The sequence below is a fragment of the Uruburuella suis genome, from assembly GCF_004341385.1.
Taxonomy (GTDB): Bacteria; Pseudomonadota; Gammaproteobacteria; order Burkholderiales; family Neisseriaceae; genus Neisseria; species Neisseria suis.
Genome location: NZ_SLXE01000007.1, coordinates 1 through 57,671, shown reverse-complemented (window position 1 = coordinate 57,671; position 57,671 = coordinate 1). Strand labels below are relative to the sequence as shown.

The window sequence follows — 57,671 nt, the reverse complement described above, 5'->3', positions numbered from 1 at the left end:
ATTCGAGAATCCGACCTACAGGCTGCCTGTTTGTATATTATTTTTTGAATGGGTATCTGATACCAATTCAAAAAAATAACCTTACAAAATAAAAGCAGTTCGGCAACATTATCCGTGTAGGTCGGATTCTTGAATCCGACGTTTGGCCAACGGCCAAAGCGATATGAGAGCCTTGTTCTGCGAACAAGTGTCGGATTCGAGAATCCGACCTACAGGCTGCCTGTTTGTATATTATTTTTTGAATGGGTATCAGACAGCTTGTCCGCTTGTTGGGTTTTCAACCCAACCTACCTGCTGTGTCACTTTTTTATGCGCTCCACTATGTGTTGAAAAAGGAAAGGCCGTCTGAAACTTTGTTCAGACGGCCTTTGATTGCCTGCTTTGTTTTTAAAACTTGTCGGCGTATTGCTTTAATAAGGTGCGGAATTCGGCGCCGGTTTCAGGGTGGTTAAGACCGAAAGCAAGGGTGGCTTCGAGGTAGCCCAGCTTGCTGCCGCAATCGTAGCGGATGCCGTCGAAAGCGTGGGCGAGCACGAATTCGTGGTCGAGCAGGCGGGCGATGCCATCGGTGAGCTGGATTTCGTTGCCGGCACCGCGCGGCAGGTTGGTGAGCAGGTCGAAAATGCGCGGGGTGAGGATGTAGCGCCCCACCACAGCCAGATTGGAGGGCGCATCTTCGGGCTTGGGTTTTTCCACAATATTGATGATGCGCTGATAGCTTTTGAGCTGCTCCACTTCCACAATGCCGTAAGAACCGGTTTGCGAGGGGTCGACGGTTTCCACACCGAGCACGCTGTTGCCGGTTTGGTTATACACTTCCACCATTTGCTTGAGCGCGCCTTTGGGCGAGTCGATTAAGTCGTCGGCCAAAATCACGGCGAAAGGCTCGTCGTTTACGGCGGCGCGGGCGCACAACACGGCATGCCCCAGCCCCAAGGCTTCGGCTTGGCGGATATAAAGACAGGTGATTTCGGGCGGTAGAATATCTTGCACATGCGCCAATAATTGGTCTTTATTGCGCTGCGCCAGCTCGGTTTCCAGCTCATAGGCTTTGTCGAAATGGTCTTCAATGCTGCGCTTGTTGCGGCCGGTGACAAACACCATTTCGGTGCAGCCGGCTTCCACGGCCTCTTCCACGGCGTATTGAATCAAGGGCTTATCGACAATCGGCAGCATTTCTTTGGGGCTGGCTTTGGTGGCGGGCAAAAAGCGGGTGCCCATGCCGGCCACGGGGAATACGGCTTTTTTGATGGGTTTCATGAGTTTCTCCAAAATATTTGATTCAATGGCTCCGACCTTGGCCGGGTGGAAAAGTTTGGCCGCTGCTTTGCGGGGCGGCTCTTTAATCGGCAATCTTAACCTTCGTATTATCCGGCTTCGCAGGCAAACTGCCAAGCGGCTTGCAAGTGTTTTAAACGGCTATGCGTTAAGCAGCGCCAATAATGCGGCTTCATCAAGCACGGCCACGCCCAGCGACTGTGCTTTTTCGAGCTTGCTGCCCGCGGCTTCGCCCGCCACCACATAATCGGTTTTTTTCGACACGCTGCCCGACACTTTGCCGCCGGCCGCTTCTATCATGGCTTGCGCTTCGTCGCGCTTGAGCGTGGGCAGGGTGCCGGTGAGCACAAAGGTTTTGCCGGCAACGGCTTGATTTTGATTGCTGCTGCCGGCCTGTTCGTTTTCAGACGGCATTTGGCTTAAAAATTGCTGCATCGCGTGCAATAAAGCCTGATTTTCCGCTTGCGCGCGCCATTGCTGCCAATCGGCGCTCAAAGCTTTGTCGTGCAGCAAACCTTCTATGCTTTTGCCGGCCAAATCCCACAATGCCTGCGCTTTGATTTCGCTGATTTTAAAGCCGGGTAGGCGCGCGAGCCAGCGCGCGGGCTGCACGTATTGCGCCGGCGGCAGGCTAATCGGCTGCGGCTGCGGTGCCACACCGGCGGCCAACAAATCATCTATCATCGCGGCTTGGGCAGGGTCGGCAAAAAAGTGCGCCGCCGAATGCGCCACCACGCCGCCGATATCGGGCAGGCAGGCGAGCGCAGGCTCGGGCGCGGCGCGCACATTGGCCAGCGTGCCGAAAGCCTGCGCCAATACTTTGGCGGTGCGCTCGCCCACATGGCGGATGCCCAGCGCAAACAGAAAGCGCGCCAACTCGGGCTGTTTGCTCGCTTCGATGCCGGCGAGAATATTTTCGGCCCATTTGGTGGGCGATGCTTTTTTCAGGCCGTCTGAAGCGGTTTGCGCTTCTTCTTTATCATCGGCGGCATTTTCTTTCATTTGCTGCAACAGCGGCACATTGAGGCGGTATAAGTCGGCAAAATGGTGCACCAAATCTTGCGCCACCAGCGCATCAATCTGCCGCTGCCCCAAGCCGTCGATGTCCATGGCTTTGCGCGAAGCAAAGTGGATCAGGCCTTGCGCGCGCTGGGCTTTGCACAACATGCCACCGCTGCAACGCGCCACCGCTTCGCCTTCTTCGCGCTCGATGCGGCTGCCGCAAATCGGGCAATGCTCGGGTAGGCGGTATTGCGGATATTGCGGCGCTGCGGCCTTTTCTTCTCTTTCTTTGCCGCCCGCCAGCCCGGCTTGGCCGAATAAATCACTTTGAAAGGCTGCCGGTGCCGATATTTGCGGCGCGGGCTTTTCAACACAACCCACGGCAGGCTTGCCAAACGAGAGGCCGTCTGAAAAAGCCGCCGGTGCAACTGCCTGCATTGGCCGGCGCTCAAACACCACCCGCACCACTTCGGGAATCACATCGCCGGCGCGGCGCACCACCACGGTGTCGGCCACGCGCACATCTTTGCGTTGCGTTTCGCCTTCGTTGTGCAGCGTGGCGTTGGTCACGGTTACACCGCCGACAAACACGGGCTGCAAGCGCGCCACAGGCGTTACTGCGCCGGTGCGCCCCACTTGCACATCAATGGCTTCCACCACGGTGAGTGCTTCTTCGGCAGGAAATTTGTGCGCAACCGCCCAGCGCGGCGCGCGCGAAATAAAGCCCAATGCCGCCTGCTGCGCCAAGCTGTTGACTTTCACCACCATGCCGTCGATTTCATAAGGCAGCTCGGGGCGTTTTTGCGCCATTTGCTCATAAAATGCCAACACGCCGCCTATCTTGCCGAAGCTGGCGTAGTGCCCTTCAGGCAGGCTGAAGCCCAATGTTTTCAGATAATGCAGCTCATCCAAATGCGTGTTTAAAGCCGCACCGCCGCTTTGCTGCGCAATGCCGTAGGCAAAAAAGTGCAGGCGGCGGCGGGCGGTGATGCGCGAATCGAGCTGGCGCAGGCTGCCGGCGGCGGCGTTGCGCGGGTTGGCAAACGCTTTTTGACCCTCGGCTTCTTGACGCGCATTGAGCGCGGCAAAATCGGCTTTCAGCATCAACACTTCGCCGCGCACTTCGATGGTTTCGGGCACATCGCTGCCGTGCAGGCGCAGCGGAATATTGGTGATGGTGCGCACATTGTCGGTAACGTCTTCGCCGCTGGCGCCATCGCCGCGGGTGGCCGCCTGCACCAACACGCCGCCTCGATAGAGCAGGCTGATGGCCAAGCCGTCGAATTTCGGTTCAATCACATATTCTGGCTGCTGCCCGGCCAAGCCGCCGCGCACGCGTTCATCAAAAGCGAGCATTTCGCTGTGGTCAAATGCGCCGGCCTCGTTTTGCGGCGAAAAAGCATTGCTCAGCGACAGCATGGGCACGGCGTGCACCACGCTGGCAAAGCCGGCCAAAGGCGCGCCGCCCACACGGCGGGTGGGGCTTTCGGGCAGACGCAAATCGGGATGAGCCGCTTCGAGCGCTTCGAGCTCTCGAAACAGAATATCGTATTCGGCATCGGGCACGCTGGGCGCATCGAGCGTGTAATACTCATAAGCATAGCGGTTGAGCGTGTCGGTGAGCTGGCGGATGCGGCGGGCGGTGTCGTTTGTCATTTGGAATTAGGCCGTCTGAAAATGTGGGGAAGGTTTCAGACGGCCTTGTTTATAGATTCGACAATTAAAACTTGAGCATTTGTAAAATTTAAGTAATTAAAAAGTAATAAGTTTTTTAATTAAAATTTCAATGTTTAATTGCCGTTTCTATAGGCTTAGGCCGTCTGATACCAATTCAAAAAAGTAAGCTAACAAGGCGGCGAGCCGAAGACAGTACACCTAGTACGGCTAGGCGAGCCAACGAAGTTAGGTTATTTTTTTGGATTGGTATGAAACCTTGGGTTTATCAACCCAAGCTACTCCGTCATAGTATAGAGCATAGTTTTGTATCACTTTTTCTTGCATTCCACTATACAGGCCGGCGCAAAGCGTATGGCACAGCCGAGCGGGCAGAAGCTGCTTCAACTGCGTGTGCGGCTGCGCCACGCCCTGCCTCATTCGCAATACCGACCCCATGGAAAGCGGGTGCATTTTATCATGCACCCGCTTGGTTTTTTGCAGATATTTTACTCAGGAAAACAGCCGAGCAGCCAAGCTGCCGCCGGGCTCGATGCCCACTTTCTGCATTTCATCCTGACGCGCCACCACATAGCTGCGCACTTCTTTGAGCCATTGGGTGGACAATTCTTCCAGCTTGTCGTTCACCAAATCGAGGCTCAGCGTGCTGGAGAGCTTCACGGCCAAATCCATAAAGCGGTTAAACTGCTTTTCGCCCGCGGGCACATGGGTGATGTCAAACAACATGCTGAAGCCGCGATAGGCTTGGCTCGAAAGCAGGCTGGCGGTAAACGGGGTGTTGTCGAGCGTAACCAAGGTGAAGAGCGGCTCGCCTTCTTCATTCGGCAGGCGGAAAGCGCCGTCCACGCCCAGTTCGAAGCCCAGGTTTTCCACGGCAGCGCGCAATTCCGTGCCGCTGATGCTGCCGCGCGACACCAAATGCATGGCGATGGTTTGGTCGACGCGGGCGCACAATTCATCCAGCGGCCGCGCCACGTTGAGGAAGGTTTCCACATCGGTGAGCAAAAGCGAGGCATTCATTTTTTCGGCAAACGAATTCACCTGCTCGCCGAATTGCTCCAGCTCTTGCGTGGTGGCCAAGCCGTTGCGGCTCACGGCTTGCAGGCCGATTACAAAGCCTTGGTAATACACGCTCGGAATCGGCTCGGCGATTTGGAAGCGGTCGTCCATGGTGCAGCCGGCAATCTGAAAGCGGTGGCGGCTAGAAAGGCGCGGAATGGCGTGCAGCTCTTGCGCTTCGCTCAGCGCGATATAGGCCATATAATCGAAGCGCGGGTCGAACCACGGCAATTCGAGCTTGGTAAGATCGTTTAAATGAAGCAGCGTTTTCTGCTTGCCTTGCAGGCGGGTTTGCGAAGGCGCCGGCGCATCGACGCGCTCGAAAGCAAAGGCTTCTTCGCCTTTTTCGGCTTCGGGCTGCAACACCGGCTCGACAAAATCATCTTCTTCCACTTCAATCGCGGCATCGGGTTTGGCGGCAGCGGCGGCGGCCACTTTTTCGGCAAACAAATCATTTTTGTCCGCTTGCGGCGCGGCCGGCTGAGCGATGGCTTCGGCTTCTTCGGCTTTCTGACTGGGGCGGGACACATCTTTGGTGCGCACCGGCTCAGCCGCCTCAGCCGCTTCGCCGCCCAGCGGCTTGCCGTCGCGCACGAAATCGGTTTTGCTGCCCAAAAGCGCATCTTTATCGGCATGGCCGAATTGCTCGCGCACCTGCTGGCGGTATTTGTTTTCCTGATACATATTGTACACAATCACGCCGAGGATAACCGCGGCGCAGAAAACCAGAATAATCAGGGTGATATCGCTCATATTTGTTTCAACCTGTGAAAGGGTTTGGATGATTTTGCTTTAATTGGGGGATTATAGCGAAATTTGCCCGCCATGACAGTATCGTGGCGCGATTTAAACCGCTATGGCCTTGCTTCGCCTTGCCCTGAATTGAAATCGCGCCGCCATATCAACACGCGTCAATCGGGCGCGCCAGCGGAAAACCGGCCGCAGCCAGCCTCGCCCAATCGAAAAAATGGCCGGGGTCGCTCTTGCGGCCGGGGGCAATATCTTGGTGGCCGCAAACGGCGCTGATCGGGTATTGCGCCATCAGGGCGCGCAGCAGCTTATCCAAACATGGATACTGCAAATCGCTAAAAGGTTCAAAATCGCAGCCTTCCAATTCGATACCGATTGAAAAAGCATTGCATTTTTCGCGCCCGCAAAAAGCCGACACGCCGGCGTGATAAGCCATATCGTTGCACGACACAAATTGCACCGCTTCACCTTCGCGGGTGATCAGAAAATGGCTCGACACGCGCAATTCGGTGAGAATGCTGAAAAAAGGATGTTCGGCAGGATTGATTTGATTGGTAAACAATTTTTCCACCGCGCCGTTGCCGTATTCAAACGGCGGCAGCGAAATATTGTGCAGCACCACCAGCGATGCCGCCTCGCCCGCCGGCCGCGGCTCGAAATTGGGCGAATCGAGCCGCCGCGCAAGCTGCCACCAGCCTTGCTGCCAATCGCTATTGTGCATGGTTTGGTTTCCTGTGTTTCATACTAATTCAAAAAAGTAAGCTAACAAGGCGGCGAGCCGCAGACAGTACAACTATAGTGAAATGCAAGAAAAAGTTACACAAAACTACATTTTGCAACGGCGTAGGTTGGGTTGATAAACCCAACGTTTCAGACGGCCTGTGGATTTGTTGGGTTTACAACCCAACCTACCTGCCGTATCACTTTTTTGTGCATTCCACTATAGTACGGCAAGGCAAGACAACGAAGTTAGGTTATTTTTTTGGATTGGTATCAGACGGCCTTCAGCTGGGCACAGTGTTGAGCCACAAAGCCGAAATATGCCTTTTTGTTTTTTGAACTACATTTCCATAATGTTTTCAGACGGCCTCTGCATGGAAACACTCAGGCCGTCTGAAAGCTTTATTTCGATTCGGCTTCAAATGCCATCGCCAGCGAATTGATGCAATAGCGCTCGCCGGTGGGCTTGGGCCCGTCGGGAAACACATGCCCCAAATGCGCATCGCAGCGGCGGCAGCGCACTTCTTCGCGCACCATGCCGTGGCTCAAATCGCGCACGCGGTAAGTGCTTTGCGGCTCGGCTTGCTCGAAAAATGCCGGCCAGCCGCAATGGCTGTCGAATTTTTGCTGTGATTTAAACAATAAAGCACCGCAGCAGGCGCAATGGTAATCGCCCGCCGCATCGAAATGGTTGTATTGCCCGCTAAACGGACGCTCGGTGCCCGCTTCGCGGGTGATGTGATACACATCGGGCGCCAGCTCGGCGCGCCATTCTTCGCTGCTTTTTTCAATTTTATCCATGTTGGTTTCCTCTGCCTTATAGGCTTTTTGGGTATGGTGGGTGCGGCCGTTTCGAATCATGGCACAAAGCACACTGCAAAACTTTATTTTATCCACAAGCCGCAATTCAAGCGCTCTGATGATTGTATCGGTGAAAGCGGCTGAAATCCAGCTTTGCCGCCGCCCGCCAAATCGCGCATAATCGGCCTATTTCCTTACCCACCTGCCGCCATGCTCTATCTTTATCAATCCAACCGCCTTGAAAACCTCGCCCGTGTGTTTACCGGGCTGCAAAAGCTGATGCCGCCTGAAAACCCGCTGGCAGCAGAAGAAATCGTGGTGCAAAGCCAAGGCATGCGCCGCTTTTTAAACCTGCATCTGGCCAAAGAATTGGGCGTGGCGGCCAATTTGAAATTCAGCCTGCCCGCCGGCCTCACCTGGCGGCTGATGCGCGAATGCCTGCCCGGCCTGCCCGAGCTGAGCCCGTTTGCGCCCGAAGTGATGCGCTGGCGGCTGCTGGATTTGTTTCAAAGCCAAGCGTTTCAGACGGCCTCTGAATACGCAGCCGCCCGTGCCGCGTTGCAAAGCTATTTGGCCGGCGGCCAAGCGGCGGCTTACCAGCTATCGGGGCAGCTGGCCGATATTTTCGACCAATATCTGGTTTACCGGCCGCAATGGATCAGCGCCTGGCAGCAAGGCCGTTTGCTGGAGCTGGGTGAAGATGAAATCTGGCAGGCCGAATTGTGGCGCTTTCTTGATGACGGCAGCAGCAACGCGCCGCACCGTGTGGCCATGTGGCAGCAGCTTTTGGCCGCATTGAGCGCCGATAAATTGCCGCAGCGCTTTTTTGTGTTCGGCATCGCCACCATGGCGCCGATGTATTTGCAGCTTTTAGAAGCCATGGCCGAGCATTGCGATGTGCACATTTTCGCGCTCAACCCAAGCAGCGAATATTGGGGCAATGTGATTGAAGCGGCGCAAATCCTGCAAAGCGGCGACGACATTGATTTGAGCCAGAGCGGCCACCCGTTGCTCGCTTCGCTGGGCAAGCAGGGGCGCGATTTCTTCGATGCGCTCGCCGAAGCGCACATCAGCGAAGAGCGCAGCTATTTCAGCGATGACGCGCAAACCGCGCCCACTTTGCTGCAACGCTTGCAACACGATATCCAAACCCTCAGCCTGCCCGCCGCCAAGCAGGAGCATGCACCGGCCGACAGCTCCATCCGCATTCACGCCGCCCACAGCCCTTTGCGCGAGTTGCACATTTTGAAAGACCAATTGCTCGCGCTTTTGGCCGAGCACCCCGATTGGCAGCCGTACGATATTGCCGTGCTCACCCCCAATATCGAGCCCTACAGCCCCTATATCGAAGCCGTGTTCGGGCAGGCGCAAGGCGGCGCGCAGGCTTTGCCCTATTCGATTTCCGACGTGAAGCTCAGCCGCCGCCAGCCGCTTTTGCACGCTTTGACACAAACCCTCGCCTTGTTGGAAAGCCGCTTCGAAGTGGATTATCTGCTGCCGCTGCTGGAAAACGATTTGGTGCTGCGCCGCTTTGCCCTCAGCCGCGACGATTTGCCGCTTTTGCACGACACCATCGCCGCGCTCAACGTGCATTGGGGCTTAGACAGCACCATGCGTGGCGAATTCGGCGCAGCCAGCAGCCTCTTTACCTGGCAGCAGGCGCTGGAGCGGCTGATTTTGGGCTGGATGCTGCCCGAAAGCGCGCACCCCGTGTGGCAAAACATCAGCGCCTGGCACGGCGACCCCAACCAAATCGCCGTGTTCAGCCGCTTCACCGTACTGATCCGCACCCTTGCCGACACACAAAAGCGCTGGCAGCAGCCGGCGGATATTGCCGCTTGGTGCGAACGCGTGCGCTGCCTGCTAACCGATTTATTTGCCCCCGACAGCAACGACCAACACGCCTTGCAACAAATCGAGCAGGCGCTGGCACGCTGGCAGGCCGAAGCCGAATTGGCGCACTTTGGCGGCTATCTGCCGCAACACATCGTTATCGAGCACCTGCAACACTTTCTCAGCGGCCAAAGCCAGGCCGGATTTCTGCGCGGCGGCATCACTTTTTGCAGCATGGTGCCCATGCGCAGCCTGCCTTTTAAAGTGATTTGCCTGCTCGGCCTCAACGATGGCGATTTCCCGCGCAACACCAAAGCCGCCGCCTTCGACCTGATTGCCCGCCACCCGCAAAAAGGCGACCGCGCCCGCCGCGACGACGACCGCTATCTGTTTCTCGAAGCCATCATCAGCGCACGCGAAGTGCTTTATTTATCCTATCTCGGCCGCAACATCAGCAACGACGAGCCGCTTGCCCCCTCCGCCCTGATCAGCGAGCTTATCGACACGCTGGCCGCCATGAGCGGGCAGCGCAGCAGCGAATGGGCCGCCAAGCATGTGCTGCAACACCCGCTGCAAGCTTTCTCGCCCCGCTATTTCAGCGCCGACGCCCTTTCAGACGGCCTCATCAGTAGCCGCAGCGATTACGCCGCCGCCCTCAACCAGCCCCAAGCCCAAACAGCCGCCTTTTTCAGCGCGCCGCTAAACGAAGCCGCCACCGATGCCGTGATTGAGCAAGAAAACTTTCTGCGCTTCTGGCGCAACCCCGTGCGCCATTGGCTGCAGCACACCCTCAGCTGGCACGCACCCTATGCAGACGAAGCCTGGGATGCCGCCGAGCCTTTCGACCCACCGCACAGCAGCCGCATCACCGAAGCCTACACCCAAGCGCGGCGCGCGCACCAAGATTTCGGCCAAACCGCCGGCCGCCTGAGCGCCGAGAGCCTGCTGCCCGAAGGCGAGCTCGGCCACTTGTGGCAGCAGCAATTCCAAGCCGCCGCCAAATCGCTCGACGGCGAATTATTGGCCAGCCCCAAGCTGCCGCCGCAGCCCTACTGCCTCAGCTTGGGCGAAAACACACTCGAAGGCAGCCTCGGCCACCTGCACCGCCACGGCCAGATTTATTTTCTCAACCGCGCACCCTCCGCGCCCGACATGCTCGCCTATTTGCTGCAACACCTGATTTTCTGCGCCGTGCGCCCACACGAACACCCCGAATGCCGCACCCATCTGCTGCTGCCCGGCCAAAGCCAAACCCTGGCCGACATTCCGCAGGCCGCCGCGCGTGCGCAATTGGCGCAATGGCTGGCCTATTTCCGGCTCGGCCAAAGCCGCCCGCTGCCCTTTTTCGCCAAAACCGGCCTCGCCGTGGCCGAAGTGCTCAGCAGCAACAAAGCCGACAGCCTCGAGCGCGCACAGCAAACCGCCCGCAGCGAATACCGGGGCAGCAAAAAAAGCACCGGCCAGCGCGACTATATCGAAGTGGATTTGGTATTCGGCCGCGACAGCACCGAGCCGATTGACACGCCGCTGTTTTGGAACCTGCTCGAAGATTTGCCGGTGCCGCTGCTGCGAGCTTTGCAGACAGAGGCCGGTGAAGAATAGCGCCTGCCGTGTTGAAATATAGTGGAATGCAGGAAAAAGTGACACAACGGGTAGCTTGGATTGAAAACACAACCAGCCCACAGGCCGTCTGAAACGTTGGGTTTGGCAACCCAACCTACCTGTTATAGTGCGTAGTTTTGTATCACGTTTTCTTGCATTCCACTATATGAACAAACCCCAGCCTGAGCAAACTTTATCCCGCAACTTTTTCAGACGGCCTATAATCAAGCCGTCTGAAACCCACTCGCCCCAGGAGCCCGAATGAGCATTTACCGACTCACCGACAACCTCTATATCGCCCCGCAGCTCACACCTGCCGATGCCGCAGAAGCCGCGCGGCTCGGCATCGGCCGCGTAATTTGCAACCGCCCCGACGGCGAAGAGCCCGGCCAGCCCGATTTTGCCCAAGTGCAGCAATGGCTGGCCGCAGAAGGCATTGATGATGTGCAGCACCAGCCCGTGGCCGCACCCACCATTCAAGCCGGCGATGTGGCCCGCTTTAAAGCGCTGCGCCAGAGCAGCCACACACCCGTGCTCGCCTATTGCCGCACCGGCACACGCTGCTCGCTGCTGTGGGGGCTGGACCAAGCCGCCGCCGGCATGCCGGTGGCCGAGATTATCGCCGCCGCAGGGCAAGCCGGCGTGGATTTGGGCAATTTCACCGAACGCCTGCAAGCTGCCGCTCATACCGATTCAAATAAACCCTTATGAATATTGCATGCAGAGGCCGTCTGAAAACCTTTCAGACGGCCTGTTTTATACCAATTCTAAAAAATAACCTTACAAAATAAAAGCAGTTCGGCAGCATCATTCGCGTAGGTCGGATTCTTGAATCCAACATTTGGCCAACGGCCAAAGTGATGTGCGTGCCTTGTTCTGCGAACAAGTGTCGGATTCGAGAATCCGACCTACAGGCTGCCTGTTTGTATATTATTTTTTTGAATGGGTATTATTTGCCTCTATTGCCGCGCCTGCCAATCATCGCGCGTGTGTTGTGCTTCTTCGAAATAGCGGTAAAGTGCATCGGCATCGTTGCTTTGCAGCAAATTTTGCAGATAAGCCAGCGCTTGCTGCTGGCCGGCGAGCAAATCGAGCAGGCTGTCTTTATTGGCCATACAAATGTCGGTCCAAATAGCCGGGTGGCTCGATGCGATGCGGGTGAAATCGCGGAAACCGGAAGCAGCGAAATCGAGATAGGTTTGGCCGTCGGGATGCTCGGCGATTTGGTGCACATAAGCATAAGCCAGCATGTGCGGCATATGCGACACGGCGGCGAAAATGGCATCGTGGGTGGCGGCGCTCATGCGGTAGGTGTGTGCGCCCACGGCCTGCCATAGGGTTTCAACGGTTTCGAGCGCACCCGCATCTTGCTGCGCATGCGGGCAGATAATCAGCTTTTTATCTTGATAAAGGCCGAATTGCGCCGCCAGCGCGCCGTGTCGGTCGGAGCCGGCAATCGGGTGGGCGGCCACGCAGCGCGGCAGATGTGCGCCCAAGTGTTCGGCAAAGGCGGTGAGCGCAGATTGCTTGGTGCTGCCCACATCGCTCACAATGGTGTGGACGCTTAAAAGCGGTGCCAATTGGCGGCAGATGTGCGGCAGCGTGGCCACGGGCGTGGCAATCAGCACCCAATCGGCGCCGCCCACGCTTTGGGCGTTAATCTCTTCAAAAGCTTCATCGATGACTTTGCGCTCGAGTGCGCGCGCCAGATTGTCGGCATCCAAATCGATGCCGACCACTTTTTCCACCAAACCCTGCCGTTTTAAATCAAGCACAAACGAGCCACCGATCAGGCCGACGCCGATCAGGGTGATTTGTTTGAGTGCCGGTGTTTGGGTCATAAAGAGGCCGTCTGAACGGGTGAAAAATAATGGGAAATGAAAATTGCCGCACAGGCCATCTGAAAGCACATTCAACTTTCAGACGGCCTTGCTTATTGATTAAGACCAAGCCGCCACAAATTCCGCCCAATGCGGCTTTTCTTCGGCCAACGAATGCAGATAATGCTTCAAGCGTTTGATTTCCTGCTCGTATTCATCCGCATCAAGCGCACCACCGAGCAGGCGGAAACGCAAATACATTAAATAAGTGTTGGCCGCATCGGTTTCGCAATAATCGCGGATGTCTTTCAAATCGCCGGCGTGATAAGCATCCCACACTTTGCTGCCATCCATGCCGAGCTTGCCGGGAAAGCCGCACAGCTTGGCCATGTCATCCAGCGGCACGCTGGCGCGCGGTTGGTAAAGGGCGAGCAAATCCATCAAATCGCAATGGCGGCTGTGGTAGCGGCTGATGTAATTATTCCATTTGAAATCGCGGCTGTCGCCGAAATCGCCCTCGCCCATGTCCCAATAGCGCGCGGCAGCCACGCCGTGTATGAGCGCGCGGTAATGCAGCACCGGCAAATCAAAGCCGCCGCCGTTCCAGCTCACCAATTGCGGCGTGTGGGTTTCCACCAAATCGAAAAATTTGGCAATCATGGTTTCTTCGCTGTCGTTGATTTCGCCGATGGTGCCGACATGGATTTTATCTTGCCCCCAACGCATGCAGCAGGAAATCGCCACCACTTGGTGCAGGTGGTGCTGCATAAAATCGCCGCCGGTTTGCGCCCGGCGCTTTTGCTGCGCAAATGCCACCACATCGGCATCAGACACGCTTTTGGGCAAATCGTGCAGCAGGCGGATACCGGCCACATCGGGCACGGTTTCGATATCGAAAGCTAAAATCGGGGTCATCGGCTGGTTCTCCACAGATGCTGCATTGTGGCACGAAGTGGCGCTTGCGCCAAGCTTGCGCACGCTTTTGCCCGCCTGCGGGATAGTTGGTACAATGGCGCACCGGCGCGCGTGCGCCTCCTATTTTTGATTGCGCCCTGCGCACCCCACACGAGGCTTTGCATGAACAAACACCTGCTCCATTCTTTATTGCCGCTGGCGCTGTTGCCGCTGGCCGCCTGCGGCCAAACGCCGGTATCCCACAACAGCGCCGCATCTGCCCCGGCCGCAACCAAGAGCGCAACGGCGGCAAGCGGCAATGTAGACAGCAAGTTGGCGCAAACGCTGACGGCCAAATTGGAACAAACCTACCAAGGCCAAAACCTGAAAGTGCAAAGCGTGCGCAACACGCCGATTGCCGGCCTTTATGAAGTGGTGGTGAGCGGCAACCAAGTGGTTTATGTCGATGGCAGCGCCAATTACATGCTGGTGGGCGACCTGATTGACGTCAACACCCGCCAAAGCCTCACCGACGAGCGCAGCGCCGAATTGAATAAAATCGATTTTTCCACCCTGCCGCTGGATATGGCGATTAAAGAAGTGCGCGGCAACGGCAAGCTGAAAGTGGCGGTGTTTTCCGACCCCGATTGCCCGTTTTGCAAACGCCTGGAGCATGAATTCGCCAAGATGACCGACATCACCATTTATAACTTCATGCTGCCGATTGCCAGCCTGCACCCCGATGCCCAGCGCAAAGCCGAGCTGATTTGGTGCCAGCCCGACCGCACCGCCGCTTGGACGCAATGGATGCGCCAAGGCAAAGTGCCGCCTGCCGCCCCCGCTTGCGATAACCCTGTGGCCGAAACCGTGTCGCTGGGCGAGCAGCTCGGCTTCAACGGCACACCCACGCTGGTTTTCCCCAACGGCCGCAGCCAAAGCGGCTACAGCCCGCTGCCGCAATTGCAGCAGCAGATTGAAGCTAACCAATAAGTTTTACGCCAAACATTTGAGGCCGTCTGAAAAGTTTCAGACGGCCTCAAATTTATACAACCCTTAACACCCATTCAAACAAGTAATACCCATTCAAAAAAGCAAGCTTACAAATGGTAAACCAATGCAACAAGACCACTTTTGGGGTGCAGTTCGGTTTTTTCAGACGGCCTTGCCAACATGCTTTCAAATTATTTGAAAATTATTTGTTTTCCAGCGCCAGCAAGGCTTCGTTTTCATCGTGGGTGGCGCCGTCGAGCGCGAGCAGGCGCTGTGATTCGGCTTTGGCGCTTTGCTCGGTTTCGTCAAACACCTTGGCCAAGGCCAAACGCGCCTGTACGCTCGGGCTGATGGCCAAGCTGGCTTCGAGATAGCCTTGCGCCTTGCCCCAAAGCTGCTTGCTGTAGGCCAGCTCGCCGAGAAACATCAGCAATTGCGCATCATTGGGCTGCGCCTGCAACCAGCCGTCGGCCAAATCGATGGCTTTACGCTGCGCTTTGTCGTCGAGATAGCGCACGCTTTGTACAAACGGCTCCAGCAATTCGGCTTGGCGGGTGTGCGGATAATAATGCGCCACCCATTTCACCGCTTGGCTGTAAAGCCCCAAATGCACATATTTTTCGGCAATCACGGCACACAATTCGCCCGCTTTCTGCTCATCGGGTATGCGCTTGAGGCAGGCTTTGAGGCCGCCGCCGTCGCGCACCAACGCCAGCAGGCGGCGGTAAGCCCAGCTTTGGTATTGGCCGGCTTCGTAATCATTGATGGCACCGGCTTTTTGCAGCTTGGCGGTTTTGTCGAGCACCTCCAGCGCATTGCCGTGGTCAAACGCATAACGCAGCTGCAAACGCACCAAGCGGGTGAGGCTGGGGTTGATTTGGGCGGCGGCATTGAGGTTGTTTTCGGCAGCCGGATAATCGCGCCGGCCCAGCGCCGCTTCGGCCAGCAGCAGATAGCGGGAAAGCTGCTTTTTCGCGGGCAGGGTTTCGATGTCTTTCAGATAACGGTCGCGCAGCGCGGTATCGTCCATCTGATCGGCCGCGTGTGCACCCAGCATCAAGGCCAGCGTGCGGTTGTCGCCGGCTTCTTTGTTGGCCAGCACTTTAGCGGCTTCTTGCTCGGCCTTTTGAAATTTGCCCTCAAAAAACGCCAAGCCGGCATTATTGAGCGCCGCCGCTGCCTGCCGCCCTTGCCGCGCCACGCCGAAGCGCTGCATGCGGCCGGGCACATGCAAAATGCCGGCAATCAGGCGCACCAGCAGATAAAGCACAATCACCAGCGCCAGCAAGCCCAAGATAAAGGCATGCAGATTGATGCGCAACATGGTTTGCTCCACCACCACATACACATTGCCGTTATACAGGCTTGCGCCCATGGCAATGGCCACGGCCACGGCAAACAACACGATAATCCAAATCAGGCCTCTCATGCTTGCTCCCCTTTCACGGCAGGTGCCGGAGCGGCGGGCTTGGCCGCTTCAGGCTGGCTGGCTGCATCGTGTGCATCTTGTGCAGGCGCTGCGGGTGCAGCAGCCGGTGCCGATGCCGCGGCCGGCTGGCTAGCGGCCGCGCTGCTTGCCGCTTCGGGCAGGGCTTGCGGCATGGCGGTGCGCACGCTGTCTTGATAAGCGCGCACGGCGGTTTGGCTGGCGCGCAGCACATCATCGGAAATCATGCGGATATCGAGGCTTTTGAGCTCGGCCAATTCTTTCAGCCACGATTGCGTGGCCGGTGAGCGCGCATCGAAATATTGTTTCACGGCGGCCTCGGCGCTGTTTAAATCGCTTTGATACACTTCGCCGTTGTGTTGCAGCAAGGCCACACGCGCATCAAGCAGGCGCAGGCGCAGGTTTTCGCGCACGAAATAGGTTTGCTCGGGCGCCATCAACATGGCGTCGTTATTGTTGAGCCGGCGCACTTCCACCATGCCTTGCAGGCTGGCCAAGGTTTTTTCCCAAGCAGCCTGCCACCACGGCATGGCCGAGGTATCAACGGCTTGGGCGGTGTTTTTACCCGGCTGCAAAGTGCCGTCCAGCACCAACGGCAGCCCGGCCACGGCGGTTTCGAGGCGGTCGAGCCTGAGCGAGGTGCCGGAAATATCCAGATAGGGGCGGTTTTTCAAGGCGGCGATATCGCTGCTCACGGCTTGTTTGATGGGCAGCAATTCGGGCTGATCGAAGCGGCTCAGGCGGCTTTCGATGTTTTCCAGCGTGTTTACCGCCACCGGCACATTGCCTGAGAGCAAGAGCTGCTGCGAAGCCAGGTTCAGCGTGGCTTCGGTTTCATCCACCACCCAATTGGCGCGGCCTTTGAGCAGCTCTTGATAAGCGCGGTTGGCGGTGGTGATTTGCTCTGCATTTTGCTTTTGGCCGTCTGAAAGCTGCGCCAACGCGGCCTGCACTTCGGCCTGCTTGCGGATATTGTCTTGCAGCAGGTTAGCATTTTGGCTCTCGCCCAAGGCGGCTTTGTCGATTTTTTGATCAAAGCTCAGCTGCTGGGTTTTCAGAATATTCTGCCCCTGCACAAACAAAAAGCCGCTCGCGCCCAAGCCTAACAGCGCCAACACCAGCGCGCCGGCGGCCAGGCCTTTGCCGGAAGATTGTTTGATGACAACGGGGGCAACGGGCGCAACGGCGCTCGTTTGGCTGTTTTTTTGCTCAGACATGGGGTTTCCTGTATCGACAGATTCGGGGGCGGGCTTTGGGGGCGCGGCGGGCGCGGGGGAGGATTGCTCCGACTTGTCGCCATTTTGCGGCGGCGTGGCGGTGCCGTCGGATGATACCGTGATGGTTTGGTTGGCAGAAGCTTCGTTTGCTTCCGGCGGCGTCTCGTCGGGCTTCATTGCTTACTCCGTTTCACGCTGTAGGGTGTGCATGTCCAGCCGCGCCACCAGCCGGATATTTTCTGCTCCGGCGGCGCGCAATGCGGCGGCTATGCGCTCATGATGGGTAAAGTATAGCAAGTTTTTCAGATTTTGCGCCAACTCGGGCGGCGCTTGTGTAAACAATTCGTGCACAATTTCGGATGAAGTCACATAAGCGGCCTCGGGCTTTTCTTGCGCAAACAATGCCCAATCGAGCGGCTGAGGCCGTCTGAAATACACTTCGGCGATTTGCACCTTAAAGCCTTGCTGCCGCAGCGATTGCGCTAAAAAACCGCGCCCGCCGCGGCCGCGGATAATCAATATTTCTGCGCCGCGCGGCAGGCTTTGCCACAGCGGCAGCTGCAACACGGCTTCGCTGTCGTTGCCCTCTTGCGGCGCGTAAACCGGCTGGCGGCAAAATGCCGCCAGCGCTTGGGCGCTGGCCTGCCCCACGGTGATGTGCAGCGGCGTGCAGCTTGAAAAATCCAGCACGCCCGCGGCAATATCCACCGCGCTCGGGCTCACCCAAAACACGGCATCGGCGGCGGCCACTTGCTCGGGCAGACGCGCCAATGCGGCGGCATCGGCTTCGATGCGGATGGGGCTGAAAGGCAGGGCGCGCCAGCCGGCGGCGGCGCAAGCCTGCATTTCGGCGGCGGCGCGGCCTGCGGGGCGGGTGATTAAAATTGCGGGCATGGTTTCAGACGGCCTGATGACAATTTAGAAATATTAAAAATAATAGTGGAGTGAATGAAAAGCTTACACAGGCCGGTGCAGAGTGTATGGCGCAGCAGCGCACGCAGAAACGGTTAAACCGCGTGCGTGGCTCGCGCCACACACCCTACACACGGTTTGAGATTGATTGTATTGGTGTCCGTTTTTCGTTCACTTCGCTATCGTTCATGCTAAAGATACAGATAATAAGGCAGATACAGATAATAAGGCGGTGAGCTGCAAAGCATGGTGAAGGTTGCCACCACAAGATAGGCAGAAGGCCGTCTGAAAGCCTGGCAACAATAAAATATTGAAATTGCGCTTTTCAGACGGCCTGCCCATTATTTGCGTTTATTGTTCAGCCAAAATGCTTTGAATCAGCTCGACTGCGCCATCGTCGGCCAACTTTTTCGCCACGGCGCGGCCGAGCGCATCGGCATAAGCGAGCGGCGCTTGGGCTTCGGCCTGCAAAAGAATAGAGCCGTCGGGGTGGCCGACCAGGCCACGCAAGGTGAGCAGACCGGCTTCTTCGGTGCAATAAGCGGCTAGCGGCACTTGGCAGCTGCCGTCGAGCGCGCGCGCCAAAGCGCGTTCGGCGCTCACGCAGGCGTTGGTAACGGCGTGGTTGAGCGGGTTGAGTGCTTCGAGCAAATCATAGCGCTGCGCAGCGATTTCGATGCCCAGCGCGCCCTGCCCGGCGGCGGGCAGGCTGTCGATGGGCGACAAAATCACGCGGATACGCTCATCCAGGCCGAGCCGCTGCAAGCCGGCGGCGGCGAGAATAATCGCATCGTATTCGCCTTTATCGAGCTTACCCAAGCGGGTTTGCACATTGCCGCGCAAGGGCTTGATTTCCAAATGCGGATAACGGGCACGCAGCTGGGCTTCGCGGCGCAGGCTGGAAGTGCCCACCACCGCGCGCGGCGGCAAATCTTCAAGCCGCGCATAATGGTTGGACACAAATGCATCAAACGGGCTGGCGCGCTCGCCGATGGCGGCCAGGGCGAAACCTTGCGGCAAATCCATGGGCACGTCTTTAATCGAATGCACGGCCAAATCGGCGCGCCCTTCTTGCAAGGCTTGCTCCAATTCTTTGATAAACAGGCCTTTGCCGCCAATTTTGGAGAGGGTTTTGTCGAGAATCTGGTCGCCGCGCGTGGTCATGCCGAGAATCTGCACATCGCATTCGGGGTAGAGAGCTTGCAGGCGCGCCTGAATGTGCTCGGCCTGCCACATGGCCAGCGCGCTTTCGCGGCTGGCGATAATGAGTTTGCTGGGTGTCATGATGGGTTTGTAAGGGTGGAAACAATGGCCGCCAGTCTATCATGTTTGGCTGCTTTTCAGAAACGCGCCGCCGGCCAGGGTCTGTTCACAATTCATCCGCGAGTAAGATTTTGAGCGCAAAAGCGTGGCTGCAAGGCGAAAAGCACAGCAAGGTTGAACACCTTGCGAGCATTTTCAACGCAGCAGGCGCGTTTTTGAGCCAAAAGATTGCCGCGTGATGAAATGTGAACAGACCCTAACAGCAAGGCAGAAGGCCGTCTGAACGTTTTCAAACGGCGGCGATTTCTATTTTGGGCATATAAAGCAAATCATAAGTGGGCTTGTTGAGCAAATCGGCCAGCGTGAAGCCGTCGAGATAATTCAAAAAAGCCTTGATGCCGCCGCCGAGTATGCCGGCAAGGCGGCAATTGGGGGTGATCAGGCAATCGTTGTTTTGCCCCATGCATTCCACCAGCTGCATCGGCTCCAAATGCCGCACCACCGCGCCGAGATTGATGTTTTCAGGCGCACGCGCCAGCCTCAAGCCGCCGCCTTTGCCGCGCACGCTGGCCAGAAAGCCGCCTTTCACCAAGGCAGTGACCACTTTCATCAAATGGCTTTTGGAGATGCCGTAGGTGTCGGCAATGGTGCTGATATTAACCAACGCATCATCGTTGATGGCGGTGTAGATCAGTACGCGCATGGCGTAATCGGTGTGTTGGGTCAAATACATAGCGCTTCTCTCAGGGCGGAATGATTGAGGATTGACTTTATGCCGTCTTAAGTTTCATAATAGATGAAACTTATAACACAAACCGCTGCGAAACACCATCATGACACCCCTCAAAAGACACCCCGATTTAATCGAACGCTCACGCGAGCACCATCATTCTTTGGCTTTGTGTTTGCGCATTTTGCGCGAGCTCTCGGCCGATCATCAGGCCGATATTGAAAACCACCGCGCCGATTTGCTGGCGCATTTTGCCTCGGAAGAAACGCAGTTTGCACCGCATTGGGGCAAGCTTGATGCGGCTTTGCAACAACGCTTTGAAGAAGATCACGCTGCGCTGTGCGGTATGCTGGCTGCGCCTCAGTATCAAGATGCTGAATGGAACCGGCGCTTTGCCGAAACCTTGCGCGAACATGCGCGCTTTGAAGAGCGCTCGCTGTTTCCGGCCATCGAGCCTTATTTGGATGAACCTTTGGTTCATTTGTAAACACACATGGTTTTCAGACGGCCTGCTTGATTGAATCAGGCCGTCTGAAAATATTTGTACACTTTTAAAAACAATTAAATAATACCAATTCAAAAAAATAAGCTAACAAGGCGGCGAGCCGCAAACAGTACAGATAGTACGGCAAGGCGAGACAACGAAGTTAGGTTATTTTTTTGAATTGGTATAAGGAGCCGCTTTTATGCTGTTTAAGCACGCTGTTTGGGCCATGGCTTTCCGCCCTTTTTACGCATTGGCGGCGCTTTTTGGTGCGCTGTCGATTTTATTGTGGGGCTTTGGCTATCAGGGCACGGCCGAGCTGCCTTCTTTTTATTGGCACGCGCATGAAATGATTTGGGGCTATGCCGGGGCGGTGGTGGTGGGCTTTTTGCTCACAGCGGTAACGGCCTGGACCGGCCAGCCGCCCACCCGCGGCGGCGCGCTGTTTGCCCTCACGGCTTTGTGGCTTCTGGCGCGGCTGGCGCTTTACTTGCCCAACGGTGCGGCTATCAGCGGCATTTCGGGCACGGCATTTTTTTGGTATGCGGCGGTGTGCATGGCTTTACCGGTGGTGCGCAGCCGCAATTCGCGCAATTATATTGCGATTGCGGCGCTGTTTGTGTTCGGCCTCACCCATGCGGTGTTCCACCTTTATTTGCAGCCTTTCCAAGCGGGGGCGCTGCTCAACGGCCTGTTGGCGGGCTTGGTGATGGTGGCGGGCTTTATCGGCTTGGTAGGCATGCGCATCATGCCTTTTTTCACTGCCAAACGCCTGAATATTGCGCAGGTGGCCAGCCCGATGTGGGTGGCTTTGTCGGCGCTGGTGCTGCCGATGCTGATGGCGGTTTTGATGATGTTTCAAACGGCCTTGCCGCTGGCGGGGCTTTTGGGCATGGCGGCGGGCATCATTAATTTGGTACAGGTGTTTCGCTGGTGGCATAAAGATGTGGTGCGCGAGCCGATGCTGTGGGTGCTTTTTGCCGGCTATTTTTTCACCGCGTTGGGCTTGTTGGTCACGGGGATTGCACAATGGTTGCCGGCTTATTTGTCGCTGGGTGTGCATTTAATCGGCGTGGGCGGCATCGGCCTGCTCACGCTGGGCATGATGGCGCGCACGGCGCTAGGCCACACCGGCCATGCGATTTACCCGCCGCCATCGCCGGTGCCGCTGGCTTTTTGGCTGATGGTGCTGGCCACGCTCACGCGGGTGTTTGCCGCTTTTGCCAGCGGCGCGGCCTACACCCACAGCATTTATTGCTCGGCGGCTTTATTTGCGCTGGCGCTGCTTTTGTTTGCATGGCGCTATATTCCGTGGCTGCTCAAGCCACGCGCCGATGGCAAATCCGGATAAATGTTTATATTTTTCATTGGTTTAAACAGGCCGTCTGAAAACATTCAGACGGCCTGTTTAGTTTTCCACAAGCCAAGCGTAAAATCTCTGCATCTTATTTTTTATCGATTGCAAACTCATGCAAAATCACCACCGCCCGGCCTCTGCCATGGTTTTGGCCGCCTTGGGCATTGTGTATGGCGACATCGGCACGAGCCCGCTCTACACGCTGAAAGAAACCTTTCTGGCTTCGCATATGCAGGTCGGCGAAACCGGCATATTGGGCTTTGTGTCGCTGATTATTTGGGCGCTGATTCTGGTGGTGACGCTCAAATATGTGGTGTTTATCCTGCATGCCGACAATAAAGGCGAAGGCGGCGTGGTGGTGTTGATGCAGCTGGCCTTGCAATATCTTCAGGGCAAGCCCGCTTGGGTGGTGCTGATGATGGGCCTCGCCGGCACGGCGATGTTTTTCGGCGATGCCATGATCACGCCGGCCATTTCGGTGCTCTCTGCAGCCGAGGGCTTGACGGTGATCAACCCGGCACTCGGGCATTGGGTGCTGCCGATTGCGCTGTCAGTGTTGCTGGTGCTGTTTATTATCCAGCGCAAAGGCACTCAGCGCATCGGCGCTTTTTTCGGGCCGGTGATGCTGCTTTGGTTTGCCACGCTGGCCGCTGCCGGCATTTATCAGATTGTGCAAAACCCATCGGTGTTGCGCGCCATCAATCCTTATTACGGCCTTTATTTCGCCACCCATCACGGCTGGGCCGGCTTTGTGAGCCTGGGCGCGGTGGTGCTGGCGGTAACGGGTGCCGAGGCTTTGTATGCCGATATGGGGCATTTCGGCCGCCGGCCGATTCAAACGGCCTGGCTCTCGCTGGTGCTGCCCGCTTTGGCTTTAAACTATATCGGCCAAGGCGCGCTTTTGCTGCGCACGCCCGAAGCGATTAAAAATCCGTTTTTTCTGAGCGTGCCCGAATGGGCGCTGATTCCGCTGATTGTGCTGGCCACGCTGGCCACCATTATTGCCAGCCAGGCGGTGATTTCGGGCGCTTATTCGCTCACCCGCCAGGCCATCCAGCTCGGCTTCACCCCGCGCATGCAGATTAACCACACCAGCGAAACCGAAATCGGCCAAATCTATATTCCCGCCGTGAATTGGATGTTGCTGGTGATTGTGCTGCTGGTGGTGTTGGGCTTTCGCAGCTCCGCCAACTTGGCCTCCGCTTACGGCATCGCCGCCACCGGCACCATGGTGCTCACCACGTTGATGTTTTTTATTGTGATGGTGAAAAATTGGCGCTGGCCTAAAGCCGCCGCGATTGCGCTTACCGCAATATTTCTCACCTTTGATTTGGCTTTCTTTGCCTCTAATCTGCTGAAAATCCCCACCGGCGGCTGGTTCCCCGTGATGGTGGCCGCTATTTTGGTGTTTACCTTCACCACCTGGCGGCAGGGGCGCGCCATCATCGCCCGGCAACACGCCGACAATGGTTTGGATTTAAACAGCTTTATCGAAAACCTCGATCAGTTTCCGCCACAAATCGTGCCGGGCAACGCGGTGTATATGGTGAGCAATGCCGCCTCTGTGCCCAAGGCGCTGCTGCACAATATGAAGCACAATAAAGTGCTGCACGAGCGCAATATCCTGTTTACCATTCAAACGCTTGATGTGCCGCGCGTGCCCGAAGCCGAGCGGTTGGCCATCAAGCAGCTGGGGCCGCGCTTTGTGCGCATTATCGGGCATTACGGCTTTCAGGAAACGCCGCGCGTGCGCCATTTGCTCGGCCTGGCACGCAAACAGGGCGTGGAGCTCGAATTGATGGAAACCTCTTTTTTCCTCTCGCGCGACAGCCTGCACATTCTGCCGCTTACCCGCAGCGGCTATATGGGCCGCCTGAGAAGCCGCTATTTCAAATGGCTGTATAAAAACAGCACTCCGGCCACCGATTACTACCGCATACCGGGCAACCGCGTGGTGGAAATGGGCTCGCAGCTCGATATATAAATGCCACTCCAAGGCCGTCTGAAAAGCTTTCAGACGGCCTTTACACATTTGGCAATCACCACCACGTTTCAAACACACCGCCACCGCGAATGTGATAGCATAAAGCCCGTTTCTCTTCATCCGCACCGCTTAACCGCTGCGAGCCAAATCCATATCCATCAAGGAGCCTTCCGCATGAACACCCAGATTAAAATCGGCATCGTCGGCGCCACCGGTTACACCGGTGTGGAATTATTGCGCCTGCTGTCCACACACCCGCACGCCCAAGTAACGGCCGTAACCAGCCGCAGCGAAGCGGGTATGCCGGTGGCCGATTATTTTCCCAGCCTGCGCGGCGTGTATGACCTCGTTTTCCAAACGCCGGAAGAAGCAGATTTGGCGCAATGCGATTTGGTGTTTTTCGCCACACCCCACGGCGTGGCCATGCGCGATGCGCCCGGCCTGATCGCCCAAGGCGTGCGGGTGGTGGATTTATCGGCCGACTTTCGCATTCAAGACATCCCCACTTGGGAAAAATGGTACGGCATGCCTTTCACCGCAGCCGAAGCGCTGAAAGAAGCGGTGTATGGCTTGTGTGAGCTCAACCGTGAGCAAATCAAAAGCGCCCGCCTGATTGCCAACCCCGGCTGCTATCCCACCTGCGTATCGCTGCCCTTGCTGCCGCTGTTGCAACAAAGCCTGCTCAAAGCCGGCCTGCCGCTGATTGCCGACTGCAAATCCGGCGTGTCCGGCGCAGGGCGCAAAGCCAGCGTAAGCACTTTATTTTGCGAAGCGGGCGACAATTTCAAAGCCTATGGCGTGGGCGGCCACCGCCACCTGCCCGAAATCAAGCAAACCATCCGCAGCCTGCAAGCCGAAGCGGCTGAAGGCTTGGTGTTTGTGCCCCACCTCACCCCGCTTATCCGCGGCATGCACGCCACCCAATATCTGCATCTGCAAGACGGTGCAAATCCGCACGCGCTGCTGAGCGATTTTTACCGCAACAGCCCGTTTGTCGATGTGATGCCCGAGGGCAGCACGCCGGAAACCCGCAGCGTGCGCGGCGGCAATATCTGCCGCATCAGCATTCAAAAAGCGCCGCAAAGCGATGTGTGGATTGCCTTGTCGGTTATCGACAATCTGGTGAAAGGCGCCGCCGGCCAGGCCATTCAAAATATGAACATTATGTTTGGCTTCAACGAAAGCGCAGGCTTGCAAGGCGCGCCACTGTTGCCATAGGCGTCCTGACATTTCGATGTAGTGAAACAACAGAAAAATCGGCAAGCCAACCGCAAAACCAAATAAAAGCCGCCCTGAAAACACCCGGAAAACCTTTTCCGAATGCTTTCAAGGCGGCTTTGCCCTATGAAAACACGACAGCACTAAAATCAAAACAAGGCAACAACGCAGGCAGTTTAGGCTTTTTATATTCTATATGATGCTTGGTTTGGCCTGCCACACAGGATTTCCAGGCAAAAAAAATACACACATCCGCAAGAATGTGTGTCAAGTCTACAAAGGAGAAATAGAGGAGAAACTACTAACCGGTTGTTCAAACCAGCTAATGAAATGCATTATGCCAAACAGAGCTGCAGCCGTCAAATATTTTTTGCATTTTATTTCTTCTCAATGTGTATTTAACCATTTATTTTGTAGTTTAATTTCAAAAATCCAAATAAATCGCTTACTTGGCGTAAAAATAATATTTTATATCAAACCAAAATCCGAGCATGCACTGCAAACCGCATTTTCGCAAACCGCTAATATCCGCATGAAAAGGCCGTCTGAAACTTTTCTTTTCAGACGGCCTGAAACCTTTGCAAAACCTCCTTTCCGTCACTCCTGCGCAGGCAAGGAACCCGACCTGAAGCACCGCTTCACTTCTCAGACAGGTAGCCGCCATCAACACGAAAATCATCAAATAGTTTGATTTTATAGAGAATTGATTATTTTCGGAAATGTGTGATACCAATTCAAAAAAGTAAGCTAACAAGGCGGCGAGCCTGCGACAGTACAAGCAGACAGTACAGATATAGTGGAATGCATAAAAAAATGCGCATATCCACAAGATATGCGCCAAGTCTACAAAGGAGAAATAGAGGAGAAATATCAAGCCGCATCGGCGTCTTGATGGGTGCCATTTTGCGCTGATGTTTTATTTGCGTCAACACCTGCTGTGCTTTTTTTGTTTGATTTGTGCTCAAAACAACAAAAAAACAACATGAAAATTAGATTTTTTGTTCGGTTTTTTTCGTTTCAGCACCTGCTTAAAGCGCAGCGGTGCAAATCAGGCGGGCGGAATTTGCGGGGCATTCATTGCCGCCCTGCTTCTGCCTGGGCGTTTTAGCCAAAATCAGGCCAGCCGGTTCAGCCCAAACGCGCCGCCAGCGCGGCGGCGGCTTCGGCGCGATCGCGGCGGCTTTGCTCGGGCTCGCGGGTGTTGAGGGAAGACCATTTGGGCTGGCTGCGCGCTTTGTTTAATTCGGCGGGCAATTTGGCTGCGGGCCACGGGGCTTTGCCGCTGTGCATCTGAATGTCGGCTTGGGCGGCGTGGCCGCGTGTTTGCAGGGCGGCGAGCAAATCGAGCGCGCGGGCGGCCAAAAGGGTGAGGGTTTCGGGGTCGATATGCAGGGTGTGTTTGCCGGCCAGCTTGTCGCTGATGGTCTGCATATTGGGCAACACGCCGCCGAGCACGCCGCCGATGGCGGTTCCCAGCCCGAGCGAGCCGCCCAACGTAACCATGTCTACACCCAAGCCGATTAAAGCGCCGGTGGCCGCACCGGTGGTGGTGCGGATGCCGTATTCTTTCAGCAATTCGCCATCAAACGGATCTTGCCGGAAGGCTTTGAGCGCCCATTGGCCGCTGTCGATTTCGCTGTGGTAGAAGCGGTAGTGTTGGAACAATTGCTGCTGAAGCCGGCGCTCGAGCTGGCGCACGGCCTCTTGCATGGTGTGCAGCACCGGCTCGGGATTGCCATCGGCATCGATTTCTTGCTTGTAGGCGGCCACATCGAGCAGGAAATCGGCAATATCGCGGCGGGAATCGGCAGCAATTTTTTGCCATTCGCGCCGGCGCATGGCGATTAGGCGGTCGATAATATTGCGCTCGGGCAGCATGGTGGCCAGGTTTTCCCACAGGCGGATTTCGCCTTCGAAATCGAAAGCCACGGTGTCGAAACCGCTATACACATGCAGGGTGCGCCGCGCCAGCATGTTGCCCCATTCGGCCAAATCGCGGCCGCCGATAAAGTTAAACACGGGCATCACCGGCTTGGCGCACCACGAAAGCACGGTGAGCTCGTCTTTATATTTATTGAGCACCGGCTCGCGCGCGTCCACCACGTAAAGCGCCATATCGCTTTGCAGCAGCTGGCGCAACACCTTGGCTTCTTGGTTGAAATCGCCCTCGGCGGCGGGGCTGGCGAGAAATTGCTGCAAGCGCTCGATGCCGTCTGAACGCGCTGACGTGTTGGCTTCGAGCCAGTCGAGCACGCCGCCGGCATCTTCCAAGCCGGGGGTGTCGTAGAGATACACCAGTGTTTGGCTGCCGTCGTTAATGGCCGCTTCTTCCACATGGCGGGTGGTGGCGGCAGCATTTTTCACTTCACCAAAACGGCTGTCGCGCAAAAGGGTGCGCATCAGCGAGGTTTTGCCGGTGTTGGTGTGGCCGACCACGGCCAGGGAAAGCGGTTTCATGGATGTCCTTTTTTCAGCGTCAAGCCCGTTTGAAAGCGATTTTACCGCCAAACACATGTATCAGCAGCGCCGCCATCACCAACACCACGCCCAGCCAGTGCCAGATATTGAGGTATTCGTTTAACAGCGCCCACGCCACCAGCAGCGCCACCACAGGAACCAGCAAAGACAGCGGGGTGATTTTACCGGCAGGATAACGCGACAACAGGCTGCCCCACGCAGCATAACCGATCAGGCTTGCCGCATAAGCCACAAACAATACGCCAAACAAACCGCGCAGGCTCAGGCCGCTGATTTGCTGCCACACACCCCCGCCGCCGTAAAGCGCAAACGATGCCAGCGCAAACAGCAGCAGCGAGGAAATATTGCCCCAAACCACCAGCGACAAGGCATTGACCTTGCCGATGTATTTGACCACGATATTGCCCAAAGCCCACGACACCGCCGCCCCCAATATTGCCCACAAGGCCGCCATCGGCACGCTGCCCTGCTGCTGACCGATACCGATCAGCAGCAAACCTGCCGCCGCCGTCAACATGCCGAGCAAATGGTTGGCGCGTATTGGCTCGCGCCACAACAAGGCGGCCAAGGCCACGGTGATGAATACTTGCGCCTGCAAAATCAAGGCAGTCAGCCCGGTTGGCAGCCCTAATGAAAGCGCGGCAAACATCAGCCCGAATTGGCCGAAACTGATGGTGATGCCGTAAAGCACCAGCCAACGCCACGCCACCGGCGGCCGTTTCAGCCACAAAAGTGCGGGAAACACAACCAGCGCAAAACGCAGCATCCCCAACACCATAGGAGAGAGGTCTTGCAGCACAAACTTGAGGAACATGAAATTCACGCCCCAGATGGTAATCACCATGGCGGCCAGCAGGCTGTCTTTCGGTGTCATGTTTTGATGTTTCCTACTGAATGATTCACATAATCAGGCCGTCTGAACTTTAGGCGCCACGCTACCGCATTTGCTGGCTGATGCGCGGCGGGTCGAGCCAGGCCAGGCCGCGCGCGCTCAAGGCTTCGTGCCATTGTTGCAGATAATCTTCTAGGCCGTCTGAAGCGGCATTTTTGTCTACCAGCAATTGCACCACCGCCCCGCCCTCTGCCGCTTCGGCCAAACCGGCAATTTGGCGCAACACGCCGCGGTCGGGCACTTGCGCAGCACGCACGCCCAGCAGCAATTGCGCCGGCTGCTGTGCCAAATCCTGCTTTAATGCAGCCACGGCATCGCGGCTGTCGGCCGTGCCTTTATCCAACCACGGTTGCCCGAGAACATGCCGGTGCCACGATTGATCCGGCCATTCGCCCTCCAGCATCAGCGCCCATTTGGGCAGGCTCTCGCTCAAATGGATTTTCGGCGCCGCCACGGCAATACTTTCCGAATAATCATCGGCATCCACCACGCGCGTTTGCCATTGCTGGATAATCTGCTGATAGTAAGGATTATCCAGCGGCAACGGGCTTTGGGCGCGGCCGGCCAAAATTTTGCACACCAGCCAGGCGGCCAAACGCGGCAGCAGGCCGTAGCACAGAATGCTGCCGATCAAAAGGCCGCCCCACTGGCGCGAAGCGGCAATGTCGGCGCTCATGCGGCTGCCCAACACGGCATCGGCATCGGGCACGGGAAAGCCGAGCTTGGCCGGCAGCCACGAGAGCGCCTGCACCAGCGCCACAAAAGTGTGGTCGCCAAGCAAGGTGCTTTCCCAATTAAAGGTGTATTGGCGCACCAGCAGCAGCAACACCACGGCGGCGAGCATGCCCGCCAGCGCGGCCAGCCACAAACGGTGGCTGGTTTGGCTGATTGCCCAGCGCATGGCCGGCTTTCGCCACTCATCGCCATAAAGCCGCAAAATGGCTTGGTTCACCGGATCTTTGCCGCGTATCCACCAGCCCGGGTTGCCCAAAAAGCCGCCCGGCTTGATGCGCAGAAGCATAAAAGCGAGCCAGGCCAGCAGCATCAGCGTGTGCACGCCGAGCACGCTGGCGAGCACGAAAAAGAAATTCAGCCCCGATTGCTGCATCAGCGTAAAAGTGCCGGAAAAGCCGAGCACCAGCCAAAACACGGTGGCGGCCAGCAAAAGCCAGCCAAAGAAATGGCGCACGCGCTCGAGCGCATCGTGCAGCCTGCCGTCGCTGTCTATCATTTCGGCACGGCGGTTGAGGCGCGTTTCCGCGCTGCCCGGTGCGTGGCGCAGCGCTTCGGTGATCGGCTGCGGGTCGGCCGCAAAAATATAGCCGCGCTCCTGCAAGAGGCGCACAAGCTCGGTGAGTTGGCGGTGCGGGTTGAGCATCATGAAAATCAACAGGCCGTCTGAAAAAAGAATCTGCCGATTTTAACACAGCGCGCTTTTCAGACGGCATTTTGCCGGCGCGGTGCAGGATGCGGGTGAAACGTGGGCATGGCTATGCAACGTTATTATGCAGATATTGGCGGCAAGGCAGGCTTGCCACACAGTCTGTCTATTCCGCCCCTTCATGCTCGCTCAGAGAGCGGGATTGGGTTTCGGTGACGACAGCAGTTTCAGTTGTAGATTCAGATACGGGTATCCGACATTTGCCGCAGCCTAGAGAATCTTGTTCTGCGAACAAGCGTCGGATTCGAGAATCCGACCTACTGCTCATAGCTGCGCCAGAACGGCGGTTTTAGATTTGCCAAAGGCCGTCTGAACGCTTTCAGACGGCCTGCCGGTTCCGCCGCATCAATGCAGCTTCAAGCGCCCCGACACGCGGTTTTGCGCCATGCGCGCCAGCGCCAGTAAGGCGGTTTTGCGGTAGCCGATGATGGCTTTGTGGTGCATCAGGTGCAGCGACATATACATATATTTGGCAATCAGCCCTTCGATAAAGAAATTGCCGCCCGAGAGGCTGCCCATCAGATTACCCACGCCGTGGTTGTTGCCCAGCGACACCAGCGAGCCGGAATCTTTATAGTGAAAAGTTTGATCAAACGGCCGGCCTTTGCTTTCTGCTAAAAACGCTTTGCACAAATAATCCGCCTGCTGGTGCGCCGCCTGTGCACGGGCGGGCACGAATCTGCCCTCTTCCCACGGGCAAGCCGCGCAATCGCCCAGCGCATATACGCCTTTTGCCGGGGTTTCGAGCCGGTTGTTTACTTCAAACTGATTGATGCGGTTTACTGGCAGGCCGTATTCGCGGTTGCGCTCGGCCGCTTTGATGCCGGCCGCCCACACAATCACATCGGCGGCGATTTCGCCCTGATCTGTTTCTACTTTATCGGGGTGGATCGACAATACTTTGGTGTCGGTCATCACGCGGATGTGCTTTTCCCGCAAAGCGCGGGTGGCCTGCACCGACACCTTTTCGGGCAAGCCGGCCAAAATGCGCGGCGCGGCTTCAATCAGGGTGATGTGGATTTGGAAATGCTGCGCCGAGCCGCTGGTGCTGTGGATTTCGTGATAAGCCTCCATCATTTCGGCGGAAAGCTCCACACCGGTGGCGCCTGCGCCCACAATCGCCACGTTTAATTGTTTGTCGGGCGAATACGCGGCTTTGGCAAACAGGTTGAGCAAATGGCTGTGGAAAGCTTGCGCATCTTGCGCGTTTTCCAACACATAAGCATATTCGCTGCCGGGGGTGCCGAAAAAGTTGGAGCCGCTGCCGATGGCCAACACGCAGCGCTCAAAAGTGATTTCGCGCTCGGGAATAATCTGCACTCCATCGCTCTGATGCACTTCTTTGAGCGTGAGCCGTTTGGCTTCGGGCTGAAATTGAATCAATTCGCCCACCATAAAGCTGAAGCTGTTGGCGCGGCCGAGTATGCTATAGGACAAGCCTTCCTGCTGCGGGTTGAGCGTGCCGGTGGCCACTTCGTGCAGCGTGGGCTTCCAAATGTGGAAGGTTGAGCGGTCGATCAGCAGGATTTTTTCAGGGCCCTCGCGGCGGCCGAGCGCACGCCCGAGCTTGGAAGCCAGCTCCAGCCCGCCTGCGCCGCCGCCCACGATAACGGTGTTGTAATGCATGATGCGCTGCCTTTCGGATGTGTGTTAAAAAATAAATATTGGAAAGCAAGACTCGGTTTTCAATATTTATCTTGTGATTTCATGAATCAATCATTTATAGCGAACTGCATAAAACTGATACAGGCGCATGTAGAAAGCCATACAAACAAAAGCCGTTTAAACCGCGTGCGTGGCTGCGCACACTCTGCACACGATTTGGGATTTGTGTGTTTTGTATCCGTTTTTCTTTGATTTCACTATATCTTAATCGGCTGATTTTAGCGGAAAGCGTTTTCAGATGTAATTAATTTTCATAAATAAGCGAAAGGCCGTCTGAAAGCTTTTCATACCAATCCAAAAAAATAACCTAACTTCGTTGTCTCGCCTTGCCGTACTATCTGTACTGTCTGCGGCTCGCCGCCTTGTTAGCTTACTTTTTTGAATGGGTATCAGACGGCCTTTCGTTTATGACGCTATTAAACCAGCCCCATGCTGTGCAGCAATTCCCACCACAACACGCCCAAAGTGGCATGCACGGCCAGCGAGCCGAAGCCGATTACCGCGCCTGCCGTCCACCATTGTTTGGTGGTGGCATAGCCCGTGCCGAAAATAATCGGTGCAGGGCCCGAGCCATAATGGGTGAGCATGCCGCCATAAGCGTTGGAGAAAAGCAGGCCGAAGGTGAGCAGCACCGGATCGACATGCGTCACCGCGCCTATGGTGGCAAACACGGGCATCATCGCCGCAATATAAGCGCCGCCCGAGGCGAAGCAATAGCGAATCACCACGCTGATGAAAAGAATCAACACCAGCATGCCGTAGCCGCCCTGCAATTGGCCGCCGCCGAGCACATCGGAAAACACGCCCGCCATCCATTTGAAGAAATCGGCTTTGGAGAGCGCAGAAGACAAACCGATAATGCCGCCATACCAAATCAAGGTGTTCCAGCCGCCTTTGTTTTGCAGAATGTGATCCCAATTAATCACACTCACAATAATGCAGCCCACCATCGCCGCCAGCGCCACTGCCGCCGCATCAATGCCGGTAAAATCGCCGGTAATCCAGCCCAAGAGCGCGCAGATGAAAATCGCCAGCAGCCATTTTTCGCTGCGTTTCATCGGCCCCATTTCCTGCAAGCCTTTCACGGCGATTTCTTCCCGATCCACTTTGGTCACTTCCGGCTTATACATCAAATAAAGCACCAGCGGCGTGAGGAAAGTCATCAGCAGGCCGGGCACGGAAGCGGCGAGAAACCACTGCATCCAGCTCACTTCCACATGCAGAATCGGCAGAATCAGGCTGAGCGCCAGCGCATTGGGCGCCATGGCGGTGAGAAAAATATAGCCGGTGTTTTTCACGGTGAAATAAGTGTTGAGCAGCAGAAAAAGGCCGCCGCGCTTGGGGCTTTTTTCCGGGTCGGAGCCGATGGCGCCGGCCACGCTGTTCATAATCGGCATCATAATGCCGCCGCCGCGCGCCGTAACCGAGGGCATGCCCGGAGAAATCAGCAAATCAAGAACGGTGTTGATGTAGCCCAGGCGCAATGTGGTGCTGCCGAAACTGCGTATCATCAGATAAGCAATGCGCCGCCCGAGGCCGGTCACCACAAAAGCGGTGCTCAGCGCAAAAGCGGTAAACACGAGCCAAGTGGTGGTGGAGGCATAGCCGGAGAGCACGTTTTTCATGTCCAGCCCTTGCTCGTTGGGCGTGAACCCCACGGCAATCGCCGAGCCGGTTACCGCCGCGAGCAACACCACCGGCATCGACCAAGGCTTGGCCACCAAGCCGAAAATGGCGGCCACATACCAGCCAAACAAGCGCCAAGCCACCAACGATAAGCCTTCAGGCGGCGGGCAATAAAAAATCAGAATCGGAATGGCGAAAAAAACAATTTGTTTCCAATGCTTTTTCCAGTTGAACGATGGGGCGGCAAGCCCGCTATCAGGTTGGTTCATAAAAAGTTCCTAAAAGGTTGGGGTATTCGGTGAGCCAGATGGTTAAGGCCAATAAATCGGCGCTGCCACCTGTGCTGAGGTTTTTTTCGGTGCATTGCGCATCCAGCGTTTTCAATGCGGCATAAAGCGCTTCAGGCTGCCGGAGCGCGGCCGGGTCGGCCAAGATATGGCGCGCGCGGCCTTGTAGCCAATCGAGCGCTTCGATGCCGCCGCGCTTCACCACATTGGTGTCGCCGTTGTGCGCCAGCAAGGTGAGAAACACATAACGCAAGGCATGCGTGCGATTTGCCGTGGCGGCAAACGCTTGTTGATAGGCCGGCAGAGCAAAATCGGTAAGCGTGGCAAAGCCCGAAAGCGCTTCGCCGCGCGCACCGGGCAGGCCGTGTTGGCGGTAAAAGCGTGCGCCGGCGGTGTTGCCCCGCCCCAATTCCGGCTCAAGGCCGGCACAAATCGCGCGGATGTCGGCCGACAAAGCCGGCCAATCGCCCTGCTCCTGCCGCGCTATGCGCCGCCCCAGCGCCGCCGCCGCAATGCCGAAGGCAAATAAAGCGCCTTTATGGGTGTTGACCTTGCCGGTGGCGGCATACATCGCCTCTTCCGCCGCCAGCCCGATCGGGCGGATGGCGGCCAGCATGGCAGAGCCCGGCGCTTCATGCGCAAAACGGCTGCCGCCAAACGCGCATTCGGCCAAAAAAGGAGCCAGCGCCGCAGCGCTTTGGCGGAACATCGGCAGCGTCATATCGGGGTGCGGCCCTTGGTTATCGGCATCCACCAGCCCGGGCTTGGGCGTGAGCTCGGCTTCGGCAACCAGCGCATCGCGCATGCCCCCGCCCAGCGCGGCCATGTTGAGATAAACGCGATAATGTTGCTGCATGGCCTCGTGCAATTGAGCCATGCTGTGGCGGCGCACACGGGCGCATTCTTTTGCCGGCGCATCGCAGCACAAACAAGCGCGCGGCGGCAGGCCGGATTGCGGGCGCGATAAAGGTTTGCCGCTGCCATCAATCACATCAATATCCCACAAGCGCCCGAGCGGGTGGCTCTGCTCCAGCCCGATAAGCGCTGCTTTCAACGCATCGGCCGCACCGTCTGCCGCCAGTAGCAGGCTTTGGCCGCCGGCATGATTGAGCAGCCGCTCGGCATGAGTAGAAATGTTCAGACGGCCTAATTCGTGTTTCAGACGGCCTTTTCCAATATCAAACACTTCATCCAAAAAAGGGCTGCGCTTCACCGCGCCCGGCGCGAGCACGCTGAAGCTCACCACGCAGTTTGCGCCGGCGGCCAAGAGCGCCTGTTGCGCCGCCTGCCGCGCATCACGCGCCGCCAGCACGTCATCCAAGGCCGCCGCGCCACCGGCCATCACGGGAAAATCGGGCGCTAAATACATGCTCAGCCTTCCGTGTCGGCCGCAATTTGATAAACCGCATCAATCACGCTGCCGTCGCGATAGCGGATCACCGCCACGGGCCGATCGGTGAAGCGGATGGCGTCGGGCCGGCCGGTGAGCATCACCGCGCGTTGATACAAATCTTCGATGCGCACGGTGTCGATGCCGGCTTCATGCAGGCGCTCGGCCAGCTTGGGGCGCTTCGGGTTCACGGCGATGCCGTGGTCGGTCACCAAAATATCGATGTGCTCGCCGGGGGTAACGGTGGTGAGCACATCTTTCACCACGGTGGGAATGCGCCCGCGCACCAAGGGCGCCACGATAATCGCCAGCCGCGCATGGGCGGCGGTGTCGCTGTGGCCGCCTGACGCGCCGCGAATGATGCCGTCTGAACCGGTGATTACGTTCACATTGAATTTGGTGTCGATTTCCAGCGCGCTCAACACCACTACGTCCAGCCGCTCCACCGAAGCGCCTTTGGAGCCGAAGTTGGCATATTGGTTGGCGCTCACTTCGATGTGATTGGGGTTGCGTGCCAGCGAAGCGGCAGCGGCGCTGTCGAAGCTTTGCACATCGATTAATTTGTCGATCAAGCCTTTTTCATGCAGATCCACCATGCTGGCGGTGATGCCGCCCAGCGCAAACGAAGCGCGGATATTTTGGCGGCGCATTTTGTCTTCCAAAAAACGCGCCACCGCCAGCGAAGCGCCGCCCGAGCCGGTTTGCAGCGAAAAGCCGTGGTTGAAATAGCCCGATTTATCAATCACATCAGCGGCACGGCGCGCAATCAGCAATTCGCGCGGATTGGTGGTCATGCGGGTGGAGCCGGCGCCGATTTTGCTTGAGTCACCCACTTCATCCACTTTCACGATAAAGTCTACTTGGTCTTGATGAATGCTCGCGGGGTTGTGCGGATAAGGCTCGATGGCTTCGGTGATCAGCACCACTTGGCGGGCGAATTGCGCATCGGCCTTGGCATAGCCCAGCGAGCCGCAGATATTTTTGCCGAGGCTGCCGCTGGCGTTGCCGAAGGTGTCGCAGCTGGCCACTGCCAAAAACGCCACATCCGGAATCAGCTCGCCACTTTGCATCAGCTGCACGCGGCCGCCATGCGAATGGATTTCCACCGGCTCCTGCATATGCCCTTGTGAAATAAATTCACCCAGCTTGCCGCGCAGGCCGGAGGTGTAGATTTTGCGCACCACACCGTTTTGAATGTGGCCGATTAAGGGATCGTGGCAGCCGGAAAGCGAGCTGGCGGCCACGGTGAGGTTGCGAAAACCCATATCGGCGAGCACATCCATCACCTGATTCAAAATAAAATCACCGCCGCGGTAGGCATGGTGGAAAGAAACCGTCATGCCGTCTGAAAGATTGCAGGCGCGCACGGCCGCTTCGATATCGGGGCACACTTTGCGCGCCAGATATTCGTTAGACAACTGCACTTTTTTCACCACCGGCTCAAAGCTGCGGCGGTTGCTCTGAGCGATGCTTTCGGCAACGCGTTGTTCTCTGCTTTTGCTCATGATTATTCCTCGCGTATGCCGGAAGTTTGCGCACGCTGCACAATTAAGCGCGAGCGCTCGATAATCGGGGTGTCGACCATTTTGCCGTTGAGCGACACCACGCCGAAGCCTGCTTTGGCGGCATCTTCTGCGGCTTTAATCACTTTTTCGGCGTAATCGACTTCTTTTTGCGTGGGGGCAAACAGGTTGTGAATCAGCGCGATTTGCGCCGGATTAATCAGCGATTTGCCATCGAAACCCATCTGTTTGATTAAAGCGGCTTCGCGCAAAAAGCCTTCTTCGTTGCGCGCATCGGAATAAACCGTGTCAAACGCCATCAAGCCGTTGGCCCGCGCGGCGTGCAAAATGGTGGAGCGGGCAAACAGCAATTCGATGCCCTCGGGCGAGCGCTCGGTTTTCATGGCGCGCACATAATCTTCTGCGCCCAGGGCAATGCCGATTAAGCGCTTGGATGCTTGGGCGATTTCGTTGGCCGCCAAAATGCCCTGCGGTGACTCAATCGCCGCCAGCATCAGCGTGCTGCCCACTTCACGGCCGCAATCGCGCTCGATGCGCTCGATTTCGGTTTCCATATCGGTGATGTCTTGTGCGCCATCGGTTTTGGGCAGGCGGATGCCGCTTGCACCGGCACGCACGGCGGCATTTAAATCTGCCAAGCCGTATTCGGAAGTAAGCGGGTTGACGCGCACCAGCGTTTCCATTTCGCGGTAAAGCGGGTGTTGCAAAGCATGTGCCACCAGCATGCGGGCGCTGTCTTTTTCCGACAAAGCCACCGAGTCTTCCAGGTCAAACATAATGGTGTCGGGCTGATAAATAAACGAAGTGCTCACCATGGCGGCATTGGCACCGGGCACAAACAACATAGAGCGGCGCAGCTTCATAGCAAATCCTCCCAGCCGGCTTTTGCACCCGCGCGCAGCAAAGCGGCTTTCACACGCGCCTGCAACACGCAGTCGAGCGCACCTTTGTCTTCGATTTGCAAGGCCACGTCTTCAATATTCAAGCGGTTTAACACGGCCTCGGCGCTGGCTTTGATTTGCGGGGCAAATTGCTGGCCGACGCTGCTGTTGATGCTGATTAGCCGGCCGCCGCCGGGATTGGGGCTGGCGTAAACCATGGCATCACTGGATTCCAGTGTGCCGGCCACGCTCTCTTTCGTGATGGCGCTCATGCGGTCACCTTTTCATATTGGTTGATTAAAAACTGATAAGTGCACTCGGGCACATAATGTTTGATGGCGGCAAAATCGCCTTCGGCCAAAAAGCCGCGCACTTTGGTGGCGGAAATAAAGCCGCCCTGAAACTGCTTGCGGGGAATTTCCACCATTTGGATGGGCGGCGCATCGATTTCGGGTGAATCGAGCCAAACCTGCATTTGTTTGTTGTAATAATTGGTGATTACGCTGTAAGGCTCGCTGCCAGCAAAGCGATGGGTGATGCCCAAAGGCGGCGCGATATAACGGCGGAAAATCGTCAAATCCAATTCCATATGGCATTTGAAAATAATGTCGTCGAGCTTCAGGAAATAGCAGGGAAAAGTGGCGCGCGAAATAATATAAGGCGTGCCCTCGTGAATGGTGAGGCGGGAAAGATGGGCCGTGCCGGCGCGCACCAGCGCGAGCCGGTCGGCATAGGAAAATTGCGAGCGGTCTTCCCCCACCACGAAAACATGCAGCCAATCGCATTGCTGCAAAGCCGTTTCAATCAGATAAAGGTGGCCGAGCGTGAACGGATTGGCGTTGAGCACAATCGAGCCGATACGCTTACCCGGCTTTTTCAGGGCGGAGAGCTGCTGCTGATATTGCTTGAGGCGCACGGGGCTGTTTTCCAGCAACACCACCCGCTCGGGCACCGTGGCAATCGGATAAAAACCGCAGCCGGAAAAAAGCGCCTCGTTTTCGGGCTTGGTATAAATGAAAAGACGGTGATAGCCGCGCTCGGCAGCCAATTGAATCAGTGCGGAAGACAAAGAAAGCGCCATGCCGCAGCCGCGGTATTCTTCATCAATGGCCACGCATTTGATTACACCCGGCGCCACGCCGCCGCAGGCGATAATCGCGCCATCGGCATTGCGCGCTGCCAGAAATACTTCGATAAAATCATCGATATTGAGCTCGTTGCGGTGCAAAAAAGCCACGATTTCCGCCACGCCGGCCGCATCATCGGCATAAATTCTTTCAAATTCATGCTGCTCAGAATCCATAGCCTGCCTCTATAATGCATGTTATTAAATTACAGTTGGCATAAATTATAGGCCGCCACCAAGGTGGCGGCCACTATGGAAAAGCGCTTTTTTCTTAAAAAGATATTAAAGTTTGATACAAAACAACCCTGCTGCACGGCAGCGTGTGAAACGTGTAACAAAAATACCAAATTAGGCCTGCCTGTGCAGGCGCAACGGGCTTAAATTTTGCAAAGGCCGTCTGAAAGGTTTTCAGACGGCCTTGTAGTTTATTTCTTGTAGTTTATTTATAGTGAAATGCATAAAAAAGTGATACGGCGGGTAGCTTGGTTGCAAACCCAACCAATCCACAAGCCGTCTGAAACCTTGGGTTTATCAACCCAATCTACGCTGTTGCTGAAAGTGCAAAAGGCCGTCTGAAAGGTTTTCAGACGGCCTTTTAGTTATTTATTTGAATGGTTTCAGACAGCCTCCAGCGCCGCGGCGATGTCCGCCCAAATATCTTCAATATCTTCAATGCCCACAGAAAAGCGCAGCAAGCCTTCGCGAATGCCCAAGCCGGCTTTCACATCGGCCGACATGCCGCTGTGCGATTGCGAAAAGCTGTGGTTCACGAGGCTTTCCACGCCGCCCAAGCTGGCAGCCATTTTCACGAGCTTCATGTTTCTAATCACGCTGTTTGCGGCCGCTTTGCTGTTGTTTTTCAAATACACCGACACCACGCCGCCGAAGCCGCGCATCTGCTTTTGCGCCAGCGCATGATGCTCGTGGCTCGCCAAGCCGGGGTAAAACACTTTTTCCACCGCCGGATGTGCTTCCAAGCGGCGCGCCAGCTCGAGCGCGTTTTCCTGATGCTGTTTCATGCGCACGGCCAAGGTTTTGATGCCGCGCAACACCAAAGCGCAATCCATCGGCCCCGCCACGCCGCCGGTGTTCACCATCATGCTGCGCAGCAGGCTTGCCGGTTTTTCTTCTTTCACCACCACAATGCCCATCAACACATCGGAATGGCCGCACAAATATTTGGTGGCCGAATGAAACACAATATCGCAGCCCATATCGAGCGGATTTTGCAGATAAGGCGTGGCAAAGGTGTTGTCTATGCCCACCAGCGCGCCGGCGGCTTTAGCTTTGGCGGCCAGCGCTTCGATATCCACCAGCCGCAACAGCGGGTTGGACGGCGTTTCCAGCCACAGCATTTTCACTTTTTGCGCCGCCAGAACGGCATCGAGATGGCGCGGCTCGGTGAGGTCGGTAAACACCACGTTAACGCCCCACGCGGTATACACCTCAGTGAGCAAATCATAAGCGCCGCCATAAATATCGGCCACGGCCACGATGGTGTCGCCCGGGCGCAGAAATGTGCGCCACACCGCATCGATGCCCGCCATGCCGCTGGCAAAAGCAAAGCCTGCCGCGCCATGCTCGAGCGCGGCCATGGTGTCTTCCAGCACTTTGCGGGTGGGGTTGGCAACACGCGAATAGCGATAGGGAATCTGCTCGCCGATTTCGTGCATGGCAAACATGCTGTTTTGATAAATCGGCGGCATGATGGCGCGGTTGTGTTCATCGCAATCATAGCTGCTGTGTATGGCTTCGGTGGCGAATTTCATGGCGGGCTGCCTGTAGGAAAAAGACAATCCATTCTACCACTATCTGAAAAATTGAAACAATCAATGCCCCGGGAATAGAGCAAGTGATATAATCTCGCATTTGGCTTGCATTAGAAAGCCGCACACACACATTCAGACGGCCTCTTGTTTTTCTGGCCGCCGCACACACATAAGGGCTTCGCCCGCTTTACTTGAAGGATACTTCAGCGCATGAACGCCATTGCAGACGTGCAGTCCAGCCCCGATTTACGCAATATGCCGATTAACCAGGTCGGCATCAAAGATTTGCGCTTCCCCATCGCGATTACGAGCGCCGAGGGCACGCAGCACACCGTCGGCCGCTTATCAATGACGGTGTTTTTGCCTGCCGACCAAAAAGGCACCCATATGTCGCGCTTTGTGGCGCTGATGGAGCGGCAAAGCGAGCCATTGAGCTTCGGCCGCTTAAAAACGCTCACCGAAGAAATGGTGCAGCTGCTCGATTCGCATTCGGGCAAAATCAGCGTGTCGTTTCCCTTTTTCCGCCAAAAATCCGCGCCCGTGTCGGGCATCAAATCGCTGCTCGATTATGATGTCACGCTCACCGGCGAAATCAAAGAAGGCGCCTACAGCTGCACCCTCAAAGTGCTCACCCCGGTAACCAGCCTGTGCCCCTGCTCGAAAGAAATCTCGCAATACGGCGCCCACAACCAGCGCTCGCACGTCACCGTTACCCTCACCTGCTGCGATGAAGTGGGCATCGAAGAAATCATCGACTGCGTGGAAAAACAGGCCAGCTGCCAGCTCTACGGCTTGCTCAAACGCCCCGACGAAAAATTCGTCACCGAGCAGGCTTATGAAAACCCGAAATTCGTGGAAGACATGGTGCGCGATGTGGCCGTGGCGCTGCGCGGCGATGCACGCATCCGCGCTTTTGTGGTGGAGAGTGAAAATTTCGAATCCATCCACAACCACTCGGCTTATGCCTATATTGCTTATCCTTAAGCAAGATGATGGGAAAAACAAAGGCCGTCTGAAAGCTTTTCAGACGGCCTTTGTTAGTGGAATGCAAGAGTGAAGTTATACCAATTCAAAAAAATAACCTTACAAAATAAAAGCAGTTCGGCAGCATCATCTGCGTAGGTCGGATTCTTGAATCCGACGTTTGGCCAACGGCCAAAGCGATGTGCATGCCTTGTTCTGAGAACAAGTGTCGGATTCGAGAATCCGACCTACAGGCTGCCCGTTTGTATATTATTTTTTTGAATTGGTATTATGCAGAACTACGCACTATTAATGAGTAGGTTGGGTTGTCAAACCCAACGTTTCAGACGGCCTGTGGGCTTATACCAATTCAAAAAAGTAAGCTAACAAGGCGGCGAGCCGCAGACAGTACAGATAGTACGGCAAGGCGAGACAACGAAGTTAGGTTATTTTTTTGGATTGGTATTATTGAGCTTTCAATCCAACAACCCGCTGCTGCACATCCTAACCTGCCAAACGTTTAAAGTTTGATTATCCGAATATTGAAAAAGGCCGTCTGAAACTTTTTTCAGACGGCCTTTGTTTTGCTGTTTATCAACGCTTCTGCAAAATCACCGAGCCGATGGAATAACCTGCGCCGAAGCTCGACAACACGCCGAATTGGCCGGCGGCCATGTCTCTATGATGCAGATGAAATGCAATCACCGAGCCGGCGGAGCTGGTGTTGGCATATTGGTCGAGAATAATCGGCGCTTCTTCCGCGCCGGCATCGCGGCCGAGCACGCGGCGGCTGATTAATTCGTTCATGGTGCGGTTGGCCTGGTGCAGCCAGAAGCGTGCCACGTTTTGCGCGCTGATGCCTTGCGCAAGCAGGTGCGCCACAATGTGTTCGCCCACGGCCGGGCACACTTCTTTAAACACTTTTCGCCCCTGCTGCACGAATAATTTATCACCCGACATTGGATCGCCGTCGATTTCGCAGCGGTTGAGAAAGCCGAAATTGTTGCGGATATTGTTGGAAAACTGCGTCCACAATTTGGTGCTCACAATCTCAAAACCCTGCCCCGGCGCGGCCAAATCATCGCGCACCACCACCATGGCGGTGGCCGCGTCGCCGAAAATAAAGTGGCTGTCGCGGTCGCGGAAATTCATGTGCGCCGAGCAGATTTCGGCGTTCACAATCAACACGCGCGCGGCCGAGCCGCTTTTCACCGCATCGGCGGCGGTTTGCAGCGCGAAAGTGGCCGATGAGCAGGCCACGTTCATATCGAAAGCAAAGCCGCCGCAGCCCAATGCAGTTTGAATTTCCACCGCCACAGCCGGATAAGCGCGCTGCATATTGGAATTGGCCACCAGCACCATATCGATGTCGGCCGCGGCCACGCCGGCCGCAGCCAGCGCCTGTTTCGCCGCGGCTACGCCGATTTCGGCCTGCAATGATAATTCTTCGTTGCTGCGGCGGGGAAATTGCGGCCGCATGATGTCGGGGTTGAGAATGCCGGCTTTATCAAGCACAAAACGGCTTTTGATGCCCGAGGCTTTTTCGATAAATTCGCTGCTCGATTCGGCCAGCGCTTCGATGCTGCCCGAGGCGATTTCGGCAGCATGTTCGGCGTTAAACGCGGCAACGTAGCGGTTGAAAGTGCCCACCAGCTCGTCGTTGCTGATGGCGTACGGCGGGGTAAAAAGGCCGCTGCCGCTCAATACGGCTTTATGTTGTGTCATGTCGATTCCTTTGTGACCATAGCGTGACAATTTTGTGGCTGCATCATAACACGGCGGCTTGATTTTCGAGGCTGTCTGAAAAGAGCAGATATTCTAAATGCCGTCTGAATGCTTTCAGACGGCCTGAAAATCTTTGTAATACCAATTCAAAAAAGTAAGCTAACAAGGCGGCGAGCCGCAGACAGTACACACGTACGGCAAGGCGAGACAACGAAGTTAGGTCATTTTTTTGGATTGGTATAAGATTCAATTGGCCGCGCCTGCGCAGGCAAGCGCCCGGCCTGAAGCGCAGCTTTAGTGGCCGGATAGGTAGTCGCCATCAAAATGAGAATAATCAAATATTTGATTTTATAGAAAATTTATTATTTTCAGAAATAGGCGAGACAAGCAAAGCGCTGCTTTGCACTGGGCACCCGCCTGCGCGGGTGCGACAGATATAGTTGAATGCAAGCAAAAGTGACACAACGGGTAGGTTGGGTTGAAAACCCAACAAGCCCACAGGCCGTCTGAAACGTTGGGTTTATCAACCCAACCTACCTCGTTATAGCGCATAGTTTTGTATCACTTTTTCTTGCATTCCACTATATTTGGTTTTGCAAAAGTCTCCTACTGCTTTCAGACGGCGTTTTGCATTCAGCTTGAACACACATCACAAAATTAAACAGGCCGTCTGAACATCAAAACTTCAGACGGCCTGCACACAGCTGGTTTAGGCAGCGGCGGCCAAGGCTTGGGTTAAGTCGGCGAGCAAATCGTCGATGTGTTCGATGCCCACGCTCAGGCGCACCATGTCGGTGCGCACGCCCGCGGCGGCCAGCTCGGCTTCATTGAGCTGGCGGTGGGTGGTGGTGGCCGGGTGGCAGGCCAGTGATTTGGCGTCGCCGATATTCACCAGCCGCAAGAATAATTGCAGCGCGTCGATAAATTTGGCACCGGCTTCGCGCCCACCTTTGATGCCGAAGCTGAGCAAGCCGGAAGCTTGGCCGCCGTAATCGCGCTCAATCAGCGCCCGATAAGGGCTGTCGGGCAAGGCGGGATAGTTTACCCACGCCACTTGCGGGTGGTTTTGCAGAAATTCGGCCACTTTGAGCGCGTTTTCGCAATGGCGCTGCATCCTCAACGACAAGGTTTCCAAGCCCTGCAATATTAAAAACGCATTCATCGGCGAGAGCGCGGCGCCGGTGTTGCGCAGCGGCACCACGCGGGCGCGGGCGATGTAGGCGGCGGGGCCGAAATGGGCGCAATAGTTCACGCCGTGATAGGAAGGGTCGGGCTGGTTGAAAATTTTATCGAAACGCGCACTGAGCGCCCATTCAAACCGGCCGGCGTCGATAATCGCGCCGCCGATGCTGGTGCCGTGGCCGCCGATGTATTTGGTGAGCGATTGCACCACAATGTCGGCGCCATGCTCAATCGGGCGGAACAAAGCCGGCGAGGGCACGGTGTTGTCCACCATCAGCGGCAGGCCTTGTGCGTGGGCGGTTTGGGCAAAGGCGCGCATGTCCACCACATTAATCGCCGGATTGCCGATGGATTCGCAATACACCAGCCGCGTGCGTTCGTCGGCCACTTCGGCGATTTGTTCGGGGCGCTCGGGGTCGATAAAGCGCACTTCTATGCCTTGGCGCGGCAGGTTGTGGGCGAAGAAATTATAGGTGCCGCCATAGAGCGTTTTGGTGGCGATGATGTTGTCGCCCGCTTCCACCAAGGTTTGTACGGCATAGGTAATCGCCGCCATGCCGCTGGCGGTGCACAAAGCGGCAATGCCACCTTCGAGCGCGGCCACACGCGCTTCGAGCACGGCTGTGGTGGGGTTCATGATGCGGGTGTAGATGTTGCCGGCCACATCGAGATTGAACAAATCGGCGCCGTGGCGGGTGTCGTCGAAGGTGTAAGAGGTGGTTTGGTAAATCGGCACCGCCGCCGCTTTGGTGGTGGGGTCGGATGTGTAGCCTGCGTGCAGGGCGAGGGTTTCGGGCTTCATGGTTTCTCCTTTGTTTGAATGGGATAGCTTATTTTTCAGACGGCCTCAGGGTTTGGTTCACCATTCATCCGTGCGTAAGATTTTATGTTTGCAAGGTGCAAAACGCAGCAGGCGCGCTTTTGAACCAACATTGCCGCGTGATGAAAGGCGGGCAGCCCCTTGCATCAAATCCAAACCACTTTATCTGAAAAACATCAAACATAAAAGGCCGTCTGAAAACCTTTCAGACGGCCTGTTGCCAAATTTCACCCCAATATTCAAAAAGCCAAGCCCTTGCCTGCCGGGCACTTCAAACCCAGCCATTTCATGCCGCCCTCGCCGTCGGTTTCTTTCAAGGTCAGCACAAAATCGCCGATGGCCACGCGGTCGCCCTCCACCGGCACGCCTTCAAAGCGCTTTTTAAACAGGCTGCGCAACGTGAGCCGGCGCTCTTCTTCGCTCAACACCAGCCCGTAGGCATCGGCCAAATCGCCGGCCAGGCTCGCCGGATTCACCACAAATTCGCCGAAGAAGCTTTGGTTCAGGCTCAGCGAATGGCCGGTTTCGGCAAAACGCTTGGCCAAGGTGTCCACCTGCTCTTCCGGCACGATATACCAAGCAATATCGCCCGCCTGCAAACGCGTGTCGAGCGAAAGCAGCTGGCGCTCATGATTGCGTATCAGCGCAAAGCAGCGGGTGGCGAGCAAATCCAAATCTTGCGCCACTTCATCGGGGTGCATACCCTCCACATCGGAATCGGCCACCACTTCATAAGCCAAAAGCGGCACCGATGTGCTCTCAGAAAGCCAGATTTCGCGGCTGTCGGCCGGCTCGGGCTTGGGCGGCACAGTCACCCTGAGCCAGCGCGCCACCACCGGAATGGTTGCACCTTGAATCAGCAGCGACAAAATCACCACCGCAAAAGCCACATCAAACAATAAGCGCGCATTGGGCACACCCATCATTAAAGGCATCATGGCCAGCGTGATCGGCACCGCGCCGCGCAAACCCACCCAGCTGATATAGGCCAGCTCGCGGCGGCTGTAGCCGAATTTCCAAATGCTGCTCCACACTGCCAGCGGCCGGGCCACCAGCATCAGAAAAGCCGCAATCAACAGCGCATCCAGGCCGTGCTCGAGCAGGCGCGTGGGCGTTACCAGCAAGCCCAGCACCACAAACATGCTCGCTTGCGCCAACCAGGCCAGCCCGTCCATCACCCGCAACACATGCTCGGTGGCGTGGCTGCGGCGGTTGCCCACCAAGATGCCGGCCAGATAAACCGCCAAAAAGCCGCTGCCGCCGATTAAATTAGTAAAGGCAAACACCAGCAAGCCGCCCGACACAATCAAAAGCGCATACAAACCCTCGGCCAAATGCAGCCGGCGCACCATGCGCGCCAACACGCGCCCGCCGACATAGCCCATCGCCATGCCGAAGCCCATTTGCTGCACCAGCATCAGCAAAAATGCGCCCACGCCGGCTTTTTCCGGCTGCATGGTGAGCGCAATCAGCGCCGTGACCAAGAAAATCGCCATCGGGTCATTCGCGCCCGACTCAATCTCAAGCGTGGCCTGCACCCGCTGATTCAGGCGCACGCCGCTGTTGCGTAACAGGCTGAACACCGCACCCGCATCGGTGGAGCCGACAATGGCCGCCATCAAAATACCGAAGCGCCAATCCAGCCCCATATAAAAAGTGGCAAATGCGCCCAAAAGCGCCACAGTGGCAATCACGCCCCAACTGGCCAGCACCGCCGCCGGCTTGAGCGCGATGCGGAAGCTCTCCATGCTGGTGCGCAAACCGCCGTCGAGCAGAATGACCGCCAAAGCGAGCTGGCCGATTAAAGTGGCGGTGACAAAGCTGTCAAACTGAATGCCGCCTATGCCCTCTTCGCCCGCCAGCATACCCACGCCCAAAAACATCAGCAACAGCGGCAGCCCCAGCCGCGCCGATAAGGTGGTGGAAATCACGCTGAGAAACAGCAGCAAGCCGGTTAATAAAAATAAACTGTTAATGCCATCCATATGTGTGTGTTTTCTGCGAATGCGTGGTTGGTGCGAGTCGGGCAAAAATACCACAAATGTTGCAACAATACAACAGTTTATTGCCGTTTTTTGCCGCCGCTTCAGACGGCCTTTGCGTATGCACCGCGCCTTGCCCCTGCGTTCGAGCTATAATACGCCGTTATTTTTGCTTCAAGATCGGCTTGATTATGGCTTTCGCCTCTTTATTTACCCTGCTGGACGACATCACCGCCGTGCTCGACGATGTGGCCGTGATGACTAAAATGGCCGCCAAGAAAACCGCCGGCGTGGTGGGCGACGATTTGGCGCTCAACGCCAATCAAGTCACCGGTGTGCGCGCCGACCGCGAGCTGCCGATTGTGTGGGCGGTGGCCAAAGGCTCTTTGGTCAACAAGCTGATTTTAGTGCCGCTGGCGCTGTTGCTCTCGGTGTTTATGCCCTCGCTGATTGTGCCGCTTTTGATGATAGGCGGCGCTTTTCTCTGCTTCGAGGGCGTGGAAAAGCTGTTGCACAAATTTCTCAACCGCCAAGTAGCCGCCCACGAGCCGCACGCCGCCACCGATGAAATTGTGGACGAAAAAACCAAAATCAAAGGCGCCATCCGCACCGATTTTATCTTGTCGGCCGAAATCATCATCATCGCGCTGGGCGTGGTCAGCGCCTACAGCATCCTCACCAAATCGCTGGTGATGAGCGCCATCGGCTTGGGCATGACGGTGTTGGTTTACGGCTTGGTGGCCGGCATTGTGAAAATGGACGACATCGGCTTTTGGCTGATGAGCAAGCCCAATGCCGCCGCCCGCACGCTCGGCCGCGGCATCATCGCCTTTATGCCGTGGTTTATGCGCGGCCTGAGTGTGATCGGCACCTTGGCCATGTTTCTCGTCGGCGGCGGCATCATCGCCCACAATGCCGGCTGGATACACGAATTTCTGCACGCCCACCATTGGGACAGCGGCTTAGCCGGCCAAGTGGCCAATCTGATTATCGGCGTGATTACCGGCGCTTTGGTGTGTGCCGTGGTGCTGCCGCTGATGAAGCTTTTGCGCAAAAAAGCCGCACACTAATCAGGTATAATCAAGGCCGTCTGAAAGCTTCGCCGCCATGCAGCCAAGCTTTCAGACGGCCTTTTTCTGCCACCGTAAACCGCCACGAGCCTATTGAATCCCCTATGAGCCTCTTGCACAAACTCGACACCTATTGGCAAAAGCCGCTTCTCTACTGGCCGCTGCTGCTGCTTCTCGCCGCCGCCACGCCGCTCACCTTCGCCCCTTATTACCATTTCTGGCTGATGCCGCTCTTGTTTGCCGCGCTGATCAGGCTTTGGGAATTGCGCCCGCGCCGTGCCGTGGCGGCGGCCTATTTATTCGGGCTGACGGCCTACACCGCCCAATTTTACTGGATACACACCGCTCTGCATGATGTGTCCGGCCTGCCCAATCTTTATGCCGTGCCGCTCACCTTTTTGCTGCCGGCCTTTCTCGCCCTTTACCCCGCCGCCTGCATTTGGCTGTGGGAAAAATTCACCCTGCCGCGCTGGCTGCATATCGGCGTGGCGCTACCGCTTTTGTGGACATTAACCGAATTCGCCCGCGAGCGCCTGCTCACCGGCTTCGGCTGGGGCGCACTCGGCTATTCGCAAATCGCCGATGGCAGCCCGCTGGCCGGCTTCGCCCCCATCGGCGGCATTCATTTGGTTACGCTCGCTGCCGCCTGCCTCGGCGCTTGGCTGGTTTTACTGGTAAACAGCCCCGGCCACACCAAAATCCGCCTCGGTGCCGCCGCCGCCATTGCCGCGCTGTTGCTGGGCGGCCACTTCGCCCGCCAAACCGAATTCACCCATCCCGACGGCAGCAGCGCCACCGTGGCGCTGGCGCAAGGCAATATTGCGCAAACGCTGAAATGGACCGAAGCGCAAGTGGCGCCTACCATTCAGCGCTATTACGATCAAGTGGCACACACCCATGCCGACATTGTGATTCTGCCCGAAACCGCCATTCCGGTGATGCGGCAAAGCCTGCCCGAAGGCGTGATCAACCAATTTGCCGACCAAGCCGCGCGCAACGGCAGCGCCTTGGCGCTGGGCATCGCCCAATACACCGCCGATGGCGCCGGCTATGAAAACGCCGTGATCAACCTGGCCGGCTACAATCCCGACCAAGCCGCCGCCCCTTATTACGCCAAAAACCACTTAGTGCCTTTTGGCGAATACAAGCCCCTGCCCATGCTCACCGAGCCGCTCTACAGCCTCATGAATATGCCGCTGGCCGATTTCAAACGCGGTGGCGCAGCGCAAACGCCTTTTCAGATGGCCAATCAAAAAGTAGCCTTCAATATCTGCTATGAAGACGGCTTCGGCGACGAATTAATCGCCTCCGCCCGCCAAGCCAGCCTCTTGGCCAACGCCAGCAATATGGCTTGGTATGGCCGCTCCAACGCCATGTTCCAGCATTTGCAGCAATCGCAGGCACGCGCGCTGGAGCTCGGCCGCTATATGGTGCGCGCCACCAACACCGGCGCCACCGCCATCATCAACCCGCAAGGCCGCATCGTGGCCGAAGCCACGCCCGACACCACCATGGTGCTCGAAGGCCGCATCCAAGGCTATGCCGGCGAAACCCCTTATATGAAGCTCGGCAGCTCATGGCCCCTGGTGCTCATTATGGCCTTGGCCGCCGCCGCGCTTTACTTCGTCGGCAAACGCCGCCCGCCTCGATAAACCCATTCATACCAATCCAAAAAAATAACCTTACTGCGTTGTCTCGCCTTGCCGTACTATCTGTACTGTCTTCGGCTCGTCGCCTTGTAAGCTTACTTTTTTGGATTGGTATCAGACGGCCTATTGCCCAAGCAGACAACAGGCCGTCTGAAATAAAAGCGCCACACAAATTCTTTATACTCAATCTTGCCAAAATCACAATACCCGAGTAAAATACTCAAATATTAAAAATAAATCAATTTAAAAAATATACACAATTTAACCTATCACCTCTTGAATCCCTACACTGCATTCCTGTCTAATCAAACCTATACTGCCGTCTGTCTCATACTGGTTCTCCGATGCCGACGGTGCTAGAATACCAAGTCGGATACACAATATCCGCCATCTACACGAAGGAAAGCCGAATAATGTCTATGAATAACGCATTAGCATTACCCGTTCCCAGCGGCCACGGCAGCTTGGAACAATACATTCATACCGTAAACAGCATTCCCATGCTCACGCCGGAAGAAGAAACTTCGCTGGCCGAGCGCCAACAAAACGGCGATCTCGAAGCCGCCAAAAGGCTGATTCTTTCCCACTTGCGCGTGGTGGTGTCGATTGCCCGCGGTTATGACGGCTACGGCCTCAACCAAGCCGACCTGATCCAAGAAGGCAACATCGGCCTGATGAAAGCCGTGAAGCGCTTCGAGCCCACCCGCGGCGCGCGCCTGTTTTCATTTGCCGTGCATTGGATCAAAGCCGAAATCCACGAATTCATCCTGCGCAACTGGCGTTTGGTGCGCGTGGCCACCACTAAGCCGCAGCGCAAGCTCTTTTTCAACCTGCGCAGCATGCGCAAAAGCCTTTCCGCCTTGTCGCCGAAAGAAGCGCAGGCGATTGCCGACGATTTGGGCGTGAAACTTTCCGAAGTGCTGGAAATGGAGCAGCGCATGACCGGCCGCGACATCGGCATCATGGCCGACAACAATGATGACGAAGACAGCTTCGCCCCCATCGACTGGCTGGCCGACAACCACACCGAGCCCACCCAGCAAATCGCCCAAAAAGCGCATTACGCCCTGCAAACCGAAGGCCTGCAAAACGCCTTGGCCAAGCTTGATGAGCGCAGCCGCCGCATCGTGGAAACCCGCTGGCTGCAAGACGATGGCGGCCTCACCCTGCACGAATTGGCCGCAGAATACGGCGTATCGGCCGAGCGCATCCGCCAGATCGAAGTCAAAGCCATGCAAAAGCTGCGCGGTTTTCTGGCAGAAGAAGCCGAAGCCATTTGAGTTTACGGTTTAAAATAAACAAGCAGGCCGTCTGAACGATTCAGACGGCCTCTCATTTTACGTTTACGATTAAAAAACAAAATGACACAACATTGACAGTTAAACAAAGGCCGAGACCTTCGCGAAACAGATATCTGTCGCACCCGCGCAGGCGGGCGCCCGGTGCAAAGCAGCGCTTCGCTTATCTCATACCAAATCTAAAAAAATAATATACAAGCAGGCAGCCTGTAGGTCGGATTCTCGAATCCGACACTTGTTCTGTCTTCGGCTCGCCGCCTTGTTATCTTATTTTTTCGAATTGGTGTTACAAAGGCTTAGGCCGTCTGAAAAGCCGGATCAGCTTTCAGACGGCCTCATTGCAACAGCTCAACCGTAGCGGCGCTGGAATTCCTGCATAAAGTCAATCAGCGCTTCCACGCCTTGCAAGGTCATGGCATTGTAGATGCTGGCGCGCATGCCGCCCATCGACTGATAGCCGCGCAAAAGCTGCAAGCCGCGCGTGGTGGATTCTTGGGCAAATAATTCGTCCAGCTCTTTGCTGCCGGTGTGGAAAATCACATTCATTTTCGAACGCGCGCCCGGGTGAACACGATTAATATAAAAGCCGCCGCTGTTGTCAATCGCTTCATATAAGGTTTTGGCTTTCAAGGTATTGATGGTTTCCATTTGCGCCACGCCGCCTTGCGATTGCAGCCAGCGGAACACCAGCCCCGAAATGTAAATCGGATAAGTGGCCGGCGTGTTATACATGCCTTGTTTGTTGATGTGCGATTTATAATTCCACACATCGGGCACATGATCCGAGCAGCGCTCAAGCAAATCTTCGCGGATAATCACAATGGTGGCGCCCGAGGGGCCGATATTTTTCTGCGCGCCGGCATAAATCATGCCGAAATCGCTCACATTGATTTTGCGCGACAAAATCTCGCTCGACATATCGCACACCAGCGGCGGCATATCGTCGCCCAAGCGGGGCACTTCGCGATATTGCAGACCATGCACGGTTTCGTTGATCACAAAATGCACAAAAGCCGAATCTTTATCGATATCCCACGAGCTCACCGGCGGCAGGTTAGTGTAGTTGAATTGCTCGCCGCCGTGCGCCGCCAAATGAATTTCCACATCCGACAATTTGCCCATCTGGCTGTGGGCGATGCGGCTCCAGTTGCCGGTTACCACCGAATCCACGCGCTTGAAGCCATTAGCCAGATTCATCACCGCCATATTGAATTGCGCACTCGCGCCGCCTTGCAGAAACAGCACTTTATAGTTATCGGGAATATCCATCAGCTGGCGCAAATCCTGCTCGGCATGATAGAGAATGCTCATAAACACATCAGAGCGATGGCTCATGGTCATCACCGAAAAGCCGGTGCCGTTGTAATCAAACATCTCGCTTTGCGCCGTGCGCAACACCGAATCGGGCAAAATAGCGGGGCCTGCGGAAAAATTGTAAATCGGGGTTTGGGTCATAATCAAAAGCGCTTTCAAAAATAATAAAACCGGATCAGCCTGGCTACACAGGCCGCACCGGCTCAACAAACATACTGAATTAGCGGCTGATTCTAGACCGCGCCAAGCCTTTCCGCAAGCCATCAGGCAAAATATTTCAGACGGCCTGCATAAGCGCAATCTAGTGAAAACCCAAAAAAAATACAGAAACACCGCTGATAAAAATAACAATTCACCAAATTGAAAATTCAAAAAAGATAAAATCACTATTTTTCAATTGAAAACCAGAATGCGGCATACTGCCGCCAACGCCATACCCTACCGAAGAGGCCGTCTGAAAAACAAAACCACAGGCGGCCAAGCCCGCAACCATAGGCCCGAATGCCGCCCACAGCGCCGATTAAGCCGCATAAACGCCTGCATGCAAAAACTTTTCTTTTACGGATAAACCAGTTATAATTAAGAAATTTTTCAATTTCCAAGAAAAATGGCCACAGGGCCATTTTTTTGTTTCCGTGGAGTAAAATGGATATTCAAACCATACTGGACAAAACCCTGCCGGGCCTGGGCTACGAGCTCGTGGATTTCGAGCTCACCGCCCAAGGCGATTTGCGCGTGTTTATCGACAAGCCCGACGGCATCACCGTGGAAGACTGCGCCACCGTGAGCAACCACTTGAGCCGCCTCTTTATGGTGGAAGATGTAGATTACAAGCGCCTGGAAATCTCCAGCCCCGGCCTGGATCGGCCGCTGAAAAAAGCCGCCGATTTCGCCCGCTTTGCCGGCGAGCAGGCCAAAATCAAAACCCGCCTGCCGATTGAAGGCCAGAAAAACTTCATCGGCCGCATTGAAGGTTGCAGCAACGATATCGTGCGCATCAGCTTCGACGGCAAAAGCGCCGACATCGAATTGAGCAATATCGATAAAGCGCGCCTGAAGCCCGAATTCAAATTCAATAAAGATTAATAAGTTAACGGAGAATCCTGACCATGAGTCGTGAACTGCTGCAACTGGCCGAAGCCCTGGCCAGCGAAAAAAATGTGGATGCCGAAGTGGTATTCAGCGCGCTCGAATTTGCGCTGAGCACCGCTGCGAAGAAAAAAACCGGCCGCGAGCATATGGATGTGCGCGTGGAAATCGATCGCGACAGCGGCGAATACCGCACCTTCCGCCGCTGGCTGATTGTGGTTGATGAAGACTACACCTACCCCGATGTAGAAAAAACCATCGAAGAAATTCAAGAAGAAATTCCCGGCACCACTATCCAAGTCGGCGAATATTACGAAGAGCAGCTCGAAAACGAAGGCTTCGGCCGCCAAGCCGCACAAACCGCCAAGCAGCTGATTTTGCAGCGCATCCGCGATGCCGAGCGCGAGCAGATTCTGGATGATTTCCTGCAACGCAAAGAAGACATCGTGATGGGCACCGTCAAGCGCGTGGAACGCCACGGCACCATTATCGAAATCGGCAAGCTCGATGCCTTGCTGCCGCGCGATCAAATGATTCCGCGCGAAAACTTCCGTAACGGCGACCGCGTGCGCGCGCTCTTTTTGCGTGTGGATGAAATCGGCAACACCGGCCGCAAACAAGTGGTGCTCAGCCGCACCTCGCACGATTTTCTGGTGAAGCTGTTTGAAATGGAAGTGCCCGAAATCGAAGACGGCCTGCTCGAAATCCGCGAAGCCGCCCGCGATCCGGGCCAGCGTGCCAAAATCGCCGTGAAATCCAACGACACCCGCATCGACCCGCAAGGCACCTGCATCGGCGTGCGCGGCTCACGCGTGAATGCGGTAACCAACGAATTATCCGGCGAGCGCATCGATGTGGTGCTGTGGTCTCCCGAAACCGCCCAATTCGTCATCAACGCGCTCTCACCCGCTGCGGTGAGCCGCATTCTGATTGACGAAGACAAACACGCCGTTGATGTAATTGTGGCGGAAGACCAATTGGCGCTGGCTATCGGCCGCGGCGGCCAAAACGTGCGCCTAGCCGCCGACCTGACCGGCTGGCAGCTCAACATCATGACGGTTGAAGAGGCCGAAGAGCGCCACGCCGCCGAAGATGCCGCCATCCGCAACCTTTTCATCGAGCACTTGAATGTGGATGAAGAAACCGCCGATGTGCTGTTGCAGGAAGGCTTTGCCACCTTGGAAGAAGTGGCTTATGTGCCGGCCAGCGAATTGCTCGAAATCGAGGGCTTTGACGAAGCCAGCGTTGAAGCTTTGCGCAACCGCGCCCGCGATGCCATTCTCACCTTGGCCATCGCATCCGAAGAAAAACTGGAAGATGTTGCCGAAGACATGAAAAACCTCGACGGCATCGATCAGGAAATGCTGCGCGATTTGGCGCAGGCCGGCATCACCACCCGTGATGACTTGGCCGAATTATCAGTGGACGAATTGATTGAAATCACCGGCGTTAGCGACGAAGAGGCCAAAAAAGTGATTTTGGCCGCACGCGCACACTGGTTCACAGAAGAAAACTAATTGGGGGTAAAGCATGAGTAACAACACCGTAGAACAATTTGCCGCCGAACTGAGACGACCCGTTGCCGACCTGCTCAAACAATTGCAGGAAGCCGGCGTATCGAAAACATCCGGCAGCGACAGCATCACGTCTGACGACAAAAAACTGTTGCTGGCTTATTTGAAAAAATCACACGGCAGCGAGAGCGGCACCATCAGCATCGGCCGCAAAAAAGCCGAAGTAAGCACCGTGGCCGGCGTGCAGGTGGAAACCCGCCGCCGCGCCCGCACCGTGGTGGTGCCCAGCACCGATGCGCTGGCCGCAGAAGCTAAGGCCAAAGCCGAGCAGGAAGCCGCCGAAAAAGCCGCAGCCGAAGCCGCCGAGCGCGCACGCGCCGAGCAGGAAGCCGCCGCCAAAGCAGCCGCTGAGGCCGTCAAAGCCGAAGCTGAAGCCGCCGCATCGCAAAGCGCCGCGCAGCCCGAAGCCGCAGCCGAAAAGCCGTCTGAAGCGCCCAAGGCCGCTCCGAAAGCGGAAGCCGCTCCGAAAAAACCGGCACCGCAAGCCGCCGCACCCACGCCGGTGGTGAACGCTGCCGAGCAAGCGCTGCGCGATGAAGAAGCCCGCCGCGCCGCTGCGCTGCGCGCCCATCAGGAAGCTTTGCTCAAAGAGAAGCAAGACCGTCAGGCGCGCCGCGAAGCTGTGAAGCTGCAAGCGCAGCAAGAAGCCCAAGCCGCCAAAGAAGCCAAAAACAGCGAAGCACCGCGCTCGGCCAAGCCCAGCGAGAAAAAACCGCTGGCCGCCACCGGCACCGGCTCAGCCGCTGCGGCCAATGCCGGCAATAATGCCGCACCCGCTCCGGCTCGCGCCAAAAAACCCGAGCGCAGCAGCCGCGATGATGCCGCAGGCAACAAACAGCCGCGCGGCGGCAAAGGCAAAGGGCGCGAGCGCACGGGCGGCCGCGATGACGACCGCTCACGCGGCGGCAAAAAAGGCAAAAAACAGCTCAAGCTCGAGCCGAACCAACACGCTTTCCAAGCGCCCACCGAGCCTGTGGTGCACGAAGTTTTGGTGCCCGAAACCATTACCGTGGCCGAATTGGCACACAAAATGGCGGTGAAAGCAGTTGAAGTCATCAAAGTGCTGATGAAAATGGGCATGATGGTTACCATCAACCAAGCGCTCGACCAAGACACCGCCTTGATTGTGGTGGAAGAAATGGGCCATATCGGCAAAGCGGCGCAAGCCGACGATCCCGAAGCTTTCTTGTCCGACGGCGAAGCAGCCGGCGAATATGCTTTGCTGCCGCGCCCGCCCGTGGTTACGGTGATGGGTCACGTCGATCACGGTAAAACCTCGCTGCTCGACTACATCCGCCGCGCCAAAGTGGTGCAAGGCGAAGCCGGCGGCATCACCCAGCACATCGGTGCCTACCACGTAGAAACCCCGCGCGGCGTGATTACCTTCCTCGACACCCCGGGCCACGAAGCGTTTACCGCCATGCGTGCACGCGGTGCCAAAGCCACCGATATTGTGATTTTGGTTGTGGCCGCCGACGACGGCGTGATGCCGCAAACCATCGAAGCGATTGCTCACTCCAAAGCGGCCGGCGTGCCGATTGTGGTGGCTGTGAACAAAATTGATAAAGATTCGGCCAACCCCGAGCGCATCCGCCAAGAGCTGACCGCGCACGAAGTGGTGCCCGATGAATGGGGCGGCGATGTGCAGTTTGTCGATGTGTCGGCCAAAAAAGGCCTCAATATCGACGCGCTGCTCGAAGCCGTGCTGCTCGAAGCCGAAGTGCTGGAGCTGCAATCGCCGGTCGACACGCCCGCCAAAGGCATTATCGTAGAAGCCCGCCTCGACAAAGGCCGCGGCGCCGTGGCCACTTTGCTGGTGCAAAACGGCACGCTGCGCAAGGGCGACATGCTGCTTGCCGGCACCGCATTCGGCAAAATCCGCGCCATGATGGATGAAAACGGCAAACCGATTGATGAAGCCGGCCCCTCTATTCCGGTAGAAATCCTCGGCCTCTCCGATGTGCCCAATGCCGGCGAAGATGCCATGGTGATGGCCGACGAGAAGAAAGCGCGCGAAATCGCTCTCTTCCGCCAAGGCAAATACCGTGATGTGCGCCTGGCCAAGCAGCAGGCGGCCAAGCTGGAAAACATGTTCAACAACATGGGCGAAAACCAAGCACAATCGCTTTCCGTTATCATCAAGGCCGACGTACAAGGCTCTTATGAAGCATTGGCCGGCAGCCTGAAAAAACTCTCCACCGACGAAGTGAAAGTCAACGTGCTGCACAGCGGCGTGGGCGGCATCACCGAATCTGATGTGAACCTGGCTATCGCCTCGGGCGCATTTATCATCGGCTTTAACGTGCGCGCCGACGGCTCCGCCCGCAAGCTGGCCGAAGCCGAAGATGTGGAAATCCGCTACTACAACATCATCTACGATGCCATCGATGATGTGAAAGCGGCCATGAGCGGCATGCTGGCGCCGGAAGAGAAAGAAAACATCATCGGCACGGTGGAAATCCGCCAGGTGATCAGCGTATCGAAAGTGGGCAACATCGCCGGCTGTATGGTCACCGACGGCATGGTGAAACGCGATTCGCACATCCGCCTGATCCGCAACAACGTGGTGATTCACACCGGCGAGCTCGCTTCGCTCAAGCGTTATAAAGACGATGTGAAAGAAGTGAAAATGGGCTTCGAATGCGGCCTGATGTTGAAAAACTACAACGAAATCGTGGAAGGCGACCAACTGGAAGTGTTTGAAATTGTAGAAGTGGCGCGTTCGCTGTAAATCTGCTTGTTATGCATCAAAGGCCGTCTGAAAAAGTTTTCAGACGGCCTTTTTAAATCCAAATGCTTAGGGTCTGTTCACATTTCATCACGCGGCAATATTTTGGCTCAAAAACGCGCCTGCTGCGTTGAAAATGCTCGCAAGGTGTTCAACCTTGCTGT

43 protein-coding genes are annotated in these 57,671 nt (G+C 56.3%); 15 read left to right on the top strand and 28 right to left on the bottom strand.

Going from position 1 to position 57,671, the window contains the following annotated elements:
* Nucleotides 1-387: 387 nt before the first annotated feature.
* The 5 genes from galU to msrB all read right to left on the bottom strand — a co-directional run bounded on the left by galU (nt 388) and on the right by msrB (nt 7,284).
* Nucleotides 388-1,260 carry a UTP--glucose-1-phosphate uridylyltransferase GalU gene (galU, locus tag EV680_RS03890; RefSeq protein ID WP_132953421.1) on the bottom strand — a complete coding sequence of 291 codons (873 nt, stop codon included), beginning with the start codon at nt 1,258-1,260 and terminating at the stop codon, nt 388-390.
* Nucleotides 1,261-1,419: 159 nt separating this feature from the next.
* Nucleotides 1,420-3,936, bottom strand: a complete 2,517-nt coding sequence (ligA, locus tag EV680_RS03885) for an NAD-dependent DNA ligase LigA (protein ID WP_132953419.1) — start codon at nt 3,934-3,936, stop codon at nt 1,420-1,422.
* A gap of 510 nt (nt 3,937-4,446) precedes the next feature.
* Complete coding sequence (locus tag EV680_RS03880; protein WP_132953417.1) at nt 4,447-5,766, bottom strand: cell division protein ZipA C-terminal FtsZ-binding domain-containing protein; 1,320 nt, start codon at nt 5,764-5,766, stop codon at nt 4,447-4,449.
* Between the two features lie 148 nt (nt 5,767-5,914).
* Nucleotides 5,915-6,484, bottom strand: coding sequence for a 1,6-anhydro-N-acetylmuramyl-L-alanine amidase AmpD (gene ampD, locus EV680_RS03875; protein WP_132953415.1), 570 nt, complete (start codon nt 6,482-6,484; stop codon nt 5,915-5,917).
* A 401-nt stretch (nt 6,485-6,885) separates the two neighbouring features.
* Nucleotides 6,886-7,284 (bottom strand): peptide-methionine (R)-S-oxide reductase MsrB, encoded by a 399-nt coding sequence (gene msrB / locus EV680_RS03870; RefSeq protein WP_132953413.1) that lies wholly within the window; start codon nt 7,282-7,284, stop codon nt 6,886-6,888.
* Between the two features lie 210 nt (nt 7,285-7,494).
* Between msrB and recC the strand changes: the two genes are divergently transcribed.
* Nucleotides 7,495-10,719, top strand: a complete 3,225-nt coding sequence (gene recC, locus EV680_RS03865; protein WP_132953411.1) for an exodeoxyribonuclease V subunit gamma — start codon at nt 7,495-7,497, stop codon at nt 10,717-10,719.
* Nucleotides 10,720-10,980: 261 nt separating this feature from the next.
* On the top strand, nt 10,981-11,430 hold the full coding sequence (locus tag EV680_RS03860) for a TIGR01244 family sulfur transferase (RefSeq protein WP_132953409.1): 450 nt from the start codon (nt 10,981-10,983) through the stop codon (nt 11,428-11,430).
* Between the two features lie 248 nt (nt 11,431-11,678).
* Here EV680_RS03860 and EV680_RS03855 read toward each other — a convergent pair whose 3' ends face one another.
* Nucleotides 11,679-12,560: a prephenate dehydrogenase gene (locus tag EV680_RS03855; protein WP_132953407.1), complete on the bottom strand. Its 882-nt coding sequence runs from the start codon at nt 12,558-12,560 to the stop codon at nt 11,679-11,681.
* 99 nt (nt 12,561-12,659) lie between these two features.
* Nucleotides 12,660-13,454, bottom strand: a complete 795-nt coding sequence (locus EV680_RS03850; protein WP_132953405.1) for a 3'-5' exonuclease — start codon at nt 13,452-13,454, stop codon at nt 12,660-12,662.
* 162 nt (nt 13,455-13,616) lie between these two features.
* On the opposite strand from EV680_RS03850, the gene EV680_RS03845 reads away from it, so the two are divergent.
* On the top strand, nt 13,617-14,423 hold the full coding sequence (locus EV680_RS03845; protein WP_132953403.1) for a DsbC family protein: 807 nt from the start codon (nt 13,617-13,619) through the stop codon (nt 14,421-14,423).
* 202 nt (nt 14,424-14,625) lie between these two features.
* Here EV680_RS03845 and EV680_RS03840 read toward each other — a convergent pair whose 3' ends face one another.
* The 5 genes from EV680_RS03840 to EV680_RS03820 form a co-directional block, all read right to left on the bottom strand.
* Nucleotides 14,626-15,852, bottom strand: coding sequence for a heme biosynthesis HemY N-terminal domain-containing protein (locus tag EV680_RS03840; protein ID WP_132953401.1), 1,227 nt, complete (start codon nt 15,850-15,852; stop codon nt 14,626-14,628).
* Entirely contained in the window at nt 15,849-17,264 is a 1,416-nt protein-coding gene (locus tag EV680_RS03835) for a uroporphyrinogen-III C-methyltransferase (protein WP_132953399.1), read from the bottom strand. The genes EV680_RS03840 and EV680_RS03835 overlap by 4 nt, the downstream gene beginning before the upstream one ends.
* A 3-nt stretch (nt 17,265-17,267) precedes the next feature.
* On the bottom strand, nt 17,268-17,981 hold the full coding sequence (locus EV680_RS03830; RefSeq protein ID WP_132953397.1) for a uroporphyrinogen-III synthase: 714 nt from the start codon (nt 17,979-17,981) through the stop codon (nt 17,268-17,270).
* A gap of 369 nt (nt 17,982-18,350) precedes the next feature.
* Entirely contained in the window at nt 18,351-19,283 is a 933-nt protein-coding gene (hemC, locus tag EV680_RS03825; protein ID WP_132953395.1) for a hydroxymethylbilane synthase, read from the bottom strand.
* A 268-nt stretch (nt 19,284-19,551) separates the two neighbouring features.
* Nucleotides 19,552-19,995, bottom strand: a complete 444-nt coding sequence (locus EV680_RS03820) for an RrF2 family transcriptional regulator (RefSeq protein WP_132953393.1) — start codon at nt 19,993-19,995, stop codon at nt 19,552-19,554.
* Between the two features lie 100 nt (nt 19,996-20,095).
* Between EV680_RS03820 and EV680_RS03815 the strand changes: the two genes are divergently transcribed.
* The 5 genes from EV680_RS03815 (at nt 20,096) to EV680_RS03795 (ending at nt 25,726) form a co-directional block, all read left to right on the top strand.
* Nucleotides 20,096-20,479 (top strand): hemerythrin domain-containing protein, encoded by a 384-nt coding sequence (locus EV680_RS03815; RefSeq protein ID WP_132953391.1) that lies wholly within the window; start codon nt 20,096-20,098, stop codon nt 20,477-20,479.
* A gap of 199 nt (nt 20,480-20,678) precedes the next feature.
* A complete protein-coding gene (locus EV680_RS03810; RefSeq protein WP_132953389.1) occupies nt 20,679-21,827 on the top strand; it encodes an NnrS family protein in 1,149 nt (382 codons plus the stop codon).
* A 118-nt stretch (nt 21,828-21,945) separates the two neighbouring features.
* The gene (locus EV680_RS03805) at nt 21,946-23,817 is read left to right on the top strand and encodes a potassium transporter Kup (RefSeq protein ID WP_132953387.1); all 1,872 of its coding nucleotides are present in this window, start codon (nt 21,946-21,948) and stop codon (nt 23,815-23,817) included.
* Between the two features lie 174 nt (nt 23,818-23,991).
* Nucleotides 23,992-25,035, top strand: coding sequence for an N-acetyl-gamma-glutamyl-phosphate reductase (argC, locus tag EV680_RS03800; protein WP_132953384.1), 1,044 nt, complete (start codon nt 23,992-23,994; stop codon nt 25,033-25,035).
* A 196-nt stretch (nt 25,036-25,231) separates the two neighbouring features.
* Nucleotides 25,232-25,726, top strand: coding sequence for a hypothetical protein (locus EV680_RS03795; protein ID WP_165870899.1), 495 nt, complete (start codon nt 25,232-25,234; stop codon nt 25,724-25,726).
* Between the two features lie 437 nt (nt 25,727-26,163).
* Here the strand turns inward: EV680_RS03795 and EV680_RS03790 are convergent, their stop codons facing one another.
* The 11 genes from EV680_RS03790 to EV680_RS03740 form a co-directional block, all read right to left on the bottom strand.
* Nucleotides 26,164-27,492, bottom strand: coding sequence for a GTPase/DUF3482 domain-containing protein (locus EV680_RS03790; RefSeq protein ID WP_132953380.1), 1,329 nt, complete (start codon nt 27,490-27,492; stop codon nt 26,164-26,166).
* A 19-nt stretch (nt 27,493-27,511) separates the two neighbouring features.
* Nucleotides 27,512-28,387, bottom strand: coding sequence for an EamA family transporter (locus EV680_RS03785; RefSeq protein WP_132953378.1), 876 nt, complete (start codon nt 28,385-28,387; stop codon nt 27,512-27,514).
* Between the two features lie 61 nt (nt 28,388-28,448).
* The gene (locus EV680_RS03780; RefSeq protein WP_207894283.1) at nt 28,449-29,783 is read right to left on the bottom strand and encodes a DUF2868 domain-containing protein; all 1,335 of its coding nucleotides are present in this window, start codon (nt 29,781-29,783) and stop codon (nt 28,449-28,451) included.
* Nucleotides 29,784-30,191: 408 nt separating this feature from the next.
* Nucleotides 30,192-31,472 carry an NAD(P)/FAD-dependent oxidoreductase gene (locus EV680_RS03775; RefSeq protein ID WP_132953376.1) on the bottom strand — a complete coding sequence of 427 codons (1,281 nt, stop codon included), beginning with the start codon at nt 31,470-31,472 and terminating at the stop codon, nt 30,192-30,194.
* Between the two features lie 455 nt (nt 31,473-31,927).
* Nucleotides 31,928-33,406, bottom strand: coding sequence for an anion permease (locus tag EV680_RS03770; RefSeq protein ID WP_132953374.1), 1,479 nt, complete (start codon nt 33,404-33,406; stop codon nt 31,928-31,930).
* Complete coding sequence (gene citX / locus EV680_RS03765) at nt 33,393-34,793, bottom strand: citrate lyase holo-[acyl-carrier protein] synthase (protein WP_132953372.1); 1,401 nt, start codon at nt 34,791-34,793, stop codon at nt 33,393-33,395. The genes EV680_RS03770 and citX overlap by 14 nt, the downstream gene beginning before the upstream one ends.
* Before the next feature lie 2 nt (nt 34,794-34,795).
* The gene (gene citF / locus EV680_RS03760; protein ID WP_132953370.1) at nt 34,796-36,319 is read right to left on the bottom strand and encodes a citrate lyase subunit alpha; all 1,524 of its coding nucleotides are present in this window, start codon (nt 36,317-36,319) and stop codon (nt 34,796-34,798) included.
* A 2-nt stretch (nt 36,320-36,321) separates the two neighbouring features.
* Entirely contained in the window at nt 36,322-37,200 is an 879-nt protein-coding gene (locus tag EV680_RS03755) for an aldolase/citrate lyase family protein (RefSeq protein ID WP_132953368.1), read from the bottom strand.
* Complete coding sequence (gene citD, locus EV680_RS03750; protein ID WP_132953366.1) at nt 37,197-37,490, bottom strand: citrate lyase acyl carrier protein; 294 nt, start codon at nt 37,488-37,490, stop codon at nt 37,197-37,199. The genes EV680_RS03755 and citD overlap by 4 nt, the downstream gene beginning before the upstream one ends.
* The gene (gene citC, locus EV680_RS03745) at nt 37,487-38,521 is read right to left on the bottom strand and encodes a [citrate (pro-3S)-lyase] ligase (RefSeq protein WP_132953364.1); all 1,035 of its coding nucleotides are present in this window, start codon (nt 38,519-38,521) and stop codon (nt 37,487-37,489) included. Before citC ends, citD begins: the two co-directional genes overlap by 4 nt.
* Before the next feature lie 440 nt (nt 38,522-38,961).
* Complete coding sequence (locus tag EV680_RS03740) at nt 38,962-40,113, bottom strand: trans-sulfuration enzyme family protein (RefSeq protein ID WP_132953362.1); 1,152 nt, start codon at nt 40,111-40,113, stop codon at nt 38,962-38,964.
* A gap of 210 nt (nt 40,114-40,323) precedes the next feature.
* On the opposite strand from EV680_RS03740, the gene folE2 reads away from it, so the two are divergent.
* The gene (folE2, locus tag EV680_RS03735) at nt 40,324-41,097 is read left to right on the top strand and encodes a GTP cyclohydrolase FolE2 (RefSeq protein ID WP_132953360.1); all 774 of its coding nucleotides are present in this window, start codon (nt 40,324-40,326) and stop codon (nt 41,095-41,097) included.
* Between the two features lie 573 nt (nt 41,098-41,670).
* On the opposite strand, the gene EV680_RS03730 is transcribed toward folE2, so the two are convergent.
* The 3 genes from EV680_RS03730 to EV680_RS03720 all read right to left on the bottom strand — a co-directional run bounded on the left by EV680_RS03730 (nt 41,671) and on the right by EV680_RS03720 (nt 46,788).
* Complete coding sequence (locus tag EV680_RS03730; RefSeq protein WP_132953358.1) at nt 41,671-42,801, bottom strand: beta-ketoacyl-ACP synthase III; 1,131 nt, start codon at nt 42,799-42,801, stop codon at nt 41,671-41,673.
* 709 nt (nt 42,802-43,510) lie between these two features.
* The gene (locus EV680_RS03725; protein ID WP_132953356.1) at nt 43,511-44,785 is read right to left on the bottom strand and encodes an O-acetylhomoserine aminocarboxypropyltransferase/cysteine synthase family protein; all 1,275 of its coding nucleotides are present in this window, start codon (nt 44,783-44,785) and stop codon (nt 43,511-43,513) included.
* Nucleotides 44,786-45,042: 257 nt separating this feature from the next.
* Entirely contained in the window at nt 45,043-46,788 is a 1,746-nt protein-coding gene (locus EV680_RS03720) for a potassium/proton antiporter (protein WP_132953354.1), read from the bottom strand.
* Nucleotides 46,789-46,976: 188 nt separating this feature from the next.
* Here EV680_RS03720 and EV680_RS03715 point away from each other — a divergent pair, with 188 nt between their 5' ends.
* The 3 genes from EV680_RS03715 to rpoH all read left to right on the top strand — a co-directional run bounded on the left by EV680_RS03715 (nt 46,977) and on the right by rpoH (nt 50,784).
* Nucleotides 46,977-47,855 (top strand): DUF808 domain-containing protein, encoded by an 879-nt coding sequence (locus tag EV680_RS03715; RefSeq protein ID WP_132953352.1) that lies wholly within the window; start codon nt 46,977-46,979, stop codon nt 47,853-47,855.
* Nucleotides 47,856-47,959: 104 nt separating this feature from the next.
* On the top strand, nt 47,960-49,507 hold the full coding sequence (lnt, locus tag EV680_RS03710; protein ID WP_132953350.1) for an apolipoprotein N-acyltransferase: 1,548 nt from the start codon (nt 47,960-47,962) through the stop codon (nt 49,505-49,507).
* 416 nt (nt 49,508-49,923) lie between these two features.
* Nucleotides 49,924-50,784: an RNA polymerase sigma factor RpoH gene (rpoH, locus tag EV680_RS03705; protein WP_165870900.1), complete on the top strand. Its 861-nt coding sequence runs from the start codon at nt 49,924-49,926 to the stop codon at nt 50,782-50,784.
* A 366-nt stretch (nt 50,785-51,150) separates the two neighbouring features.
* Here rpoH and serC read toward each other — a convergent pair whose 3' ends face one another.
* A complete protein-coding gene (gene serC, locus EV680_RS03700) occupies nt 51,151-52,257 on the bottom strand; it encodes a phosphoserine transaminase (protein ID WP_132953348.1) in 1,107 nt (368 codons plus the stop codon).
* Nucleotides 52,258-52,502: 245 nt separating this feature from the next.
* Nucleotides 52,503-52,739 (bottom strand): hypothetical protein, encoded by a 237-nt coding sequence (locus EV680_RS03695; protein WP_132953346.1) that lies wholly within the window; start codon nt 52,737-52,739, stop codon nt 52,503-52,505.
* 22 nt (nt 52,740-52,761) lie between these two features.
* Between EV680_RS03695 and rimP the strand changes: the two genes are divergently transcribed.
* From rimP to infB, 3 genes are read left to right on the top strand one after another with little or no spacing between them, the layout of a single operon-like run.
* Nucleotides 52,762-53,202, top strand: coding sequence for a ribosome maturation factor RimP (rimP, locus tag EV680_RS03690; RefSeq protein WP_132953344.1), 441 nt, complete (start codon nt 52,762-52,764; stop codon nt 53,200-53,202).
* Nucleotides 53,203-53,225: 23 nt separating this feature from the next.
* Nucleotides 53,226-54,722, top strand: a complete 1,497-nt coding sequence (gene nusA, locus EV680_RS03685) for a transcription termination factor NusA (RefSeq protein ID WP_132953342.1) — start codon at nt 53,226-53,228, stop codon at nt 54,720-54,722.
* 13 nt (nt 54,723-54,735) lie between these two features.
* Nucleotides 54,736-57,510 carry a translation initiation factor IF-2 gene (infB, locus tag EV680_RS03680; RefSeq protein WP_132953340.1) on the top strand — a complete coding sequence of 925 codons (2,775 nt, stop codon included), beginning with the start codon at nt 54,736-54,738 and terminating at the stop codon, nt 57,508-57,510.
* Nucleotides 57,511-57,671 lie beyond the last annotated feature (161 nt).

Bases quoted from the DNA above. Each gene is read 5' to 3' on its own strand.
- ampD (WP_132953415.1), bottom strand. From the start codon at position 6,484: ATGCACAATAGCGATTGGCAGCAAGGCTGGTGGCAGCTTGCGCGGCGG.
- citD (WP_132953366.1), bottom strand. From the start codon at position 37,490: ATGAGCGCCATCACGAAAGAGAGCGTGGCCGGCACACTGGAATCCAGT.
- folE2 (WP_132953360.1), top strand. From the start codon at position 40,324: ATGAACGCCATTGCAGACGTGCAGTCCAGCCCCGATTTACGCAATATG.
- EV680_RS03720 (WP_132953354.1), bottom strand. From the start codon at position 46,788: ATGGATGGCATTAACAGTTTATTTTTATTAACCGGCTTGCTGCTGTTT.
- EV680_RS03785 (WP_132953378.1), bottom strand. From the start codon at position 28,387: ATGACACCGAAAGACAGCCTGCTGGCCGCCATGGTGATTACCATCTGG.
- EV680_RS03810 (WP_132953389.1), top strand. From the start codon at position 20,679: ATGCTGTTTAAGCACGCTGTTTGGGCCATGGCTTTCCGCCCTTTTTAC.
- rimP (WP_132953344.1), top strand. From the start codon at position 52,762: ATGGATATTCAAACCATACTGGACAAAACCCTGCCGGGCCTGGGCTAC.
- EV680_RS03820 (WP_132953393.1), bottom strand. From the start codon at position 19,995: ATGTATTTGACCCAACACACCGATTACGCCATGCGCGTACTGATCTAC.
- rpoH (WP_165870900.1), top strand. From the start codon at position 49,924: ATGAATAACGCATTAGCATTACCCGTTCCCAGCGGCCACGGCAGCTTG.
- EV680_RS03805 (WP_132953387.1), top strand. From the start codon at position 21,946: ATGCAAAATCACCACCGCCCGGCCTCTGCCATGGTTTTGGCCGCCTTG.
- citX (WP_132953372.1), bottom strand. From the start codon at position 34,793: ATGTATTTAGCGCCCGATTTTCCCGTGATGGCCGGTGGCGCGGCGGCC.
- msrB (WP_132953413.1), bottom strand. From the start codon at position 7,284: ATGGATAAAATTGAAAAAAGCAGCGAAGAATGGCGCGCCGAGCTGGCG.
- EV680_RS03780 (WP_207894283.1), bottom strand. From the start codon at position 29,783: ATGCTCAACCCGCACCGCCAACTCACCGAGCTTGTGCGCCTCTTGCAG.
- ligA (WP_132953419.1), bottom strand. From the start codon at position 3,936: ATGACAAACGACACCGCCCGCCGCATCCGCCAGCTCACCGACACGCTC.
- citC (WP_132953364.1), bottom strand. From the start codon at position 38,521: ATGGATTCTGAGCAGCATGAATTTGAAAGAATTTATGCCGATGATGCG.
- EV680_RS03850 (WP_132953405.1), bottom strand. From the start codon at position 13,454: ATGACCCCGATTTTAGCTTTCGATATCGAAACCGTGCCCGATGTGGCC.
- infB (WP_132953340.1), top strand. From the start codon at position 54,736: ATGAGTAACAACACCGTAGAACAATTTGCCGCCGAACTGAGACGACCC.
- galU (WP_132953421.1), bottom strand. From the start codon at position 1,260: ATGAAACCCATCAAAAAAGCCGTATTCCCCGTGGCCGGCATGGGCACC.
- serC (WP_132953348.1), bottom strand. From the start codon at position 52,257: ATGACCCAAACCCCGATTTACAATTTTTCCGCAGGCCCCGCTATTTTG.
- EV680_RS03860 (WP_132953409.1), top strand. From the start codon at position 10,981: ATGAGCATTTACCGACTCACCGACAACCTCTATATCGCCCCGCAGCTC.
- EV680_RS03840 (WP_132953401.1), bottom strand. From the start codon at position 15,852: ATGAGAGGCCTGATTTGGATTATCGTGTTGTTTGCCGTGGCCGTGGCC.
- EV680_RS03830 (WP_132953397.1), bottom strand. From the start codon at position 17,981: ATGCCCGCAATTTTAATCACCCGCCCCGCAGGCCGCGCCGCCGCCGAA.
- EV680_RS03715 (WP_132953352.1), top strand. From the start codon at position 46,977: ATGGCTTTCGCCTCTTTATTTACCCTGCTGGACGACATCACCGCCGTG.
- EV680_RS03880 (WP_132953417.1), bottom strand. From the start codon at position 5,766: ATGAGCGATATCACCCTGATTATTCTGGTTTTCTGCGCCGCGGTTATC.
- argC (WP_132953384.1), top strand. From the start codon at position 23,992: ATGAACACCCAGATTAAAATCGGCATCGTCGGCGCCACCGGTTACACC.
- EV680_RS03790 (WP_132953380.1), bottom strand. From the start codon at position 27,492: ATGAAACCGCTTTCCCTGGCCGTGGTCGGCCACACCAACACCGGCAAA.
- EV680_RS03755 (WP_132953368.1), bottom strand. From the start codon at position 37,200: ATGAAGCTGCGCCGCTCTATGTTGTTTGTGCCCGGTGCCAATGCCGCC.
- nusA (WP_132953342.1), top strand. From the start codon at position 53,226: ATGAGTCGTGAACTGCTGCAACTGGCCGAAGCCCTGGCCAGCGAAAAA.
- citF (WP_132953370.1), bottom strand. From the start codon at position 36,319: ATGAGCAAAAGCAGAGAACAACGCGTTGCCGAAAGCATCGCTCAGAGC.
- EV680_RS03770 (WP_132953374.1), bottom strand. From the start codon at position 33,406: ATGAACCAACCTGATAGCGGGCTTGCCGCCCCATCGTTCAACTGGAAA.
- EV680_RS03815 (WP_132953391.1), top strand. From the start codon at position 20,096: ATGACACCCCTCAAAAGACACCCCGATTTAATCGAACGCTCACGCGAG.
- recC (WP_132953411.1), top strand. From the start codon at position 7,495: ATGCTCTATCTTTATCAATCCAACCGCCTTGAAAACCTCGCCCGTGTG.
- EV680_RS03725 (WP_132953356.1), bottom strand. From the start codon at position 44,785: ATGAAGCCCGAAACCCTCGCCCTGCACGCAGGCTACACATCCGACCCC.
- EV680_RS03835 (WP_132953399.1), bottom strand. From the start codon at position 17,264: ATGAAGCCCGACGAGACGCCGCCGGAAGCAAACGAAGCTTCTGCCAAC.
- EV680_RS03855 (WP_132953407.1), bottom strand. From the start codon at position 12,560: ATGACCCAAACACCGGCACTCAAACAAATCACCCTGATCGGCGTCGGC.
- EV680_RS03730 (WP_132953358.1), bottom strand. From the start codon at position 42,801: ATGACACAACATAAAGCCGTATTGAGCGGCAGCGGCCTTTTTACCCCG.
- EV680_RS03845 (WP_132953403.1), top strand. From the start codon at position 13,617: ATGAACAAACACCTGCTCCATTCTTTATTGCCGCTGGCGCTGTTGCCG.
- hemC (WP_132953395.1), bottom strand. From the start codon at position 19,283: ATGACACCCAGCAAACTCATTATCGCCAGCCGCGAAAGCGCGCTGGCC.
- EV680_RS03740 (WP_132953362.1), bottom strand. From the start codon at position 40,113: ATGAAATTCGCCACCGAAGCCATACACAGCAGCTATGATTGCGATGAA.
- EV680_RS03695 (WP_132953346.1), bottom strand. From the start codon at position 52,739: ATGGCCCTGTGGCCATTTTTCTTGGAAATTGAAAAATTTCTTAATTAT.
- EV680_RS03795 (WP_165870899.1), top strand. From the start codon at position 25,232: ATGATGCTTGGTTTGGCCTGCCACACAGGATTTCCAGGCAAAAAAAAT.
- lnt (WP_132953350.1), top strand. From the start codon at position 47,960: ATGAGCCTCTTGCACAAACTCGACACCTATTGGCAAAAGCCGCTTCTC.
- EV680_RS03775 (WP_132953376.1), bottom strand. From the start codon at position 31,472: ATGCATTACAACACCGTTATCGTGGGCGGCGGCGCAGGCGGGCTGGAG.